Origin of the sequence: Streptomyces sp. NPDC057010, assembly GCF_042673805.1 — a bacterium.
Taxonomy (GTDB): Bacteria; Actinomycetota; Actinomycetes; order Streptomycetales; family Streptomycetaceae; genus Streptomyces.
In genome coordinates this window covers 1-51,926 of record NZ_JBHUSC010000005.1, presented here as the reverse complement: position 1 = coordinate 51,926, position 51,926 = coordinate 1, and the positions used below count along the sequence as shown (strand labels likewise).

At 72.2% G+C, this 51,926-nt stretch carries 58 protein-coding genes and 1 pseudogene (1 of these 59 running past the window's edge); 24 read left to right on the top strand and 35 right to left on the bottom strand.

The genetic code is table 11. The features are described 5' to 3' along the window. Together ACFTXQ_RS07760 and ACFTXQ_RS07755 are read right to left on the bottom strand one after the other, a co-directional pair. A protein-coding gene (locus tag ACFTXQ_RS07760) for an ABC transporter substrate-binding protein (RefSeq protein WP_382636872.1) crosses the window boundary here: on the bottom strand, positions 1 to 979 show its 5' portion. 158 nt of this gene lie to the left of the window's left edge; 979 of the gene's 1,137 nt are visible here — the first part of the coding sequence; it begins with the start codon at positions 977 to 979; its stop codon lies beyond the left edge, outside the window. A 70-nt stretch (positions 980 to 1,049) separates the two neighbouring features. Beyond that, on the bottom strand, positions 1,050 to 2,267 hold the full coding sequence (locus ACFTXQ_RS07755) for an MFS transporter (protein ID WP_382637392.1): 1,218 nt from the start codon (positions 2,265 to 2,267) through the stop codon (positions 1,050 to 1,052). A 55-nt stretch (positions 2,268 to 2,322) separates the two neighbouring features. Here ACFTXQ_RS07755 and ACFTXQ_RS07750 point away from each other — a divergent pair, with 55 nt between their 5' ends. Beyond that, a complete protein-coding gene (locus tag ACFTXQ_RS07750; RefSeq protein WP_382636870.1) occupies positions 2,323 to 3,732 on the top strand; it encodes a PLP-dependent aminotransferase family protein in 1,410 nt (469 codons plus the stop codon). A gap of 15 nt (positions 3,733 to 3,747) precedes the next feature. Here ACFTXQ_RS07750 and ACFTXQ_RS07745 read toward each other — a convergent pair whose 3' ends face one another. Next, positions 3,748 to 5,379, bottom strand: a complete 1,632-nt coding sequence (locus ACFTXQ_RS07745) for an MFS transporter (RefSeq protein ID WP_382636868.1) — start codon at positions 5,377 to 5,379, stop codon at positions 3,748 to 3,750. A 130-nt stretch (positions 5,380 to 5,509) separates the two neighbouring features. On the opposite strand from ACFTXQ_RS07745, the gene ACFTXQ_RS07740 reads away from it, so the two are divergent. The 3 genes from ACFTXQ_RS07740 (at position 5,510) to ACFTXQ_RS07730 (ending at position 7,713) form a co-directional block, all read left to right on the top strand. Next, complete coding sequence (locus ACFTXQ_RS07740) at positions 5,510 to 5,953, top strand: MarR family winged helix-turn-helix transcriptional regulator (RefSeq protein ID WP_382636867.1); 444 nt, start codon at positions 5,510 to 5,512, stop codon at positions 5,951 to 5,953. A 112-nt stretch (positions 5,954 to 6,065) separates the two neighbouring features. Beyond that, positions 6,066 to 7,031 (top strand): LLM class F420-dependent oxidoreductase, encoded by a 966-nt coding sequence (locus ACFTXQ_RS07735; protein WP_382636865.1) that lies wholly within the window; start codon positions 6,066 to 6,068, stop codon positions 7,029 to 7,031. 13 nt (positions 7,032 to 7,044) lie between these two features. After that, complete coding sequence (locus tag ACFTXQ_RS07730; protein ID WP_382636863.1) at positions 7,045 to 7,713, top strand: HAD family hydrolase; 669 nt, start codon at positions 7,045 to 7,047, stop codon at positions 7,711 to 7,713. Positions 7,714 to 7,752: 39 nt separating this feature from the next. Here ACFTXQ_RS07730 and ACFTXQ_RS07725 read toward each other — a convergent pair whose 3' ends face one another. After that, complete coding sequence (locus tag ACFTXQ_RS07725) at positions 7,753 to 8,379, bottom strand: flavodoxin family protein (RefSeq protein WP_382636861.1); 627 nt, start codon at positions 8,377 to 8,379, stop codon at positions 7,753 to 7,755. A gap of 127 nt (positions 8,380 to 8,506) precedes the next feature. Here ACFTXQ_RS07725 and ACFTXQ_RS07720 point away from each other — a divergent pair, with 127 nt between their 5' ends. The 4 genes from ACFTXQ_RS07720 to ACFTXQ_RS07705 all read left to right on the top strand — a co-directional run bounded on the left by ACFTXQ_RS07720 (position 8,507) and on the right by ACFTXQ_RS07705 (position 11,338). After that, positions 8,507 to 8,668, top strand: coding sequence for a hydrophobic protein (locus ACFTXQ_RS07720; RefSeq protein ID WP_382636859.1), 162 nt, complete (start codon positions 8,507 to 8,509; stop codon positions 8,666 to 8,668). A gap of 222 nt (positions 8,669 to 8,890) precedes the next feature. Continuing rightward, positions 8,891 to 9,106 (top strand): hypothetical protein, encoded by a 216-nt coding sequence (locus ACFTXQ_RS07715; RefSeq protein WP_382636858.1) that lies wholly within the window; start codon positions 8,891 to 8,893, stop codon positions 9,104 to 9,106. Between the two features lie 173 nt (positions 9,107 to 9,279). Then, a complete protein-coding gene (locus ACFTXQ_RS07710) occupies positions 9,280 to 9,816 on the top strand; it encodes a cysteine hydrolase family protein (protein WP_382636857.1) in 537 nt (178 codons plus the stop codon). Positions 9,817 to 9,871: 55 nt separating this feature from the next. Next, positions 9,872 to 11,338, top strand: a complete 1,467-nt coding sequence (locus tag ACFTXQ_RS07705) for an aminotransferase class I/II-fold pyridoxal phosphate-dependent enzyme (RefSeq protein ID WP_382636856.1) — start codon at positions 9,872 to 9,874, stop codon at positions 11,336 to 11,338. Position 11,339: 1 nt separating this feature from the next. Here the strand turns inward: ACFTXQ_RS07705 and ACFTXQ_RS07700 are convergent, their stop codons facing one another. Then, entirely contained in the window at positions 11,340 to 11,813 is a 474-nt protein-coding gene (locus ACFTXQ_RS07700; protein ID WP_382636854.1) for a hemerythrin domain-containing protein, read from the bottom strand. A gap of 133 nt (positions 11,814 to 11,946) precedes the next feature. Here ACFTXQ_RS07700 and ACFTXQ_RS07695 point away from each other — a divergent pair, with 133 nt between their 5' ends. Then, entirely contained in the window at positions 11,947 to 12,768 is an 822-nt protein-coding gene (locus tag ACFTXQ_RS07695; protein WP_382636853.1) for a class I SAM-dependent methyltransferase, read from the top strand. Between the two features lie 34 nt (positions 12,769 to 12,802). On the opposite strand, the gene ACFTXQ_RS07690 is transcribed toward ACFTXQ_RS07695, so the two are convergent. Further along, complete coding sequence (locus ACFTXQ_RS07690; RefSeq protein ID WP_382636851.1) at positions 12,803 to 13,450, bottom strand: TetR/AcrR family transcriptional regulator C-terminal domain-containing protein; 648 nt, start codon at positions 13,448 to 13,450, stop codon at positions 12,803 to 12,805. A 74-nt stretch (positions 13,451 to 13,524) separates the two neighbouring features. Between ACFTXQ_RS07690 and ACFTXQ_RS07685 the strand changes: the two genes are divergently transcribed. Continuing rightward, positions 13,525 to 14,952 carry an FAD-dependent oxidoreductase gene (locus tag ACFTXQ_RS07685; RefSeq protein ID WP_382636850.1) on the top strand — a complete coding sequence of 476 codons (1,428 nt, stop codon included), beginning with the start codon at positions 13,525 to 13,527 and terminating at the stop codon, positions 14,950 to 14,952. On the opposite strand, the gene ACFTXQ_RS07680 is transcribed toward ACFTXQ_RS07685, so the two are convergent. After that, on the bottom strand, positions 14,928 to 15,482 hold the full coding sequence (locus ACFTXQ_RS07680) for a TetR/AcrR family transcriptional regulator (RefSeq protein WP_382637389.1): 555 nt from the start codon (positions 15,480 to 15,482) through the stop codon (positions 14,928 to 14,930). The two genes, ACFTXQ_RS07685 and ACFTXQ_RS07680, sit on opposite strands and share 25 nt — an antisense overlap. A 194-nt stretch (positions 15,483 to 15,676) precedes the next feature. On the opposite strand from ACFTXQ_RS07680, the gene ACFTXQ_RS07675 reads away from it, so the two are divergent. Then, on the top strand, positions 15,677 to 16,687 hold the full coding sequence (locus tag ACFTXQ_RS07675; protein WP_382636849.1) for a zinc-binding dehydrogenase: 1,011 nt from the start codon (positions 15,677 to 15,679) through the stop codon (positions 16,685 to 16,687). A gap of 7 nt (positions 16,688 to 16,694) precedes the next feature. On the opposite strand, the gene ACFTXQ_RS07670 is transcribed toward ACFTXQ_RS07675, so the two are convergent. Next, positions 16,695 to 16,865 (bottom strand): hypothetical protein, encoded by a 171-nt coding sequence (locus ACFTXQ_RS07670; protein ID WP_382636848.1) that lies wholly within the window; start codon positions 16,863 to 16,865, stop codon positions 16,695 to 16,697. A gap of 68 nt (positions 16,866 to 16,933) precedes the next feature. Here ACFTXQ_RS07670 and ACFTXQ_RS07665 point away from each other — a divergent pair, with 68 nt between their 5' ends. Then, on the top strand, positions 16,934 to 17,314 hold the full coding sequence (locus ACFTXQ_RS07665; RefSeq protein WP_382636846.1) for a VOC family protein: 381 nt from the start codon (positions 16,934 to 16,936) through the stop codon (positions 17,312 to 17,314). 33 nt (positions 17,315 to 17,347) lie between these two features. On the opposite strand, the gene ACFTXQ_RS07660 is transcribed toward ACFTXQ_RS07665, so the two are convergent. The 5 genes from ACFTXQ_RS07660 to ACFTXQ_RS07640 all read right to left on the bottom strand — a co-directional run bounded on the left by ACFTXQ_RS07660 (position 17,348) and on the right by ACFTXQ_RS07640 (position 23,731). Then, positions 17,348 to 18,235 carry a DUF4436 family protein gene (locus tag ACFTXQ_RS07660; RefSeq protein WP_382636844.1) on the bottom strand — a complete coding sequence of 296 codons (888 nt, stop codon included), beginning with the start codon at positions 18,233 to 18,235 and terminating at the stop codon, positions 17,348 to 17,350. 145 nt (positions 18,236 to 18,380) lie between these two features. After that, complete coding sequence (locus ACFTXQ_RS07655) at positions 18,381 to 18,734, bottom strand: UBP-type zinc finger domain-containing protein (protein WP_382636842.1); 354 nt, start codon at positions 18,732 to 18,734, stop codon at positions 18,381 to 18,383. Beyond that, positions 18,731 to 20,224, bottom strand: a complete 1,494-nt coding sequence (locus ACFTXQ_RS07650; RefSeq protein ID WP_382636840.1) for an ATP-binding protein — start codon at positions 20,222 to 20,224, stop codon at positions 18,731 to 18,733. The genes ACFTXQ_RS07655 and ACFTXQ_RS07650 overlap by 4 nt, the downstream gene beginning before the upstream one ends. After that, a complete protein-coding gene (locus ACFTXQ_RS07645) occupies positions 20,221 to 21,897 on the bottom strand; it encodes an FAD-dependent oxidoreductase (RefSeq protein ID WP_382637386.1) in 1,677 nt (558 codons plus the stop codon). Before ACFTXQ_RS07645 ends, ACFTXQ_RS07650 begins: the two co-directional genes overlap by 4 nt. A 238-nt stretch (positions 21,898 to 22,135) precedes the next feature. Beyond that, the gene (locus ACFTXQ_RS07640) at positions 22,136 to 23,731 is read right to left on the bottom strand and encodes a protein kinase (protein ID WP_382636838.1); all 1,596 of its coding nucleotides are present in this window, start codon (positions 23,729 to 23,731) and stop codon (positions 22,136 to 22,138) included. A gap of 315 nt (positions 23,732 to 24,046) precedes the next feature. Between ACFTXQ_RS07640 and ACFTXQ_RS07635 the strand changes: the two genes are divergently transcribed. After that, positions 24,047 to 25,090, top strand: coding sequence for a PP2C family protein-serine/threonine phosphatase (locus ACFTXQ_RS07635; RefSeq protein ID WP_382636836.1), 1,044 nt, complete (start codon positions 24,047 to 24,049; stop codon positions 25,088 to 25,090). On the opposite strand, the gene ACFTXQ_RS07630 is transcribed toward ACFTXQ_RS07635, so the two are convergent. Both ACFTXQ_RS07630 and ACFTXQ_RS07625 read right to left on the bottom strand, forming a co-directional pair. Next, positions 25,071 to 25,334: a hypothetical protein gene (locus tag ACFTXQ_RS07630; RefSeq protein ID WP_382636834.1), complete on the bottom strand. Its 264-nt coding sequence runs from the start codon at positions 25,332 to 25,334 to the stop codon at positions 25,071 to 25,073. The genes ACFTXQ_RS07635 and ACFTXQ_RS07630 overlap by 20 nt on opposite strands. 130 nt (positions 25,335 to 25,464) lie before the next feature. Next, complete coding sequence (locus ACFTXQ_RS07625; RefSeq protein ID WP_382636832.1) at positions 25,465 to 26,541, bottom strand: hypothetical protein; 1,077 nt, start codon at positions 26,539 to 26,541, stop codon at positions 25,465 to 25,467. A gap of 825 nt (positions 26,542 to 27,366) precedes the next feature. On the opposite strand from ACFTXQ_RS07625, the gene ACFTXQ_RS07620 reads away from it, so the two are divergent. Together ACFTXQ_RS07620 and ACFTXQ_RS07615 are read left to right on the top strand one after the other, a co-directional pair. Further along, positions 27,367 to 27,915: a GNAT family N-acetyltransferase gene (locus ACFTXQ_RS07620; RefSeq protein WP_382636830.1), complete on the top strand. Its 549-nt coding sequence runs from the start codon at positions 27,367 to 27,369 to the stop codon at positions 27,913 to 27,915. Between the two features lie 345 nt (positions 27,916 to 28,260). After that, positions 28,261 to 28,740, top strand: a complete 480-nt coding sequence (locus ACFTXQ_RS07615; RefSeq protein WP_382637383.1) for a hypothetical protein — start codon at positions 28,261 to 28,263, stop codon at positions 28,738 to 28,740. Between the two features lie 9 nt (positions 28,741 to 28,749). Here ACFTXQ_RS07615 and ACFTXQ_RS07610 read toward each other — a convergent pair whose 3' ends face one another. From ACFTXQ_RS07610 to ACFTXQ_RS07535, 16 genes are all read right to left on the bottom strand, one after another. Beyond that, a complete protein-coding gene (locus tag ACFTXQ_RS07610) occupies positions 28,750 to 29,046 on the bottom strand; it encodes a protealysin inhibitor emfourin (protein ID WP_382636828.1) in 297 nt (98 codons plus the stop codon). A 2-nt stretch (positions 29,047 to 29,048) separates the two neighbouring features. Next, positions 29,049 to 30,245: a M4 family metallopeptidase gene (locus ACFTXQ_RS07605; protein ID WP_382636826.1), complete on the bottom strand. Its 1,197-nt coding sequence runs from the start codon at positions 30,243 to 30,245 to the stop codon at positions 29,049 to 29,051. A 319-nt stretch (positions 30,246 to 30,564) separates the two neighbouring features. Then, the gene (locus tag ACFTXQ_RS07600) at positions 30,565 to 30,723 is read right to left on the bottom strand and encodes a hypothetical protein (RefSeq protein WP_382636824.1); all 159 of its coding nucleotides are present in this window, start codon (positions 30,721 to 30,723) and stop codon (positions 30,565 to 30,567) included. Beyond that, a complete protein-coding gene (locus tag ACFTXQ_RS07595; RefSeq protein ID WP_382636822.1) occupies positions 30,711 to 30,866 on the bottom strand; it encodes a hypothetical protein in 156 nt (51 codons plus the stop codon). The genes ACFTXQ_RS07600 and ACFTXQ_RS07595 overlap by 13 nt, the downstream gene beginning before the upstream one ends. A gap of 160 nt (positions 30,867 to 31,026) precedes the next feature. Beyond that, positions 31,027 to 32,247: an aromatic acid exporter family protein gene (locus ACFTXQ_RS07590; protein WP_382636820.1), complete on the bottom strand. Its 1,221-nt coding sequence runs from the start codon at positions 32,245 to 32,247 to the stop codon at positions 31,027 to 31,029. Between the two features lie 210 nt (positions 32,248 to 32,457). Then, positions 32,458 to 32,955, bottom strand: a complete 498-nt coding sequence (locus ACFTXQ_RS07585) for a C40 family peptidase (protein ID WP_382636818.1) — start codon at positions 32,953 to 32,955, stop codon at positions 32,458 to 32,460. A gap of 224 nt (positions 32,956 to 33,179) precedes the next feature. After that, the gene (locus ACFTXQ_RS07580) at positions 33,180 to 33,569 is read right to left on the bottom strand and encodes a hypothetical protein (protein WP_382636816.1); all 390 of its coding nucleotides are present in this window, start codon (positions 33,567 to 33,569) and stop codon (positions 33,180 to 33,182) included. Between the two features lie 41 nt (positions 33,570 to 33,610). Further along, on the bottom strand, positions 33,611 to 33,883 hold the full coding sequence (locus tag ACFTXQ_RS07575) for a gas vesicle protein K (RefSeq protein WP_382636814.1): 273 nt from the start codon (positions 33,881 to 33,883) through the stop codon (positions 33,611 to 33,613). Next, positions 33,880 to 34,065, bottom strand: coding sequence for a gas vesicle protein (locus tag ACFTXQ_RS07570; protein ID WP_382636812.1), 186 nt, complete (start codon positions 34,063 to 34,065; stop codon positions 33,880 to 33,882). Before ACFTXQ_RS07570 ends, ACFTXQ_RS07575 begins: the two co-directional genes overlap by 4 nt. Next, a complete protein-coding gene (locus ACFTXQ_RS07565; RefSeq protein ID WP_382636810.1) occupies positions 34,062 to 34,871 on the bottom strand; it encodes a GvpL/GvpF family gas vesicle protein in 810 nt (269 codons plus the stop codon). Before ACFTXQ_RS07565 ends, ACFTXQ_RS07570 begins: the two co-directional genes overlap by 4 nt. Continuing rightward, the gene (locus tag ACFTXQ_RS07560) at positions 34,868 to 35,185 is read right to left on the bottom strand and encodes a gas vesicle protein (RefSeq protein WP_382636808.1); all 318 of its coding nucleotides are present in this window, start codon (positions 35,183 to 35,185) and stop codon (positions 34,868 to 34,870) included. Before ACFTXQ_RS07560 ends, ACFTXQ_RS07565 begins: the two co-directional genes overlap by 4 nt. Before the next feature lie 64 nt (positions 35,186 to 35,249). Further along, a complete protein-coding gene (locus ACFTXQ_RS07555) occupies positions 35,250 to 35,486 on the bottom strand; it encodes a gas vesicle protein GvpG (RefSeq protein ID WP_382637381.1) in 237 nt (78 codons plus the stop codon). Positions 35,487 to 35,488: 2 nt separating this feature from the next. Next, entirely contained in the window at positions 35,489 to 36,208 is a 720-nt protein-coding gene (locus ACFTXQ_RS07550; RefSeq protein ID WP_382636806.1) for a GvpL/GvpF family gas vesicle protein, read from the bottom strand. Continuing rightward, positions 36,205 to 36,642 carry a gas vesicle structural protein GvpA gene (locus tag ACFTXQ_RS07545; RefSeq protein WP_382636804.1) on the bottom strand — a complete coding sequence of 146 codons (438 nt, stop codon included), beginning with the start codon at positions 36,640 to 36,642 and terminating at the stop codon, positions 36,205 to 36,207. Before ACFTXQ_RS07545 ends, ACFTXQ_RS07550 begins: the two co-directional genes overlap by 4 nt. Positions 36,643 to 36,708: 66 nt before the next feature. Beyond that, positions 36,709 to 37,017, bottom strand: a complete 309-nt coding sequence (gvpO, locus tag ACFTXQ_RS07540; RefSeq protein ID WP_382636802.1) for a gas vesicle protein GvpO — start codon at positions 37,015 to 37,017, stop codon at positions 36,709 to 36,711. Positions 37,018 to 37,071: 54 nt separating this feature from the next. Continuing rightward, on the bottom strand, positions 37,072 to 37,377 hold the full coding sequence (locus ACFTXQ_RS07535) for a WhiB family transcriptional regulator (protein WP_382636800.1): 306 nt from the start codon (positions 37,375 to 37,377) through the stop codon (positions 37,072 to 37,074). 142 nt (positions 37,378 to 37,519) lie between these two features. On the opposite strand from ACFTXQ_RS07535, the gene ACFTXQ_RS07530 reads away from it, so the two are divergent. The 6 genes from ACFTXQ_RS07530 (at position 37,520) to ACFTXQ_RS07505 (ending at position 43,640) form a co-directional block, all read left to right on the top strand. After that, on the top strand, positions 37,520 to 38,572 hold the full coding sequence (locus tag ACFTXQ_RS07530; protein ID WP_382636798.1) for a YihY/virulence factor BrkB family protein: 1,053 nt from the start codon (positions 37,520 to 37,522) through the stop codon (positions 38,570 to 38,572). Positions 38,573 to 38,614: 42 nt separating this feature from the next. Further along, positions 38,615 to 39,004: a hypothetical protein gene (locus ACFTXQ_RS07525; protein WP_382636796.1), complete on the top strand. Its 390-nt coding sequence runs from the start codon at positions 38,615 to 38,617 to the stop codon at positions 39,002 to 39,004. 226 nt (positions 39,005 to 39,230) lie between these two features. Further along, the gene (locus ACFTXQ_RS07520) at positions 39,231 to 40,124 is read left to right on the top strand and encodes a SigB/SigF/SigG family RNA polymerase sigma factor (RefSeq protein WP_382636794.1); all 894 of its coding nucleotides are present in this window, start codon (positions 39,231 to 39,233) and stop codon (positions 40,122 to 40,124) included. Between the two features lie 49 nt (positions 40,125 to 40,173). Further along, a complete protein-coding gene (locus ACFTXQ_RS07515) occupies positions 40,174 to 41,892 on the top strand; it encodes a PP2C family protein-serine/threonine phosphatase (protein WP_382636792.1) in 1,719 nt (572 codons plus the stop codon). 132 nt (positions 41,893 to 42,024) lie between these two features. Continuing rightward, positions 42,025 to 42,495, top strand: coding sequence for a Dps family protein (locus ACFTXQ_RS07510; RefSeq protein ID WP_382636790.1), 471 nt, complete (start codon positions 42,025 to 42,027; stop codon positions 42,493 to 42,495). A 50-nt stretch (positions 42,496 to 42,545) separates the two neighbouring features. Further along, entirely contained in the window at positions 42,546 to 43,640 is a 1,095-nt protein-coding gene (locus tag ACFTXQ_RS07505; RefSeq protein WP_382636788.1) for a glutamate--cysteine ligase, read from the top strand. Positions 43,641 to 43,679: 39 nt separating this feature from the next. On the opposite strand, the gene ACFTXQ_RS07500 is transcribed toward ACFTXQ_RS07505, so the two are convergent. Together ACFTXQ_RS07500 and ACFTXQ_RS07495 are read right to left on the bottom strand one after the other, a co-directional pair. Continuing rightward, the gene (locus ACFTXQ_RS07500; protein ID WP_382636786.1) at positions 43,680 to 45,242 is read right to left on the bottom strand and encodes a mucoidy inhibitor MuiA family protein; all 1,563 of its coding nucleotides are present in this window, start codon (positions 45,240 to 45,242) and stop codon (positions 43,680 to 43,682) included. 7 nt (positions 45,243 to 45,249) lie between these two features. Further along, a complete protein-coding gene (locus ACFTXQ_RS07495; protein ID WP_382636784.1) occupies positions 45,250 to 47,277 on the bottom strand; it encodes a DUF4139 domain-containing protein in 2,028 nt (675 codons plus the stop codon). Positions 47,278 to 47,530: 253 nt separating this feature from the next. Between ACFTXQ_RS07495 and ACFTXQ_RS07490 the strand changes: the two genes are divergently transcribed. Next, positions 47,531 to 48,058: a hypothetical protein gene (locus ACFTXQ_RS07490; protein WP_382636782.1), complete on the top strand. Its 528-nt coding sequence runs from the start codon at positions 47,531 to 47,533 to the stop codon at positions 48,056 to 48,058. Positions 48,059 to 48,163: 105 nt separating this feature from the next. After that, on the top strand, positions 48,164 to 48,580 hold the full coding sequence (locus ACFTXQ_RS07485; RefSeq protein WP_382636780.1) for a hypothetical protein: 417 nt from the start codon (positions 48,164 to 48,166) through the stop codon (positions 48,578 to 48,580). Here ACFTXQ_RS07485 and ACFTXQ_RS07480 read toward each other — a convergent pair. Both ACFTXQ_RS07480 and ACFTXQ_RS07475 read right to left on the bottom strand, forming a co-directional pair. Further along, positions 48,462 to 49,600, bottom strand: a pseudogene (locus ACFTXQ_RS07480) (glycoside hydrolase family 26 protein). The gene ACFTXQ_RS07485 and the pseudogene ACFTXQ_RS07480 sit on opposite strands and share 119 nt — an antisense overlap. Before the next feature lie 236 nt (positions 49,601 to 49,836). Then, complete coding sequence (locus tag ACFTXQ_RS07475; RefSeq protein ID WP_382636778.1) at positions 49,837 to 51,213, bottom strand: FAD-dependent oxidoreductase; 1,377 nt, start codon at positions 51,211 to 51,213, stop codon at positions 49,837 to 49,839. 162 nt (positions 51,214 to 51,375) lie between these two features. On the opposite strand from ACFTXQ_RS07475, the gene ACFTXQ_RS07470 reads away from it, so the two are divergent. Beyond that, positions 51,376 to 51,926 (top strand): NAD(P)/FAD-dependent oxidoreductase (locus tag ACFTXQ_RS07470; protein WP_382636776.1); only part of this gene is annotated, 551 nt, incomplete at its 3' end.

Sequence of the window (51,926 nt, the reverse complement as noted above, 5' to 3'; positions counted from 1 at the left end):
CTGCGACGCGCGGCCAGCCCTCGGCGGTGCGCGCCCGGTCCACGCCGTGGGAACGCAGCACATCGGCGAGGACGGCGACCGTGTCGTAGCCCTCGAAGGCGACGAAGGAGGGCGCCTGGGCCAGTCGCTCGCGGAGGGCCTTTTCGACTCGTGTACCGAGTGGGGTCAGGTGCTCGGGCAGGTAGCGCAGGAACGGGATCGCGGCGCTGTGGTCGCCCAGCGACGCGGCCCATTCGGCGAACTCCGGTTGTCCTGCCGGAGCACCGATCGTGATCTCCGCGAGGCGCCGGTCGCGACGGACGGACGTGACGATCGGCACTGCCGGATCCGGATGGCCGACCAGGAGGAGGAGGGCTGTCGCCCGGCTGTCGACGAGTTCCTCGCACAGGGCCGCGGGGGTGAGCGCGCTCACGTCGAGCTCGATGACGGTGCCGCCGCGCGGAGCGAGGTGGTCACGCAGGATGCGCGTCCCGGACGCCCAGTAGACGCTCGGCTGGGTCGCCACGGCGATACGGCTGTGACCGGCGCCGAGCAGGAAGTCCGCGTAGACCCGCCAGCCGCGGGACTGCGGCGGGGAGAGGCGCGCGACCCGGTCCGTCGGCTGGTCGGTGAGGGCGTCGAGAACCGCTGACGAGCAGAGGAACGGCAGGCCGAGGGCGTCGGCCCTGGCGGCTGCGGCGCGCGCGACGACGCTGTGGTACTCGCCGGCCAGCGCGGCCACGCCCAGGCTGGCCAATTCGTCCACGGCCGCCGCGGCCTGCTGCGGATCGGCCGCGGTGTCCCGGACCACCAGCTCAAGTGGTCTTCCGGCGATCCCGCCGCTGTCGTTGACCTCGCGAACGGCCAACTCCATCCCGGCGAGCAGGTGGTGGCCCGCCTCGACCCAGCCGGGCCGAGTCAGCGGAACGAGCGCGCCGATCCGGACGGCTGATCCGTCGGCCCGCCCCGCTCCGCGGGGTGACGATGGTGGCGTGTGCATGCTGTGGCGTCTCCCGAGTGGCGATCCGGTCGTCATCCGACCCCTGGATCGCAGAGTTGGCGTCATAACGTCAGGGCCGCCGAGAGTAACCGAGCCGAGCACGGCCGCCTCGGGCGCCCCGCCCCGTGCCCGTCATCCGCGCCGGTGCCAGGGCTGTCAGCATCAGTACTGCGGTGAGGGCGAACGCCCACGGGTAGCCGGTCAGGCCCGCGAGCGCCCCGAACCCGACGGCCCCCACCCCCATGCCCGCGTCGTAGGCGAAGTTCCACAGGGCGCTGACGGTGCCGTAGCCGGACGCGGGAACACGGGCGTACATCAGCGTCAGCGTGGCGTTCTGGGTGACCCCGAAGCCGACCCCGAACAGGGCCACGCCGACGACCACGGCGAGCGGACTGCGGGTCAGCGAGATGAGCAGCGTTCCGGCCGCGGCGACGGCCAGGCCGGGCAGGACGAGCGAGGCCGAACCGTGCCGGTCGCCGTACCGGCCCGCGGCCCAGCGCGCCACGGTGGCTGCCGCGGACTGGGCGAACAGGGCCACGGCGACGACACCGGCGGACGCCGTCGGCACGGCGAGGGGAAGGAAGGTGACGATGATTCCGGCAGCGAGCGCAGTGGCCGAGAAGACGACGGTGGGCCGCAGGAGTGCGGCCGTCCGGAACCCGGCCAGCACCCCGATGGACCGTCCCGAGGCCGGTTCGCGGTCCGGCAGCCCCGGCACCGAGACGATGGCGGCCAGCGCGGCCGCGGCGCCGGCGATGCAGACCGGTCCGTACCCCACCCGCGCTGCCAGCCACACCCCCAGCGGCAGGGCCACCAGCGACGGGACCCCGGACACGATGCCGACCAGTGCCAGCCCTTCACCCCGGCGCTCGGGCGGGATCAGCGACGCCGTCAGAGCACCACCCGCGACGACCGTGAACGCGAAGCCCAGCCCGCGCACGGCACAGACCGCCGTGATCCAGACCGTGCCCCCGGAGGCGGTCAGCACCAGGGCCGGCGCACCGAGGAGGAGCAGCCCCGCCACCAGCGCGAGGCGGTAACCGTAGCGGGCGACGAATCGGGGAACGGCCAGTTCACCCAGGACGGTTGCCAGCATCAGCGCACCCGTGACGAGCCCTGCGGCGTTGCCGCGGCCCCCGCCACCGGACGCCTCGGCATAGAGGGGGACGACCGACAGCAGCAGGTAGAAGCTGGTCGAGGCACCGGTGATCGAGACGAAACGCAGCAGCAGGGGCCGCGTCATCAGGGGCGGACGCGAACCGGCTTCCCCGGCTTGAGAGTTGATCATCCTGGTCACGAGACGAAGCTAAAGGCCGATCGGACCACCGGTAAGCTCCAATTCCATGCCTCTGGAGTGGTCCGGTCTGTCCCCCGATCTGCTGCTGGTCATCGACCGGGACAGCGGCGAGCCGCTGCGGTCCCAGCTGGAACTGCGGCTGCGGGACGCGATCCGGACCGGGCGGCTGCAGGTCGGCGAACGGCTGCCGTCCTCCCGTGAACTGGCCCGGATGCTGGGGCTGTCGCGGGGACTGGTGCAGGAGTGCTACGCCCAGCTCCAGGCCGAGGGGTACCTCGTCACGCGCGTCGGCTCCGCCACCCGGGTCGCCGCGGGCGCGGGCGCACCGCCGGCGCTCCCGTCCCCGCCCGCCGCGGCGCCCCGACTGGTGGCCGACTTCAGGTGGGGCGTCCCGGACCTGAGCGGCTTCCCGCTCGCCGACTGGCTGTGGGCCACGCGCGAGGCGGCACGCACGATGCCGACGACGGCCCTCGACTACGGAGACCCGCGCGGCAGTGCGGCCCTGCGCGAGGTCCTCGCCGCCTATCTGCGGCGGGTGCGGGCCGCCGCAGCGGATGCGGAACGGATCGTGATGTGTTCCGGCTATGCGCAGGGCCTCGGTCTGGCCCTGCGCGCCCTGGCCGGGACGGGTGTCCGTACGGTGGCGTACGAGGACCCGGGCTCTCCGGCCACGGTCACCTCCGCCGCCGCCTCGGCGGGCCTGACGGCGATCCCGGTGCCCGTCGACGGGCGCGGCATCGATGTGCGGGCGCTCGCGGCGACCGACGCCCGAGCCGTCGTCGTGACCCCCGCCCACCAGTGGCCCACCGGCGTCGTTCTGGCCCCCGAGCGGCGGCTCGCCCTGCTGGAGTGGGCCAGGAGCCGGGACGCCGTCGTCATCGAGGACGACTACGACGCCGAATTCCGGTACGACCGGGAGCCGGTGGGCGCGCTGCAGGGACTCGCCGCCGACCGCGTGATCTCCATAGGCACCGTCAGCAAGTCCCTCGCGCCCGCGCTGCGCATCGGCTGGATGCTCTGCCCGCCCGCGCTCACCGAGCCGGTCACCGACCACAAGCAGATGAACGACCGCGGATCGCCCACGCTCGATCAGCTCGCCCTCGCGAGATTGATCGAGTCCGGCCGCTTCGACCGGCACCTGCGCCGCATGCGGACGACCTACGCGGCACGGCGTACGACCCTGGTGGCGGCGCTCGCCGAACACGCCCCCGAGGTCAGGGTGACCGGCCTCGCCGCGGGCTTCCACGCGGTCGCGCACCTCGACGGACCGGCCGACGAGCAGGACCTCATCGCCGCCGCCCGGGCCCGTTCCGTCGGCCTCCACGGAATGAGCACGTGCCGCTCCTCGCGTGCGACGCAGCCGGTGCAGCTGGTCCTGGGCTTCGGCGATGTCGGCGAACGCGCCATCGCCGCGGGCATCGCGGCGGTCGGCGGCCTGCTCAGGACCGGCCGGTAGCCCCCGTCATCGCGCCTACTCCGTGCGTCCTTGCCGCGGCGCAGCCGCCGGGAGCGGGGTCCGGGTGGGAGCGGGGTCCGTTGCGGGCGTCGGGATCCCGGACTTCGTACGGCGGTCAGGGCGGAAGCCGACCACCAGGACCGCCGCGCCGATCAGCGCGAAGCCCGCGGTCCAGAGCGCACCGACGTGCATGGCGTGGAAGAACGCGGCATCGGCCGCTCCGGCGAGCCCCGTGTCGTGCGTGGCGGCAGCCGCGTGCCGGGCGAGCTCGGCCGAAACCCGGGCCTGCTGCGCCACCGGGTCCGGGAGGCCGGTCAGGGAGCCTTCGATCGAGTGCCGGTAGACGATCGAGGTGATCGTGCCGCCGGCCGCGATGCCCAGCACGCTGCCCGTCTGGCGCAGGGTGCTGTTGACCGCGCTGCCCGCGCCGGACCGCTCCAGCGGGAGGGAACCCAGTACCGCGCCCGTCACCGGGGCGATGACCATGCCGATCGAGGCGCCCTGGACCAGCATGACCGCCGAGTACCAGACGATCGGCGTGGTCGCGTCGAACACGGCCAAGGACCCCATCGCCAGGGCCGCGACGGCCAGCGAGACCGAGGAGACGAGCCGCACGGACGTCCGGCGGGCCAGCCGGACGGCGATCGGCGAGCCGACGACCACGCCGAGCGCTCCGGGGAGCCCCAGGAGCGAGGCCTGCATCGCCGAGAACTGGCGGGCGCCCTGGAGGTAGAAGGCGAGGTAGAAGGATCCGGCCGTCAGGGCCATGAAGACCATCATCAGGGTGATGTTCCCCGCGGCGAACCGGCGCTGCGCCAGCAGCCGGGGGTCGAAGCTCGGGTGGGCGATCCGCAGCTCCGCGACGACGAACGCCCCGATCAGCACGACGCCCGCGGCCGTGCAGCCCCAGACCCGGGGCTGCGCGAAGGACGCGTCCTGGCCCGCGCGGATCAGGCCGTACGCGAGGAGGCCCAGGCCGCCGGTCGACAGGACCAGCCCCGCCGGATCGAGGCGACTGACCTGGCGGCTGCGGGAGTTGGGCACGTACCGCGCGATGAAGCCGAGGCCGAGGATGACGACGGGCACGTTGACGAGGAACACCGAGCCCCACCAGAACGCCGAGAGCAGCGCCCCGGCCAGGATCGGCCCCGCGGCGAGGCCGACGCCGGCGAAGGACGACAGGGTGCCGAAGGCCGCCGGCCGCTCGGCGGGCTCGAACGTCCAACTGACCACCGCCATGGTGGCCGGGACGAGCAGGGCCGCGCCGACGCCCATCACCGCACGTGAGGCGATGAGTTGGGCCGGAGTGGCGGCGTAGGCGGCGGTGGCCGAGGCGGCGCCGAACAGGGCCATGCCCGCCAGGAGGGTGTTGCGGTGGCCGAAGCGGTCGCCGAGCGCACCGCCCGTGAACATCAGGCCGGCAAAGGCCAGTGTGTAGGCGCCCGTGGCCCATTGGAGCTGACCGGGGGTGGCTCCTAAGCCCCGGGCGGGGTCGGAGAGCGTTTCGAAGGCGGTGGACAGGATGGTGCCGTCGAGCCAGATGAGGAGCTGGGCGAAGACGAGGACCCCGAGGATGAGCCGACGGCGGGCCGGTCCCGGCCTGGGCGGTACGGAAGTTGCGGACGTGGATGCGGACGTGGATGACATGCGTGACTGCCTTCGGATCAGAGGGTTCCGGCGCGGCTGTGGCGCGGCATATGATCGTCAAGTACTTGACGGTCTGGCCATCGCGGCAAAGTCGTCAAGTTCCTGTCAATCACCTTCTGGAGGACGCCACATGGGCGAGCAGAGTCACGGCACGGTGCTGAGCTTCGTGGTCCGCCACACCTGGCTGAGCATGCGGGCCGCGATCGGCGCCGAGCTGGAAGGGTTCGGGCTCACCGTCCCGCAGTTCGCGACCCTCCGGATGGTCAGGACCTCCCCGGGCATGTCCGTTGCCCAGCTGGCCCGTTCGGTCGGCAGCACCCGCCAGGCCGCGAACGAGATGCTCACGGCCCTGGAGCGCGAAGGCCTGATCACCCGCTCCCCGCACCCCACCGACCGCAGGACGCACCGGCTGCACCTGACCGACCTCGGGAACGCGCGCTACGAGGAGGCGCTCCCCGCCGTCCGGCAGCGGGAGGCCGAACTCGAGGCGGGGCTGACCCCGGAACAGCGGGAGGCCGCCCTCGTCTGGATGTCGACGGTCTCGGCCGCCTGCCACGAGCCACTGGAGAAGTGACTCGGACCCGGGGCGGGCGCCCGGGGCCGAGCGGCACTCCTTCGCTGGGCCATACGAAGGCTCGTGCTCGCGGGAGGGTTTGGCCCGGCCCGATGGCGGCTAGGCGCTGCCTATGGTGCAAATCGGGTACACGATGATGACCGAGCAGGCCGGCCCGCGTGAGCTGGTGTCCCATGTGGTGGGCGCGGAACGGGCGGGGTTCGACTTCTCCGTGATCTCGGACCACTCCTTCCCCTGGCTGGAGTCGCAGGGACACGCCCCGTACGCCTGGAGCGTTCTCGGCGCGGCCGCGCAGGCGACCTCCCGGATCCCGCTGATGACGTACGTGACCTGCCCGACCTTCCGGTACCACCCCGCGGTCGTCGCGCAGAAGGCGGCGACGATGCAGATCCTTTCCGAGGGCCGCTTCCGCCTGGGCCTCGGCTCGGGCGAGAACCTGAACGAGCACATCGTCGGAGCCGGCTGGCCCGCCGCCCACGTGCGGCTGGAGATGCTGGAGGAAGCCGTCGACATCATCCGGCGGATGTTCACCGGCGCGTACGTGAACCACCACGGCGCGCACTTCGACGTCGAGAACGCCAGGCTCTGGGACCTTCCCGACGAGCCGCCCCCGATCGGGATCGCCGTCTCGGGGCCCCGTTCATGTGAGCTCGCGGGCCGCCGCGGCGACCTCGTGATCGCCACCGAACCGGAGGCGGAGCTCCTGCGGCAGTTCGACGCGCACGGAGGCGCGGGCAAACCCAGGATCGGCCAGCTCCCCGTCTGCTACGACCCCGACCGCGACGCCGCGGTGGCCCGCGCCCACGACCAGTTCCGCTGGGCCCTGGGAGGTTGGCGCGTGAACGCCGAACTTCCCGGCCCGGTCGGCTTCGAGCAGGCCGCGCAGCACACCCGGCCCGAGGACGTCGCCGAGGCCGTCCCGTGCGGCGACGACGTCGAAGCGTTCGTCGACGCCGTGCGGCCGTACGCGGAGGCGGGATTCACCGAGGTCGCCCTGATCCAGATCGGTGGCGGCCACCAGGCGCCGTTCCTGGAGTGGGCCGAGGCCAAACTGCTGCCCGCCCTGCGGAACCTGTGAGGATGCCACCCCCATGAACCGCGCTGCTCTCTTCGACGTCGACGGCACCCTCGCCGACACCAACCACCTCCACGTCGTGTCCTGGTGGGAAGCCCTGCACCAAGCGGGCCACCGGGTACCCATGCACGCCGTCCACCGGGCGATCGGCCTGCCCGGCGAAGACCTCCTCGACCACCTCCTCGGCGAGGACCGGGACCACTCCGACGACGACCGGATGAGCGCCGCCCACGACACCCTGTACGCCACGTACTTCGACCGGCTGCCCGCCTTCGACTCCGCCGCCGAACTGCTGCGCGCACTGGCGAAGGCCGGGTGGAAGGTCCTGCTCGTCACCTCGGCCAAGGACAGGGAACTCGAGGCTCTGCGCGAAGCCATCGGCGCGGACGACGTCATCACCGACACGGCGACCTCCGACGACGTCGAGCAGGGCAAGCCCGCGCCCGACCCCGTCCGGCACGCCCTCGAACTGGCCGAGGTTCCGCCCGAACGCGCGGTGTTCGTAGGGGACTCCGTGTGGGACATGAAGGCAGCCCGCCGGGCCGGCGTGGCCGTCGTCGGGCTGCTGTGCGGCGGAATCCCCCGGGGAGACCTCGAGGAGGCCGGAGCAGCCGCGGTCTACCGCGACCCGGCCGACCTCCTCGCGGGCCTCGACACGAGCCCGTTCTCCCGGCTTCCCGCCTGAACCGGCCGGAGCGTCGGCGCACCCCGGCCGGCCCCGCGGTCAGGAGGAAGGCGGGTAGGAGGCGGCCTTCAGCCGGCGGGCGAGGTGGGCCGTGTTGGCGGCGAGGGTCTGCGTGGTGGCGGCGGTCTTCTCGGGGGTCTTGTCGAGGTCCTGGTAGTCGGTGCCCTGCATGGCCTCGCCGACCCAGTAGGCGACGGCGTTGGGCGCGAGGGAGAACCCGACGTCGTTCAGGCCCTGGAAGAGGTCGGCGCTGACCTTGTGGGCGCCGTCCTCGTTGCCGACGACACAGACCGCGGCGACCTTGCCGTAGGTGAGCATGCGGCCTTCGTCATCCGTCTCGGAGATCTCGGCGTCCAGACGTTCCAGGACCCGCTGGGCGACGCTGGACGGGTGGCCGAGCCAGATCGGCGTCGACAGGATCAGGATGTCGCAGCCCATGATCGTGTCCCGGATCTCCGGCCAGGCGTCCCCGTCGCCCATGTCGGTCTCCACCCCGGGTTTCACGTCGTGGTCGGCGACCCGGATGGTCTTGCCCGTGACGCCGTGTTCGCCGAGGGCCGCCATCGTCTGCTCGGCCAACAGCTGGGAGCTGGACGGGGCGGGGGAGGGGGACAGGGTGCAGACGAGCGCGACGGCGCGCAGCGGAGTGTTCGTTGCGGTGTTCATGGTCCCCGGCTACCCGTACGCCCGGCCCGTATCCGGGGCTTCGGAGGGAAATCGGCGGGATGCCTCGTGAATTCACAGGTGTGAGAGCCGAAGGGCGGGGCACACGTCGTTTCGGAGGTTGATAATCATGGTTCCCCTGCTTCTCGTTCTTCTGCTCATTCTCATTCTCTTCGGTGCGGGCTTCGCACTGAAGATCCTCTGGTGGATCGCCATCGCGGTCCTGGTGATCTGGCTGCTCGGGTTCGTCGCCCGGCCCAAGAGCGGTAGCGGACGCTGGTACCGCTGGTAGCTGCTCCACGGCCGATTCGGCGCACGTTCTCCGCCGCGCAGAGAATCGGAAAAGGGAAAGCGCAAGGGAAAACGCAAAGGGAAAACCTCATGACCGGGCGAGCCCCCGCAGCCGCTTCCGAAGGCGCTGCGGGGGAACGTCGGCATGCGGGACGCGCCGAATGGCCGGATCCTGGTCGGAGACGTCCAGTGACCCATACGCCGGCCGAGATACGGAGGCAGCATGAGCAAGTCCAAGCACAACCCCCGACCCACCCCGCCCTCCAAGGCACCCGGGGAAAGCGGCGACGTCGAGGCCCGCAGGCAAGCCGATGAAGCAGTGCTCTCCCGTTCCAAGGAGGGCGAGGCCGGGGACGCCCTCACCCCGAGCCCCGATGCGCAGCGCCGGGCGGACAGGAACACGAAGAAGTCCGCTCGCAAGGCCAACGACCAGCGGTGACGGAGGCCGCAGCGCCGGTGCGCCGACGCTGAGACAGCCGCTGACCCGGCGGGACGGCGCGGGGCCCCGCGCTTGCGGAGCCGCGGGCCGCGCGACCGCCGAACCGGGGCGGCCCGTCGCCGCACACGGCCAGGTCACCGGCCTCTCGGCGCCGGGTCTGAAAGGTTGACCCCATGGGGAAGACCGCTCTTGTCGTCATCGACATGCTCAACACGTACGACCACCCCGACGCGCACCTCCTCATCCCTTCGGTCCAACGGGCGCTGCCCGCCGTGGTGAAGCTGCTGGAGCAGGCGCGCGAGCGGACGATCCCGGTGATCTACGCCAACGACAACTTCGGCAAGTGGCGCTCCCACCACGGTGAGATCCTGGACGCGGCCCTCGCCGGCCCGCACCACCGGCTCGTCGAACCGGTCCGCCCGGACGAGACCTCGTACTTCGTCGTCAAGGCCCGCCACTCCGTCTTCTACGAGACGCCGCTGGCCTACCTGTTGGGCACGCTGGACGTGTCGCACCTCGTCCTGTGCGGGCAGGTCACGGAGCAGTGCGTGCTCTACTCCGCCCTGGACGCCCACATCCGCCACCTCTCGATCACCGTCGCCCGCGATGCCGTCGCCCACATCCACCAGGACCTGGCCGACGCCGCCCTGCGCATGATGGAGATCAACATGGCCGCCCGCATCCTGCCCGCCGCGCAGGCCCTGTCCTGAGGCGCCCCGCGGCGGATCGCGGTTTTCGCCGGTGGACTCCGGGCAGGCGCAGTCCATGAACCAGTCGAAGGCACCGGTACTGGACGCGTTGGCCGCCTATCACGCGAGCGGGCAGACGCCGTTCACACCCCCCGGACACAAGCAGGGCCGCGGCGCCGACCCCCGGGTGCGGGCCGTCCTCGGCGACGCGGTGTTCCGCTCCGACGTACTGGCCACCAGCGGCCTGGACGACCGTACGTCCTCCCACGCCGTCGTGGAGGCGGCGCAGGCGCTGATGGCCGAGGCCGTCGGCGCCGACCACGCCTTCTTCTCCACCTGCGGCAGCTCCCTGTCGGTGAAGTCGGCCATGCTGTCCGTCGCCGGACCCCACGAGAAGCTGCTCGTCGGCCGGGACGCCCACAAGTCCGTCGTCTCGGGCCTGATCCTCTCCGGCATACGGCCCGTCTGGGTGGACCCCCAGTGGGACGCCGAACGCCACCTCGCCCACCCGCCGAGCGCCGAGGCCTTCGAGGCGGCCTTCGCCGAGCACCCCGATGCCCGCGGCGCACTGGTGACCACGCCGACCCCCTACGGCACGTGCTCGGACCTCGCCGCCATCGCCGAGGTCTGCCACCGGCGGGACCGGCCCCTGATCGTCGACGAGGCCTGGGGCGCCCACCTGCCGTTCCACCCCGACCTTCCCACCTGGGCGATGGACGCCGGCGCCGACGTGTGCGTCACCTCCGTCCACAAGATGGGCTCCGGCCTGGAACAGAGCTCGGTCTTCCACCTCCAGGGCGACCTGGTCGCACCCGAGGTGCTCAAGAGCCGCGAAGACCTGCTCGGCACCACCAGCCCCTCCGTGCTCGTCTACGCCGCGCTGGACGGCTGGCGCCGGCAGATGGTCGAACAGGGCCGGGTCCTCTACGACGATGCCCTCGCCCTCGCCGCACGGACGCGCGGCCGCATCTCCCTCATCGACGGCATGCGGGTGCACGGCCGGGAGGACTTCTGCGGGCCGGGCATGGCGGCGGACATGGACCCCCTGCAGATCGTCGTCGACATCAGCGCCTGGGAGGTCACCGGATACCGCGCCGCCGACTGGCTGCGCCGCCACCACCAGATCAACCTCCACCTCGCCGACCACCGCCGCATCAGCGCCCAGCTCACCCACGCCGACGACGACGCCACCGCCGACCTCCTGCTGACGGCCCTGACCGACCTGGCCGCGCACGCCACGGAGCTTCGGACCGGCCGGCCCGTACGGGTACCGCCGCCGTCCCGGATGCGGCTGGAGCAGGCGGCGCTGCCCCGCGACGCCTTCTTCGGCGCGACGGAGCAGGTGCCCTGGGAGAAGGCCGACGGGCGGATCGCCGCCGAGATGCTGACCCCCTACCCGCCGGGCATCCCGGCGGCACTGCCCGGGGAGCGCCTCACCGGGGACGTCCTGCGGTACCTGCGCTCCGGGGTCGATGCGGGCATGGTCGTACCGGACGCGGTCGACACGAAGGTCACCAGCGTGCGCGTACTGCGGGGGGAATGACCTACTTCTCGGCGCTGGGAACCGCGAGGGGATCCCCCGGGGCCTTCTTCTTGGCCGCTTCCATCTGTTCGCCGAGCTCGTTGAGACGGTTGCGTCCCATGGCCTTGCGGACGTCGGGGAACCACTCCTTCTCCTCTTCCTCGACGTGGTGGCGGACGTTCTCCATGAGGACGCTCATCTTGGCGTCGAACCGCTCGTCCTTCGGGTCGAGCCCCTTGAGTTCGGAGAGCATCCACAGCACGACGTGGTGCTCCTCGATGCTTTCGAGCACGTGGTCCTTGGTGTCGGGGTCGGCCTCGCGGGCGGCCGGGTAGAAGATCTTCTCCTCGATCCAGGTGTGGGTGGTGAGTTCCTCGATCACCTGGTCGGCGATCTTCCGCTTCTCGGCGTGCGCGCCGTCACCGGCCTTCTCGAACTGCTTGAACAGCTTCTCCACCGTCTTGTGGTCTTCCTTGAGCAGCACGATCCCGTCCACGGCTCTCCTCCACGTCGCAGCCCGCCGGACGGCCGCTGCCGTCCCCGCAACCGTGTACCCGCTGGCCGGGAACATTCGGCGTCCGCGGTGCGGGATTGCCCCGTACGGTCGACTCGACCCGAAGGAGGTACGGATGAGCGGGCAGGGCGAGGTCGACATGGCGCGCAGTCAGGTGTTCGGTGAGGTGGCGGAGCTCTACGATGCCGCTCGCCCGGGATATGCGGACGCCCTGGTCGCGGATGTGCTGGCGTACGCGGCCTTGGGCGACCGTACGGCGGTGGAGGTCGGCGCGGGGACCGGCAAGGCCACGGCGCTGTTCGCGGCGCAGGGCACGCCGCTGGTGTGCATCGAGCCCGACCCGCGCATGGCGGAGGTACTGCGCCGCAACACCGCGGACCACCCGGGGGTGCGGGTGCATGTCGGGGCCTTCGAGGACTGGCGGCCCGATGGCCGCGACGTCGGGCTGGTCCTGGCTGCCACGTCCTGGCACTGGACGGATCCGGAGCGGCGCTGGGACCTGGTTCACCGGGCCCTTGTGCCGGGCGGCGCGGTGGCGTTGTTCTGGAACCCGCAGGGAGTCCTCGACGCGGACGTGCACGCCGCGTTGGCCGAGGTCGACCTCCGGCACGGGATGGCCGGTGCGCCGCACGGTGAACTGGCGTCCTCCTTCGGCGAGGTGCCCGGGCACTGGGGCGGGTTGCCGCCGGGCTGGCCCGAGGAAGAGTGCCGCCGCGACGGCCGCTTCACGGACCTGCGCGGCGCCCGGTACCCGCAGGACCAGTACTACGACACCGACCACTACCTGGGACACCTGGCTTCGCTCTCGCGCTACCGCGTCCTTGCCCCCGACCGGCGCGAGCAGCTCCTCACCGAGACCGCCCGGGTCCTGAACGCCCACGGCGGCGGCATCCGCATGACCCTGTTCAGCGACCTCTTCCTCGCCCGCGCGCGGTGACCCGCAGTGCCGGCGCCGCAGCTTCCGGGGCGGATCAGCCGGCCCGGTAGCGGGCCTCGATGCCGGCGACCACCAGGGCCAGGCCCTCCTCGAAGCCGGCGTCGTAGTTCTCGAAGAGCTCGGCGCCGGCGGATGCCGCGAGGGGGAAGTCGGCCATGCGCGCGGCGCGTTCGTCGACGTCGTAGCCCTCCCTGCGGTCGCCCGCGAGCGGTTCGACCCCCTGTTCCTCGGTGACGAAGCCGAGGGTGAAGAGGTACGCGGTGGAAATGGCCCGGACCGCCTGCGGCAGGGTGAAGCCGGCCTCCACGAACGCCCGGAGGTTCGCCTCCATCTGGACTGCGTGTTCGGTGCCCGTGAAGCGGGAGCCGCTGAAGACCTTCGCGCCGTCGCGGTAGCCGAGCAGCGCCGCGCGCAGGCCGTGGTTGCCGGCCGTGAGCCGCTCCTGCCAGGTGGCGCCCGCCGCGAGGTCCGAGTCCGCGACCATCCGCCGGTACATCTCGGTGGCCATCTCGTCGAGCAGTTCCTGCTTGCCCTGGAAGTGCCAGTACAGGGCCGGTGCCTGGACCTCCAGCTCCTTCGCGATCGCCCGGAGGCTCAGGCCTTCGAGGCCGACGTCGTTGAGCAGCCGCAGCGCGGTGTCCACGACCTGCTTCTTGTCGAGTCCGGGAGTTCTCCGCGCCATCACGCTTGACAGCTTAACACCGTTAAGGCCACTCTCTGGGGAGTGGCAACTTAACAGCGTTAAGGAGAAGCGGCATGCACACGGACGGATTCGATGAACGGGACGTACTGATCGTCGGCGCGGGCCCCACCGGCCTCACCCTTGCCGTGGACCTCGCCCGGCGCGGGGTCCGCGCCCTCGTCGTGGAGCGGGCCGGCGAGCTCTTCCCCGGTTCCCGCGGCAAGGGCATCCAGCCCCGCACCCAGGAGGTCTTCGACGACCTCGGAGTCGGGGAGGCGATCCGGGCGGCCGGCGGCCCCTACCCCGTCGGCATGATCTGGCAGGACGGCCGGCGCCAGGGCGAACACCGGATGTTCGACGAGAGCGACGAGGGCACCGAGGACTCCCCGTACCGCGAGCCCTGGATGGTGCCCCAGTGGCGTACCCAGGAGATCCTCGCCGCCCGCCTCGCGGAACTCGGCGGCGAGATCGCCTTCGGCCGCGAGCTGGTGGGCCTGGAGCAGGACGCGGCCGGGATCACGGCCGCCTTCGCCGCCGGTCCGCCGGTCCGCGCGCGCTACGCCGTCGCCGCCGACGGCGGCCGCTCGACCGTGCGGCGCGCGCTGGGCATCACCATGTCCGGCGAGACCGTGGACCCGCACCCGATGCTGGTCGCCGACGTCCGCATCAGCGGGCTCGACCGCGACAACTGGCATATCTTCCCGCCCTCCGGGAACTCCGGCTTCCTCGCCGTCTGTCCGCTGGCCGGGACGCAGGACTTCCAGGTCGTGGCACAGTTCCCGGAAGGCACGGAGACAGACCTGTCCCTCGACGGGATCCGCGCCGTCGTCGCGGCCCGCTCCCACCTGGCTCCCGAGGCCGTGACCGCCCTGAGCTGGGCCTCGGACTTCCGCCCCAGGGCCGCCCTCGCCGACCGCTTCCGCCAGGGGCGCGTCTTCCTCGCGGGCGACGCCGCGCACGTCCACTCGCCCGCCGGAGGCCAGGGGCTCAACACCAGCGTCCAGGACGCCTACAACCTGGGCTGGAAGCTCGGGGCGGTCCTGCACGGCCGGGCACCCGAGTCCCTCCTCGACACCTACGAGGAGGAGCGCCTGCCCATCGCCGCCGACATGCTCGGCCTCTCCACCCGCGTCCACCGGGGCGAGACCCGGCGCGGCGAGGCCACGCAGCAGCTCGGCCTCGGCTACCGCGGCTCCTCGCTCGCGGTGGAGACCCGTACGGACCTGCCCGACGGCGCCCTGCGCGCGGGCGACCGCGCCCCCGACGGGCTGCGCGGCGTACGGCTCTTCGACGCGTTCAGGGGCCCGCACTGGACCCTGCTGGCCGTCGGCGCGGCCGCGTCGGCCGAGCTCCCGCCGCTGCCCGCGGTCCACGCCGTACGCGTCCCGTCGTACGAGGCGTACGGGGACGGCGTCTTCCTGGTCCGCCCCGACGGCTACATCGGCTGGGCCGGAGACTCGCCGACGGGCCTGGGCCCCTACGTGTCGCGCACGGGCGCCTGAATTCGGGAGCCGTCCAGCACCAGGTCGACCAGGCGCGGGGCGATCGCTTCGTCGAGGGGTTCGCCGGTCAGCAGGACCCTGGCGAGGAGCGGGCCCGTGATCGCTTCCACCACGAGGTGCGGATCGGTGCCGGCGGCCAGCTCGCCGCGGTCGACGCCCCGCCGGACGAGCGCTTCGGCGCGCTCGAGGCGGGCCCGCCAGTACGCGCGCCGTCCTTCCTCCAGAGCGCCCTCCTCGCGGACCGTGCCCAGCAGGAGCAGCGCGGTGCCGACGGGCGTGTCGAAGAACCGGGTCAGCGCCGTGAACAGCTCGTACAGGTCCTCGCGGACGCTGCCGGTGTCGGGTGAGGGCAGGGCTTCCTCGGTGTGCGTCGCGAGCGCGTCGAAGATCAGGTTCTCGCGGGTCTTCCAGCGCCGGTACACGGAGGTCTCGTGGACGCCTGCCGCTCGGGCGACCGCGCCGACGGTGGTGGCGGCCAGCCCCTCGGAGGTGAGCAGGTCCACCGTGGCGTCCATGACGGCCCGCCGCATCCGTTCCCCGCGCCGTCTCAGCGGCGGCGCCTGCCGTGGGTCCTTCTCCTCGGGGTTCGTCACCCCGCCACCCTATCGCAAGGGGCCTTGCGATAGGGGCGGGGTCGGCGTACGTTGGAAAGCAAGAGGACTTGCGTTAGCTCGCGGGCGGCCCCCGGGCCGGCCGTGCCACTGACCGGAATGGATCCCCCGCAATGGAACTCATGCGCGCCGCGCGCCTGCACATCCCCTCGCGCACCCTGACCGTCGAGGAGGTTCCCGTCCCCACCCCCGGCCCCGGACAGGTGCTGGTCAAGGTGGAGGCCGCAGGCGTCTGCCTCTCCGACGTGCACCTCATCGACGGCACCCTCACCCCCGCCCACCTGCCGGGCGACACCGTCACCCTGGGACACGAAGTCGCCGGCACCATCGCCGAATGCGGACCGGACGTGACCGGCTGGAGCGCGGGGCGGCGGGTCGTCCTCCAGGCGGGTGAGGTCCGCGACGGCCGGGTCCTGACGCGAGGCGTCGACTACGACGGCGGCTGGGCCGGGTACGCGCTCGCCGACGCCCGGACCCTCGTCGCCCTGCCCGACTCGATCCCCTTCGAGCAGGCCGCGATCATCCCGGACGCCGTCTCCACCCCCTGGGGAGCCATCACCACGACCGCGGACGTCCGCCCGGCCCAGGCGGTCGGCGTGTGGGGCATCGGCGGACTCGGCGCCCACGCCGTCCAGCTGCTGCGCGCCGTCGGCGCCCACCCGATCGTCGCCGTGGACCCCTCCCCGGCCGCCCGGCGCCGCGCACTCGACTTCGGTGCGGACCTGGCCCTGGACCCGGCCGACCCGAGCCTGCGCGAGCGGGTCCTGGACGCCACCGCCGGCCGCGCTCTGGAGGCCGCGTTCGACTTCGCCGGAGTCGCCGCCGTACGGGAACAGGCCCTGACCGTCCTCGCCCCGAAGGGACGCCTGGTCCTCGTCGGCATGACCGACCAGCCGCTGACCGTCACCGACGGCACGCTCTTCAGCTACCTCCAGCACCGAATCCTCGGCCACTACGGATCGGCGGAGGATGCCGTACCGCAGCTGATAGGCCTGGCCCAGGGCGGCCGCCTGGACTTCTCCCGCTCCATCACCGACGTCCTCCTGCTCTCCGACGCGGCCAAGGCCGTCGAGCGCCTGCGGATCAAGGAAGGCGACCCCGTCCGCCTCGTCCTGCGCCCCTGACGTCGGTTCAGTGGGCGGGTGCGGCCGGCCGGGCCCGCTCCGCCAGCAGGTCGATCATGCGGCGCATCACGGGCAGGGGCAGCGCGGGGCTCCCGGCGGCGGCGCCGGAGGAGGGCCCGGCCCTGAAATCAGCGCGTCCGCGCTCGCCCCGTCCGGTACGGTCCCGGATTGTCTTCACTCCTGGGCGCCCACCAGGTTCGCGTGGGGTCTCCCCGGCTGGTTCCGAGGCTGAGAGCAGGTTTCGTCATGGCGTGTCGTATCAGTGAGCTCGTGCTCGGTTGTCGCGACCCCGAGGTGCTGGCGCAGTTCTGGTGCGAGGTCCTGGACTTCGTCGTGCTCGGCCGCGAGGACGACGGCAGCCTGGAGATCGGGCCGCGTGAAGGTTTCGGCGGCCCGCAGCCGACGATCATCCTCAGTCGCCGGGATGAGCCGGAGCCGGGGAAGTCGCGGCTGCACATCGACGTCAACGCCACGGACCGCGACCAGGACGCCGAGCTCGAACGCCTTTTGAAGCTCGGGGCGCGCCCCGCCGACATCGGCCAGACGGGGGAGGAGCAGTGGCACGTCCTCGCCGACCCCGAAGGCAACGAGTTCTGCCTGCTCAAGGCCCGCCTCAACCCGCTCTGATCCTCATCGGCCACGCCCCGTCGGCCGCCGGCCCTACGCGGGTCGGGCGTCGTCGGGGCGCAGGGCGGAGCGGACCCCCGTGATGACCACGGCGATGAGGCAGAGGGCGATGACGGTCTCGGCCCACAGGAACGCGAACCAGTCGATCACGCAGCCGATCGGGGGAGTGCCGGGGGCGGTGTTGCGGAACGCCGCGAGGGCGAACAGGGTGGCGGCCATCCAGGCGAGGGCGGGCCAGACCAGGCCCTGACCGCGGGTCGTCAGGTACCAGGCCCCGATGAGCACGGACGCCGCCAGCGCCCACATCACGCCCATCATGAAGACCGCGAAGACGAGCAGGCTGCCCGACCGGGCCACCCCCAGCTCCACGACGGCCTCCTGCCGGGAGGGCGTGGGTGTCGCGGAGATGGAGAAGAGCGTGTCGTTGTTGGAGAACAGCACCCGCACCGGCACCGGCTTGTCGCCCAGCAGTGCCCAGAACCCGATCTCGGTCTCGTAGGTGTCGAACGGGTAGTCGCTGATCGAACCACCCGCGATCGCGACCTGTACGTCCCTGGTCGTGAGCCGCTCGTGCGCCTTGAACGCGAGGTCCCCGAGGGTCGCGGCGGAGGTCTGGAGGCTGAGGTCGGCCACCGGGGCGGTGCCCTCCTCCTCCGACAGGGTCCCGCGCGGGGTGACCCGGACCCGCAGGAGCAGCTCTCTGGCCGCGGCGTCGACGCGTTGGACGGTGGCTTCCACGTCCACCCGGTCGGGGGCCGTCGATCCGACCGTGTGGACCTTGTCGATCGCCTGCCGCTCGCCGAACTGCAGCCAGGACCCCACGCCCACCGCCACCACGATCAGGACCGCGATGGGAAGCAGGACCGGCAGGAGCGACGCCCCGGAGCGGCGCGGCTGACGGGGTTCCCAGGGTGGGGCCATGGTGACTCCGGCGGGGGTGGGAAGCGGAACGGTGGCGGCAGTGCGATCCTCGTCGACCGGGCCGACGATCCCCCGCATCCGGGCGGGGCGTGTCGGCGCCGCCGACCGGCTCGCACAGAGTCGCCGGCCAGGCTTCCGCTTCCGGTCAGCGGTGCAGCAGCCGCGCCCAGTCCTGCGGAACCCGGTCGGCCGGTCCCGGCGCCGATTGATCGGCGGGGTGGTCGACCGGCGGCGTCAGCGCGGGCCCGGACTCGTACAGTTCGCCGCTGCCGTAGTCCCAGAACCAGTCCTCGCCCGGCTCGAAGCTCTGCACCAGGGGATGGCCGGTGGACTTCCAGTGTGCGGTGGCGTGCTGCGCGGGGGAGGAGTCGCAGCAGCCGACGTGGCCGCACTGGGCGCAGCGTCGCAGGTGGAACCACCAGCCGCCGACCGCGTCGCACTCGGCGCAGCCGGGGCCGGTGGGCGGGGCGGTCGGATCGATGCCGTCGATGTCGGTCACAGCGACTCCTCGGAGGGCTCGGTCCCGGTTCCGGTTCCGGTTCCGGGTTCGGTCTCGGGTTCCGGGGTGGTCAGCGGCAGCAGCACCTGGAAGCGGGTGTCGCCCGGTGCGGATTCGACCTGGAGGCTGCCGTGGTGCTTGTTGACGACGATCCGCCAGGAGATGTCCAGCCCGAGACCGGTGCCCTCGCCGACCGGCTTGGTGGTGAAGAACGGATCGAAGATGCGGCTGCGGATGTCCGCGGGGATGCCCGGCCCGGTGTCCCGGAACTCCACCAGGAGCCGGTCCCCTTCCCGTGCCGTGCGAACCGTCAGCGTGCCGTCGCGGCCGGTGCTCCCGATGGCGAACACGGCGTTGTCGATGAGGTTGGTCCACACCTGGTTGAGCTCCGCCGGGTAGGCGGGCACGTCCGGCACGGAGCGGTCGTACTCCTTGACCACCCGCACCCGGGAGCCGATCTTCCCGGACAGCATCAGCAGGGTGCTGTCGAGGAGTTCGTGGACGTCGACGACCCGGTGCGGTGCCCGGTCGAGCTGCGAGTACTGCTTGGCGGCGTCCACGAGGTGGGAGATGCGGGTGGTGGAGTCGGCGATCTCGTCCATCAGCAGCTCGGTCTCGACCGTGTAGTTGAGCCAGCCGATCGCCCCGGGGAGGATGTCGTCGGCCACGGCGGCCGCGACCTGCTCCAGCCAGTCCGTGTCCAGCCCGGCCTGTACGAAGGTCGGGGCGATCCGCCAGCCCTCCGGGATGCCGTGGTCGTCGAGCCAGTCCGCGAGCTCGTCCTCGCGGTCGGAGGCTTCCAGGGGGCTCAACACCGGTGCCTTCGCGACGCGTTCGGCGGTGCGCTCCTGGATCTCGATCAGGTCGGCGAGTGCCTCGCGGGAGTAGGGGCCGTGCGCGATGACCGCCAGCTTGTGCCGCATCTTGCCCACGCGTTCCCGCAGCGCCGCCGTGGCCCGGACGGCCGCCGCGGCCGGGTTGTTGAGCTCGTGGGTGAGGCCCGCGGACAACGATCCGAGCGCCAGCAGGCGTTCGCGCTGCCCGATGGCACGCTGGGTGTTCTTCGCGCCGAAGAAGAGCCCTTCCAGCAGGTGGGCGGCCATCGGGAACCATTCCCGCATGAAGTCCGCGAACGACTGCGCGGGCAGTACGAAGAACCGCGTCGGCTCGGTCACCCGCATCGAGTTGTTGTACGTCTGCGGCACCCGGTCGCCCAGGTAGGCCTGCATGGCGCCCGCGTACACCCCGCGCTGCGAGGTCCGGCTCACCTCCACGTCGTCGCCGCCGACCCGGCGGGACAGTACGACGGTGCCCTCGATCATCACGTAGAAGCAGGTCGCCGGAGCGCCCTCGGTGTACACCGGACCGGCCTCGAACCGCTCCACCCGCCCCTCGGCGCACAGCCGCCCGAGCTGCTCCGGGGAGAGCTTTTCGAACAGGAACAGCGAGGCGATCTCCTGCGGGCTGCAGGGCATGGGCCGCCCGCTCATGACTGCTCCAGGTACCGGTGGACGAGCATCACTGCCATGGCTCCTTCTCCGACGGCGGACGCGACGCGCTTCGCGGACTCGGCGCGCGCGTCGCCCGCCACGAACACACCGGGAATGTTGGTCTCCAGGTGGTAGGGCGGCCGGTCCAGCTCCCACTCGGCCGGCGGGCGGCCGTCGGGGGTGAGGTCCGGCCCGGCCAGGATGAAGCCGTGCTCGTCGCGCAGCACCGTGCCGTCCAGCCAGTCGGTCCGCGGGGCCGCCCCGATGAAGACGAACATCCACTGGGCGTCGACGAGTTCGGTCGCCCCGCTCTCCACGTCCCGCAGCGTCAACTGTTCGAGGTGTCCGTCGCCGTGCGCCGCCTCGACGACGGTCCGGGTCCGCACCGTGATGTTCGGTGCCTCTTCGATCTGCTGGATCAGGTAGTACGACATCGAGGCCGTCAGGGACTCCCCGCGTACCAGCAGCGTCACCGACTTCGCGCCCCGCGCCAGGTACATCGCCGCCTGCCCCGCGGAGTTGGCGCCTCCTACGATGTACACGTCCTGCCCCTGGCAGGCGGACGCCTCGGTGAGCGAGGAGCCGTAGTACACCCCGCAGCCGGTCAGGCCCTCGCAGCCCGGCGCCTGGAGCTGCCGGTACGACACGCCGGTCGCCAGGATCACGCTGTGTGCGGTGACCGACGAGCCGTCGGAGAAGCGGACGACGCGCGCCGCGCCGTTGACCTCCAGCCCCGTGACCTCGCGGGCGGTGAGGATCTCGGCGCCGAACCTGCCGGCCTGGCGGCGGGCGCGTTCGGTGAGTTGTGCGCCCGACACGCCGTCGGGGAAGCCGAGGTAGTTCTCGATGCGGGAACTCTGCCCGGCCTGCCCGCCGGTCGCCGACCGCTCGACCAGTACCGTCCGCAGCCCCTCGGAGGCCCCGTACACGGCGGCGCCGAGCCCGGCCGGGCCGCCGCCGATCACGACGAGGTCGTAGAAGTCGGCGGCCGGCGTCGTGGCGAGCCCCACGTGCGCTGCCAGCTCGGGCGGCTCCGGTTCCACCAGCGCGGTCCCGTCGGGGGTGATCACCAGGGGCAGCCGCTGTCCGTCGGCCCCGGCCGCCTCCAGCAGTCGCCGGCCCTCCGGTTCGTCGGAGGAGTACCAGCGGTACGGCACCTGGTTGCGGGCCAGGAACTCCCGTACGTGCGAGGAGCGCGCCGACCAGCGGTGCCCGACGACCTTGGTGGCGGGCACCGGCCGGTAGTCGCTGGAGCGCCAGGCGGCGAGGAGGTCGTCCACGACCGGGTAGAGCTTCTCCTCCGGCGGGTCCCACGGCTTGAGGAGGTAGTGGTCGAGGTCGACGACGTTGATCGCGTCGATCGCCGCGTTGGTGTCGGCGTACGCGGTCAGCAGCACGCGCCGCGCGCCCGGGTACACGTTCAGGGCCTGTTCGAGGAACTCGATGCCGTTCATCTGCGGCATGCGGTAGTCGGCCAGGATCACGGCCACCAGGTCGCCCCGCAGCTTCAGCTCGCGCAGCGCCTCCAGTGCGGACTCGCCGGATTCGGCGCGCACGATCCGGTACGCGGCGCCGTAGCGGCGCCGCAGGTCACGGGCGACGGCACGGGAGACCCCCGGATCGTCGTCAACTGTCAGGATGACGGTCCGCGCTGCCTCGGCGACCTGTGCCATGCATTTCCCCCGTACGGCCTGGAACACCGGCACGGCGAGCCGCCCGCGCCGGTTCCCGCTCATCGTACGTTCGTTCGTCCGTGCTCGCTCTGCAACGCCAGGACCTGGGCGAATGCGGACCCTCAGCCGGCGCCGGCCCGGGGCCTCAGCCGGAGGGGGGGTGGCCGTCCTGCTGTGCGGCTGGGGCGAGGACGTGGCGGCGGGCGAGAGGCCGCGGCTGCTGCCGTAGTGGTCGGCGCTAGCAGGCGGGGGAGGAGCCCTTCTGGCCGGTGAGGTCGCGGTTGTAGAGCCACCCGGCGGCATTCGTTCCGTCCACGCGCACGTACGTCCACTGGTTGCCGTACGAGTTGACGACGTAGCAGTGGTACCAGAGCTTCGTGCCGTCCTTGACCAGGGCGCCGGCGGTGCACTGCTGGTACGGCGCGGCCAGCAGGTGGTGGTCGCCGGAGATGTAGCCGTAGGTGCCCGGCTTCGGATCCTTGTGGGTCCAGCCGGCGCAGCCCGTCGGCACGGGGGCGGGGGAGGACGCCTTCGACGCGGCGGCGGTGGGCGAGGCCTCCGGGGTGTCCGTGCCCGGCGGGCCGCCGGCTGCCGGGGAGTTGCCGGCGGGCCCGGGTGGCGCCGGCTCCACCGCCCGTACGGGGCCGTCGCCGCCCCGCGCGGTCACGGCGTAGGTGACGCCCCCGGCGGCCAGTACCACGGCGACGGCCGCCACGGCTACGGCCACACGGCTGCGGCGGCGCGCCCGGTCCGCGACCTCGGGGTGCTGCGGGGCGGTCGGCGCCTGGCCCTGCGGGGGGAACGCGGTGTACGGAGCCGGGACGTGGGGGTGCGGAAACGATACGGCGCCCGCAGGGCCACCGCCCATGACCGGCGGGCCCCCGAAGCCGCCGGCCGGCCCCATGACGGAAGGCGCCGTCGGGGTCGGCACCGCGGCGGCGGGGCCGGGCTGCGCGGGCCGCGCTCCGGCCCCGCCCGCCGCCACCTGCTCCAGCATCGCGCGGGCCTGGTCGGCGGTGGGCCGGCTCGCCGGCTCCTTCGCCATCAGCGCCAGCAGCACCGGCGCGAGCGGCCCCGCCCGCCGCGGCTCGGGCAACGGCTCGGCGACGATCGCGGCCAGCGTGGACCACACCGACGTGCGGCGGAACGGCGAGACACCCTCCACCGCCGAGTACAGGGTCATCCCGAGCGACCAGATGTCCGAGGCCGGACCGGGCTCCCTGCCCTGCGCGCGCTCCGGCGGCAGGTAGTCGAGCGAGCCGACCAGCTCACCGCTGCGGGTCAGTTTCGCCATGGCCTCGTCGCCGGAGGTGTCGATGGTGGCGATGCCGAAGTCGGTGAGCACGACCCGGCCGCCCCGCTCCAGCAGCACGTTGCCCGGCTTCACGTCCCTGTGCAGGACACCCGCCCGGTGCGCGGCGTCGAGCGCGTCCATCAGCTTGGCGCCGATCGCGGCGGCCTCGTACGGGTCGAGCGCGCCGCGCTGTGCCACCACGTCGTCGAGGGAGGGCCCGTCGACGAGTTCCATGACGATGACCGGCAGGCCCTGCTCCTGGGTCACGTCGTGCACGGTGACCACCCCGCTGTGCCGGATGCGGGCGGCGGCCTGCGCCTCGCGCTCCATCCGGGTGCGCAGGTCTGCCAGTTCGGCCTCGCTCGCGTCGGTGTAGGCCCGCAGGACCTTGACGGCGACCTCCCGGGCGAGCAGCTCGTCGACGGCCCGTGCGACCACTCCCATGCCGCCGCGGCCGACCACGGAGGTCACGCGGTAGCGCCCCCCGAGCACCTTGCCGGCCAGGTCCCCGTCGTTCTGCCGCTCTCGGCCCGCTGGCACCACGTGCTCCGTCCTCCTCGACGCTCTGACGGGGCACAAGCGTAGATGCATGATCGACGGGCGGTCCGCGCGGCCGTGCGCGGGCCGTCGTGCCAGGGGCGCGGCAGCGCGGGGGCGGGCGCCGCTGGTCGGGGGTTTCCGGAGGCCGTACGGGCTTCCGAGAGGGAGGCTGTTCCCATGAGGAGGTCACATTCCCGCTCGCCAGCACGGCCGGGAGCGTCCTGCCGGCCCGGCGGAGGGGGCGGGGGCGGGCGTGGTCACGGAGAGTTCCTGTTCACGCTCGCGCAGTGTGCGCCCTTCGCGATCGCGCTCGGCGTGCTGGGCATCGAGCTCTCGCCCGCCCACCATCTGGTGACCGGTCCCCTCCTCACCACGACGCCGGCGCTGGCCGCGCTCACCATGGGCCCTGTGGGCACGCTGTCCGCGGCGGCCCTCGCCGCCGCTGTGAACGTGACCACCGCGACGTACAACCACTCGTGGGGCACCCAGACCCAGCTGATCATCGGCAACTTCCTGGGGCTGATCGTGGTGTCCGTGGCCAGTGTCATCCTGAGCAACGCGGTGCGCACGCGCAGGCAGAGCGAGCTCGAGCAGGTCCGCCGGATCGCGGTGGCGGCCCAGGAGGTCGTCCTGCGGCCCGTCCCCGACCTCCTGGGCCCGGTGCGGGCGGCCAGCATGTGCCTCGCGGCCGAGACGGGGGCGCAGATAGGGGGCGACCTGTACGAGGCCGTGCAGACGCGCTACGGCGTCCGCCTGATCGTGGGCGACGTCCGGGGGAAGGGGCTGTCCGCCATACGCGCGGTCGCGGTGGCCTTGGGCGCGTTCCGGGAGGCCGTCCACTACGAGGACGACGTGCAGGAGGTCATGAACCATTGCGCGGCCGCGCTACGGCGCGAGGCCGCCGTACCGGGTACCTACTCCCAGGCGGAGCTTCCCGAAGTCCTCATGGAGGGGTTCACCACGGCGCTCATCGCCCAGGTGCCGGAAGAACCGGTGGTACAGCTGGTCAACCGCGGCCATCCGCCCCCGCTGGTACTGCACCGGGGCAGGGTCCACGCCCTGATGCCCGCCACGCCGCTGCCGCCGCTCGGCCTCGAAGACCTCGTCGACGGCCCTCCGGCCAAGCCCGACAGCTACCCGTTCCTGCCCGGTGACCGGCTGCTCCTCTACACCGACGGCGTGATCGAGGCCCGCGACCGTGACAACGAATTCCTCCCCCTGCCGGAGACCATGGAGCAGATACCCGCCGGCACCTCCCCGCAGGAGTTCCTGGACGAACTGCACAAGGAACTGCTCCGCCACGCCGAAGGCCGCTTGACGGACGACGTGGCGATGATCCTCATCGACCGGCTCGCCTGAACGGCGCCGCGCGCACCGGCCCTGCCGACACGGCGGCGCGCCGCAGCGCGACACCGCCGGCCCGCCATCCCGTGGGGGTGGTCCAGTACGGGTGGGCGCAGAGCCGCCCGGAAAGCCCGATCAGCCGCCGCCGCAACAGGGTCGTACCGGCCCCGGCGGGGGCCTGCGCGAGCTCGGCGTAGGTACGCAGCCACGCCCTCTGGAGGGCGAGCAGGTCATCGGGGAAGCGGTCCGGCGGTCTCACCCCCCAATGGAAACACATGTTCGATTTCCCGCGCGAGCCCCGCCGGCCTCTGTGCTCTCCCAGTGACAGGAAGGCCGGCAGCTGAACACCGACCGCAGACCTGGCCCCGCTCCTCGAAGGCTGGTGGAGATCAGTCCAGCGGTGGCCAGGGGCAGGTGAGCAGCCGCTCGGCCTCCGCGACGATCGCTGCGGCCGACTGCTCGCGTGTGCCGCTGCGGATCGGCTCCCAGTCGTTGTACGCAGTGACCTTGTCGACCAGCGGCTCAAGCGCCCGCGGGCGGGCCAGCGCTCCCCACCCCTCGTGGGTGATCACGTCACCGCCGGCCCCCGGGGCCAGGTGCCCGTTCACGATCAGCTGGAGCCACCAGCGGACGAGTTCCCAGCGTGCTGCCACCCCGGGGATGCCGGTTTCATCGGCGGGAAGGCTCCCGGTCGGACCCAGTTCGGCCAGCACCTGGTCGAAGAGCCCGTCGGCGCTCTCGTGCTCGGCGCGCGTGAGGCCTGCGAGCAGCGGAAGTGATGCCGTCTCGACGTCGAGGACCAGCGCCATCAGACCCGCCTCGATCAGTTGGTGCGGGGAGTGCCGTCGGCCGATCAGGCGCTCCAGTGCCAGCATGCGCAGGCACTCGAGAGCCTGCGGCGCGGTGGCGGCGTACGGGGTGTACGGGGTGGGCGCGGTGACGTCGATGCCCGGACCGCCCTCGACGAAGTACGACCAGAAGCCGACGGTCGCGCGGGCCGGGAGACTGCTCGCCCGGCCGGTGAACTCGTGTCGGATGTAGTCGGTGAGGTCGTTCCCGTAGAAGATGATGTCGGTCTGGTGGACGGACAGCACCGGGTGGCCCCACTCGCCCGCCGTGCCGGGCAGGAAGCGGTGGCCGTAGACGGGGACCAGTTGCGGAACCGTCGACAGCTCGGCCCGTGCGACCTGCAGGGCGTCGGACGTCCCTGCGGGCCGCGCGCTCCAGGCGGGATGCCAGAAGCCGCCGTGCTCCACGTCGAAGAGCACCCCGTCCACCGGTAGGGAGAGCCACGAAGCCAGGTCCTCGGGGTCGCCGTTCCGCCAGTCGGGCCACCTTGGCGAACCGTGCGGGAGCCCGGCGGCGAGGAAGACCCTGTGGTCCGCCGAGAAGGTGAAGCCGAACCGTCCCTCGATTGCGTTGAGTTCCCGCTCGCTGAGGCCCGGCCCGATGTCGGCCCGAAGCACTTTCTGAAGCTCCCTGGCGGCTTCCAGGGGCAGTGGCAGGGGCGACGGCGCGGTCATCTCGGCAGCATAGCGACCGGTCCGCGGACATGATGCGTACGGTCTGGGCATGGTTGATCAGAGGATTTCGCTGCCCTCGTCGATGTGCGAGTTCGCCACGTGGGAGCCCGTGTTGCAGCTCCTGCGGGCCGCTGGCAGGGAGAGGCATACCGGTCGGCCCGTCCGTGGAACGGGGCGGATGGGCGCGGACGGCTGGAGCCTGCCCCTGCGGGGGCGCGTGTCGCCGGCCCACAGACGCGAGGTGGATCGGCTGCGGGAGGCGCTCGCGCGGGCGGGAGTCGAGGAGATCGCGTTCACCGCGGAGATCTGGCCGACCGGGAGGACCACCCTCCGGCTCATCGAGCGCTGCCCGGCCGTGGAAGCCGGCCTGGGCAGACCGGACCTGGGGGTACTGCTCCTGGTCGAAGGCGCCCTGCCCGAGCCCCGGCGCCGCCTACCGGATCCGGCGCCCGATGCGAGGCCGGCGCCCTCGGCGGACCCGAGGCGGTTGGAACGCACCCTCCGCGAGAGGATCGGATCGCCGCCGCCGAAGCGCGCCTCGGCGTCACGCTTCCCGAAGAGCTCAAGGCCCTGTACCGGCTGGTGCCGGCAGACCGGGAAGACTTGAGCGATGCCTGCGGCGTGCTCGGCTGTGAGCTCTTCCCCCTGGACGACCTCCGCCTCGCCGACGGCGTGAGCCGCTGGCCCCGCTGGTGGTTACTGAGGTTGAAGGCGTGATGTCGGGGCCTGATGCTCCCGTCCCGGGGAAGAGTCTGTAGGTTGCCTGGCATGGCTGATCTTGGGCGCGTTGTGTGGCCCCCTGCCCCGTTGCGGACCAAGCGGCTCGTGCTCCGCGAGTCGGTGGCCCGGGACCGTGCAACATTCATCGAGTTGTTCGCATCGCCGGAGGTACGGACGCACCTCGGTGGCCCCCGACCACGTGCTGAGCTTGAGAGTGCAGTGCCAGAAGTGCCCGGACGGCGCCCCGGCGTGTTCGTAGTCGATCACGACGGGGCGATGATCGGCATCGTCACTCTCGACCGGCGGGACGCGGAGCGTCCGGGGCACGTCCGTCCTGATGCCAGGGAGGCCGAGCTCAGCTATATGCTCCTGCCCAAAGCGTGGGGACGTGGGTACGCCTTTGAGGCATGCGCGGCGGCGCTCGCCTGGTTCGCCGGCGCGTTTCCCGGCGAGCCGGTGGTGCTCTGCACTCAGGTGGCCAACGACCGCTCGGTAGCTGTCGCGGTGAAACTGGGGTTCACCGAGGTGGAGCGGTTCGAGGAGTTCGGCGCCGAGCAGTGGTTCGGCATGTGGTCCTCGGTTCCGCGGTCTGGTTGAGCGCGTACTCGATAGCCGCGCGACCACCGCTCGGGGTCCTTCCTGGAACTCGGCCCGGAGGAATGGCGCGCTCTCCTGGACGCCGGTGCCGTCCCCCGGGCGCTGTCGGCCGCCGGCGTCGCAGGGCAGGGCGACGAGGACCCCCCTCGAAGGAGACCTCGGCGCCGCGCCGTAGCGGCGGGCACAAGCTGCCATCGGGATTCGCCAACTCCCCGCGCCGCCACGCCCGGAGGCCTACCGTACGGATATGCAGCGTCACACGCCGCAGTCACCAAGGAGGAACCGGTGCCGTCATCATCCTGCGACCCCCAGTACGCTCCCGCCGGCGACGTGGGTGCGGCGCTCATGGTGATCGATTCCCGACTCAAAGCCATCTACGACGGCAAGACCGAGACCGACCCCGAGCAGCGGCTGCTCATCGACCAGTTCATCGCCTCCCTGGGACCCGGCGGAGCCCAGGACCTGCTCGACGGCGCGTGCACGCTCATCTACATGTTCATGACGTGGCTGCGGAGGGCGTACGAGGACCACGGCAAGGACGTGATCGAGTACGTGGTGCCCAACCTCGTGGGCACGATGCGCACGATGCCCCGGAGCGTCCGCCCCGAGGCCATCCCCACCATGGCCGCCATGGTCATCGCGGCCGGAACCGGCCTGAGCCCCAGCCTGTGGCGCCAGCAGTACGGCGACTGGACGGAGGAGGAGATGAATCCGCTGGAAGCCACCGCGTTCCTGCTCGCGGAGCACATCAACCGGCTCACGGGCGACCGCGACTCCGCCACACGCATGATCACCAACGCCCTCTCCGCGGCGGGCCAGGACTGAGGCGCTCCTTCACGGCTGTTCGAAGTGTTTCCGGAGCCAAGCGAGCAAGTCCGCGAACGCGGGGGTCATGGCGGCGTCCGACTGCTTGAGGGTCGTCGAACTGCCGCCGTCCTCCACCGTGATCGTGTAGCTCATCGCATCCCTGGCGCGGCCGGGCGTGTCCAGCGTGGGCGTCGGGGCGGCCGCCGCCACCAGCCGGGCCAGCTCGGCGGCCGCGCCGTCGGGCAGGGTGTCCGTGTCCAGTACGTCGGGCGGGAGGCGGAGGTTGATCGCCCCCGCCAGCCCGCCGTGTGTCGCCAGAGTCACCTTCACTTGCTGGCCTTCAGCGCCGCCACGTCCTGGGCCAGCCCCGTCATCTTGGCGCTCAGTTCCCCGATCTGCCGGGTCAAGGCTGCCAGGCCGTCCTGACGGCCCACGCCGCCGTTCCCGTTGACCGCAAAGCTCCGAGCCCGGGCGAACCCCGTCGGAACGCCCCTGACCTCGACCTCCACTTCCTGCCAGGCCGCCAGCACGGCCAACTGCTCGGGGCTGCCGACGCCGAACAGCTTCGCGGCCTGCTGGAAGGTGGTGTCGGCGAAGTCCTGGAACAGGGCGTCCTTGGTGGACGCTCTGAGCGATTCGAACCAGATGCGCCCGGCGACCTCCCAGGCGAATCCCCCGATGCCCACCGCCGTCAGGAAGAACGCCTTGTTCGGAATGCCGGAGTTGAAGTGCACCGCGCCGTTGTCCCCGTCCTCGGTGTCGGGTGCGTGGATGAATTTGCTCATACGGTCGGGCTGGGGGTCCTTTCCGAACAGGTCGTTGTTGAAGGCGTGCCCCGGGGCCTTCATCGATCTGAGGGCGTCGGCATCGATCAGCGGGGTGAACACGTCCGCTCCGATGAGCCAGTCCGCCTCCTCGGCCGTCTGCTTCAGCGACCACTGCTTGACCAGCGACCCGAAGACGTCGGACATCGACTCGTTCAGGGCCCCGGACTGGTTGTGGTACTCGAATCCCGAGGTGTGGTCGGTGACTCCGTGCGTCAGCTCGTGGGCGACCACGTCGAGGGATCCGGTGAGATTGCCGAACTTCCGTCCGTCCCCGTCACCGAAAACCATCTGGCGTCCGTCCCAGAACGCGTTGTTGAACTTCGAGCTGAAGTGGATGAACCCGTTCAGGCGCATCCCGCGGCCGTCGATCGAATCGCGCTGCAACACCTCCTTGTAGAAGTCGCGCGTCAGGCCGAGTGCGTCGAATGCCTGGTTGACGGCCTTGTCCGAGGACTCGGGTCCGTCTTCCGGCCTGGCCAGGACGGCGAATTGGAGGAAGTCCCCCTCCTCGCAGTCGAAGATGGTGCGCCGGCCGTTGCCGGGAGCGGCGGCCGCGAAGGCGAAGGACGACCGGACCGCTCGTTCACCCCGCAGGCGAGCCGTGGTCAGCAGGGTGTCCAGAGCGGCCTGGCGCACCTCGCTGTCCTCGCTCTTCAGGAGCCTCTTGAGGATGTACGGGGGGATGATGCAGTTCATTGGTCGGGAGGTCCTGCACATAGGACACCTCCTGAATAAGAGGAACAGTGGTTGAGCATTCATCAACGCACGGAAGATTCGCGACGTTCGGCGTGGCCGGACGCGGCGTTCGCCGCAGCCCCGGGCCGGCCCGCGCGAAGGCGCCGCGCGAAGGCCTTGCGGACAAACGGCAGATGTCCGCCGGCTGCGGCAGCGGCGGGAGAAGCGTTGACGCCGACCGGCCTCGTTCCGGAGGCGGGGCCACGCTGATGTCTCCAGTCTCCGGCCGCCCGTGACGACTGGCAAATGCAAGGCGGGCGCCGGCAGGAGCCGGACCGCCCTAGTCCGGCTCGCTGAAGTGCTCGAGGAGCCTCTGCTGGAGTCCTTGGAGCACGAGGCTCGGCTGCTTGAGCATCGCAAGGCGCCTCGTCGCCGTCGCGGCGTATTCCTCGCCCTCACCCACTGCCGCTGCGATCACATACCCGTTCAGTGCGTCCATGTTCGACGCCGCCCCGAAGTCCTGGCCTGCCGGACGGTGACCGTCTCGCCTGCGGGTATCGCCACGCTGTACAGGCCCTCTTCATCGGTGAAGACGTGTTCGATCTCGGTCAGATCGCTGCGGTAGAGGCTGACCTTGATCATGAAAATCGGAGTGTTGCCGGAAACTGCTCGCACGCGCCCGAACACCTGAGTCTCCTCCCGTCGGACTACCGCCGGAGGCCACCCCTCTGTTCAGTCTGTGCGCGCCGTACCCCTGCCGCCAGTTGTGCACGGCACGTCAAGCCGCCCGGCAGGGGCACCGTCACCGCACCTGCGGGGTGTCATGCGCGGAGCGGGCGCGGGCGAGTAGGCGGCGCATGCGCGGGTGGCGCTCGCTGCGCATGCGGGAGTGGCGGTCGAGTTCCTCCATGAGGCGTTCCGAGCGCTTCTCCACCCCCAGTTCGTCCAGTACGCGGTCCGCGTCCGCGAGGAGGGCGCCGTGCAGTTGCCAGTGGCCCGGATGGGCGCGGACCTGGTCGAGGAGCAGCAGCGCCAGACGGTCGCGGCTGACGCGGGCCGTCCTGAGCTCCGCGGCCAGTTGCGCCTCGGCCTCCTCGGCATTGGCGCTGACCTGTGCGGTGATCAGCCGCGCGAAACTGTCGACCGCGACGGCGGTGTGCGCGTACATCTCCTTCAGGGCCTCCGCGACCTGCGGCGGGAAGGGGGAGTCCGCCGTACGGACCGTCGCCAGGTCGGTGAACGTACGGCAGGAGACGCGCAGCACCACGGCGCAGATCTCCAACGTGTCCAACCCCGTACGGAGCACCAGCCGGAACAGGAGTCCCTCGCGGACCCGTGGGTTCAGGCGCAGGCTGTCCTCCGCCTGCCGCAGTGCCGCGTCGACCGACGCGATGTCGTTGTCGAGCCGGCGCGCCTCCAGGAGCCGTTCGGCGGCCTGCTCCACCGGCGTGCTGCCGGGAGGCTGCTCACTCAGGTGCAGCAGCAGGGTGCGCATCCGCCCCGCGAGGTCGGTGATGGCCTCACTGGCCGGCCGTACCCAAATCGGCGGCACGAACAGCAAGTTGAACAGCAGGCCCACCCCGGCCCCGATCAGCGTTTCGAGGACCCGGTCCCAGGCGGTGTCCGCGACCCGCGTCACGCCCAGTACGAGCATCGCGCTGATCGCGACCTCCGGGACGAACTCTCCCGCCTTCACGAACCGGCCGATCACCAGTGAGGCCAGGATGATCAGCCCCAGGCTCCACCAGGTCAGCCCCACCAGCGCGCTGAAGCCGATCGCGATCAGCACACCCGCCACGACGGAGTTCACGCGGCGGATGCCGGTCGTCAGGGTCGAATAGAGCGTGACCTGGACGACCAGCAATGCCGTGAGCGGTGCGGTCAGGGGGGCGGGTTCGCTGCTGACGCGCAGCGCCACGACGTAGGAGACGACGGCAGCCGCGGTGGAGCGGACGGTCTGTACGACGGCGGGTTCCCGGTGGCGGGTCACGAGCCGTCGTAGGGACGCAATTGCTTTCGGCATACACCAACCCATTCCCCGGGAGCCTCGGAGAATTCAATGGTCGGGCCGGAGGGCAGCCGGCGGGGCGGCGGCACGCCGGTTCCGTACGCCCGGGTTCGGGTAGTGGACGTATGGGTTCGCCGGAGGAATATCCGCGTGTTGGTTTCGGCGCAGATCCCGGGGGTAAGGATGGGCTGTGGTCTCGCGGGAGCCGGAGTTTTTGATGGCCGGTCAATTGGCCCGGGTGTAGCGGACCGTGCCGGTCCAGATCCGTTCGAGCCGCACGCGGGTGCCGGGTTTGGGAGCGTGCCAGATCTTGTCGTGTCCGGCATAGATGCCGACGTGCCCTATCGCGCTTCCCTTGGGGAAGAAGACCAGGTCACCTGGTGCGCGCTCGGTGCGCGGGATGTGGAGCGTGTTCTCGTACTGGGCGTCCGCAGTGCGGGGGAGGGCCCGGCCGGCCTTCCGGAAGGCGTAGAGGGTGAGGCCCGAACAGTCGAAGGCGCTGGGTCCCGTGGCGCCGTAGACGTAAGGGGCGCCCTTTTTGGAGGCCGCGATGGCGACGGCCTTTATGCCGTAAGGGGAGGCGGCCTGAGCGGGGCTGGCGTGCGCGAACAGGGCGGTCACGGAAATCACGAGGAGCAAGGCGGGAGTGCGATGCTTCGTGCGGCTCTTTTTGGTTTTCGGCAATCGTGATACCTCCGCATTCAGATACAGGAACAGCGCCATGAAGGTGGCTGTTCTCGGTGACTGCGTAACGGCTCCCGACGAGCGCCTATTTTTGCCGGAGGTATTCACGTTTGCGGGTGTCGGACACGGCATGAAATGTCTCGGTTGGGCAAAACAACCCGCGATGATATGCCTGAAGCTTGTCCGACGATTCCCCCGTTCATCGCCCTGCGCGGCCCGGCCCTCGGGGGGCCGGGCCGCGCAGGAGAACCTTGGCCGGGTCTTCAGATGCGGCCGCGCAGCAGGCGGGTGACCGGGCCGAGGCGGCGCCGTCCCGCACGGTGGCCGAGGGCGTAGGTGCCGGTCAGGACGGCGGCCGTGCCGCCTGCGGCGACGGCGGTGACGGCCTTGCGGGCCCGTACTGCCGTCCAGACGTGACCGAGGTCGCCGAGGCTGCCCCGTACGGCGCGCGCGGCCGCCTGGGTCTTCTCGGCCAGCGGGGCGGGCAGCGCCGTCAGGGTGCCGGACACCGTCTCGTCGGCGTCCGCGGCGGATTCGGTCGTGGTCCGGGCGGCGTTGGCGGCCCGTTGGCGGGTGGTCGTCCCGTTGGAGGAGGAACGACGCGAACTGCCGGTGCCGGGCTTGGTGTTGTCGGACTTCTCTGATGCAGTCATGAAACGCGTGTAGCCGGATCCGGGGTCGGTAATCGCGTTTCTCACAGAAGTTTGCCGAGCGGGCCGAGGTCGATGTTGAGGTCCTCCGGTTCCAGGCCGAAGCGGGTGCGCAGCAGCTCCATGCGGTCCTCGAGCAGCATGAGGGTCAGGCCGAGCCGTTCCTCCTGGTCCTCGGTGAGGTCGCCGGCTTCGACCCGGCGCAGGGCCTGGCGTTCCATGAGCTGCCGCAGCAGTTCGACGACCGTCAGCACCAGGCGGGCCAGGTCGCGTTCGACGGAATCGGGGTCGAGCTCGACCCGGCGTGGCGCGCTCACGCGGTCACCTGCTTCCAGGGGGAGGGCACGGCTTCGCCGACCGAGCTGATGAGGGCTTTGAGATCGACGCGGACGAGGTCGACACCGGCGATGCCCAAGGTGATGTCGCCCGCCAGGACCACCCCTCCGGCCAGGAGCCGGTCGAGGAGGTCCACGAGGGCGATCTCCTCGCCGCCGGTCATCGCCGTCCGCCCTGTTCGGCGCCGGGGTCCTGGGTGAAGGAATAGGGGACCCAGGGGCCCGTGACGTCGACATGGAGCCCGGGAGGGAGGGCGTCGGGGCCGGGGACACCGGCGAGGAAGGCCTGTCGCCCCTCGCGGGGTACGAGGTAGGCGGCGTTGAGGACGTTGGTGCCGACGGCTCCGGACAGCCGGGCCTGCTGCGGCGGATGCAGGACCGCTCCGGCGGCCTGCGCGGCCAGCCGGCCGTGGAGCTGCTCGGCGGTCCTGGCGGCCAGCCCGGCCCGCGCCTCGCGCCTGCGCCGGTCACCCAGCCGCCGTTGGAGGTACTCCCGCCCCGCCGCGGCCCCGGACCCCGGCCCCGGGTCGGGCCCGGGCCTGCCCGCCGCCGCCCCGTCGGGGGCGGCGGCGTACAGTTTCACGCCCCACTCCTCGGCCCCCTCGACCCGCGCCAGCGCGCGGCAGAGCCGGTCCCGGCCCTCGGCCAGCAGCCTCAGGACGCCCTCCTCGCCACGGCAGACCGTCGCCAGCCGCAACGGCACCGTGGTGCGGGAGCGTCCGACGGCAGCCACCACCCGGTGGTGGGCCCTCGCGAGCGTGGAGAGCCAGTCCAGGTCCTCCAGTCGTCCCCGCAGCGCTCCCTCGTCAAAATCCGCCGGGTCGACCGGTTCGGCCACGGCGGCCACCACGCCGTCCCCGATCACCCGGAGCCCCGGCCCGCCGCCCACGCCGCCGATCCCGTCGACGCACAGCGGTTCGGCCCCCGACTCCACGACCGTGTAGACGTACAGCAGCCCCGGCCCGCTCATGCCCGCTCCTCACGCTCTTCGAGCTCCGCGACGCGCCGCCGCAACTCCTCGTTCTCCCGCCCGAGTTCGTGCCGGCGGGCCGTGCTGGAGAGGGCCGGGTCCTGTTCCCACCAGTCGATCCCCATCTCCTTGGCCCGGTCCACCGATGCCACCACGAGACGCAGTTTGATGGTCAGCAGTTCGATGTCGAGCAGGTTGATGCGGATGTCACCGGCGATGACCACGCCCTTGTCGAGGACCCGTTCGAGGATGTCGGCGAGATTGGCACCGGAGCCGTCGTCGTAGGGCCGGGGCAGCCCGGCGGGCATCGTCATGACGGGCCGCGCCCCTCGCCGCCGGTTCCTACGGCCGGGCCCCTCGCCACGCGGTCGTCGTCGTTCATCGCGGCCGGACCCCCCTCTCGAGTCGGGCCAGCAGTTCGTCCTCCCGGCGGTCGAACTCGGCCCCGTCCATCTCCCCGGCCTCGAACGAAGCGACCAGCCGGGCGAGTTCCCGGTGCACGACGGCCGGATCGTAGTACTGGCGCTCCGCCTCGGCGACCACCTGCCGCAGCACCCATGCGGTGCCCCGGGCCGGGGCCGCCGGCAGCAGCAGTACCTCCTTGAGGAGACCCATGGTCATTCCGCTTCCGCGAAGCTGTAGGCCGGCAGCGGCCCCGTCACCTGCACCCGCAGGTGCTCGTGCTGCTCGTGGAGGCGGCGTACGGCGTCCAGGAACGTGTCGCGCTGCTCGCGTGCCACGAGGAAGGAGAGGTTCGCGAGCCACCCCTGCCCTTCCGGACCGTGCCTCAGGGCTGCCGCGCACGGCCCCAGCGTCTCCTCGACCAGAACGGCGTCCGCCGCTTCCCGAGCCGCAACGGCCCTGGCGACCCGCTCGCCGAACGCCAGCTTCTGCTCGGGCGAGCCGCCGCCCGCCGCGCGGTTGGCCTGGTGCAGGGCCAGCAGCTCCGGGTCCGCCGCGACCACCGCGAAGAGGACGGCGTCCTCCTGGTGGGCCGCCTTGACGTTGAACTCGTCCTTGCCCTCCAGCTCCGCCAGGCGCTCCAGATAGCGCTCCTGACGCTGTTCGAGGACGGACGTGACGGTGTCGTCGTCGGGGGAGACGCCCCCGAACCGCAGGGGCAGCACCGGGCCGCCCCCGCCGGCCTGGAGCACCACCCGCTGGTGGGCCAGCAGGTCACGCCGCTTCGCCTTCAGCTCCGCGGGCGCGTCGCTGACCAGGGCCACGAGCTTGCCGCTGCGCACGGTGCGCACCGGCAGCGGTGGCTCCCCGATGCCTTCGAGGGGGGCGGGCAGGTCCTGTTCGGCACGGGTGATGCCGTAGACGTACGTGGTCATTCCTTCTCCTCCCGGCGGGCGGTGCTGCGCCGGCTGCGAGGCCGGCTCTCGGTCTTCTCTTCCGAGTCCTCCCCGTGGGAAGGGGAGAACGCGTCCGAAATCGTCTGTGCGGCGCCGCTGAGGACGCCCTTGGTCTTGCCCCGGGCACCGGATTCGGTGACCTCGCCCACCAGGTCGGGCAGGCCCGGGCTCTTGCGCGGTCCGGCCTCCAGGTCGAGGCGGTTGCACGCCTCGGCGAACCGCAGATAGGTGTCCACGCTGGCCACCACGACACGCACGTCGATCTTGAGGATCTCGATGCCGACCAGGGAGACGCGCACGAAGGCGTCGATCACCAGGCCGCGGTCCAGAACCAGTTCGAGCACGTCGTACAGGCCGCTGGAACCGCCGCCGGATGCGGCGGCGGGAGCGGGCTGGGCAGGAACGACAGTCATAACTTCCGGTTCCCTTTCGTCTCTTGGGGACGGGCGGACGCGGGGCCGGGGGAGGGGAGCGCCGTGTCAGCGGCGGTCCGCGCGGCCCCGCTCGTAACGGCGGGTACGCCGGTAGCCGACGAGCTCGCCGTCGGCGTCGACCTCGACGTCGTACGAGGCCAGCAGGCTCATCGTGTCCGGGACACGGGCCAGTTCGAGGACCTCGACCGACAGGTGCCAGGCACCGTCCTCGTCCCGTTCACAGGAGCTGACCCCTTCGGCCGGCTGCGCCAGCAGCTCCGAGAGCTGCTCCATCGCGGCCCGTATCACCGAGGCGGCCCGCAGGGACCGCGCCGTGCCCGCCTTCTTCTCTTCTCCGTCAGGTGCCTTGGCCATGAGCTCCTCCTGCCGCGTATGTCCGCCCCAACCGGCCTGAAACGGTCCGGGCGTTCACTCCTCGCCCCGGCGGTCGCGCCCCGGCCGTGCGGCGGCGCGGAACCTCCCGCGCTCCTTGGCGGTCAGCCCGCCCCACACGCCGTAGGGCTCGCCGGTGCGCAGGGCGTGGCGCAGGCAGGCCTTCCGTACGGGGCACGTCGCGCACACCTGCTTCGCCTCCTGGTCGCGTTGCTGCCGCTCCCGGGGCGGTTCGTTCCAGGGCCCGTAGAACTGCTCGGACCCCACTTCCCGGCAGGCGGCGTCGGCCTGCCAGGACCAGTGCCGCCGGGCGAGCCCAGGAAGGCGCGAAACGTTCGGCATCGGTTCTCCTTCGGCGTCGGTGTCGTGGACGCGTCTGTTCTCCTTCGCGCGGTTGAAACTCGCCCTCGTCGTGTCGGCGCGCCGGTGCCACGCGGTACGCGTGCGCTGACATGACTCGCCCGGACGTGGAAAGCCGCAGGGTATGACTCGCAACGGAAAGGCGGGCGGCCGCCACGGCCGGCCCGTGGACGCGGACGTGGACGTGCACGTGGAAGCCGAAGTGGGACCGGACGACCGGATCGAGGAACGCGCTCCCGACCGGCTCTCCGAGCTGTCGAAGCGGTCCTGGTGGGCCGTGCTGCGCGGGACCGTCAGGGAGTTCACGAACGACGAGCTGATGGACCGGGCGGCCGCACTGACCTACTACGGGGTGCTGGCGCTGTTCCCGGCCCTCCTGGTCCTGCTGTCCCTGCTCGGCATGGCCGGTGAGTCGGCCACCCAGGAAGTGCTGGACAACCTGCGGAAACTGGCGCCGGGCTCGGCCCGGGACCTGATCAGCGCCGCCGTCGAAGAGCTGCGGGGGCGCAGCGGAGCCGGCTCCCTGCTCGCGGTCGTCGGTCTCCTGGTGGCGGTGTGGTCCGCCTCCGGCTACGTCGGCGCGTTCATCCGCGCGTCGAACGCCGTCTACGACGTGCCGGAGGGCAGGCCGGTGTGGAAGGTCCTGCCGCTGCGCCTCGGTCTGACGGTCACGCTGGTGCTCCTGGCCTCCGCCAGCGGGCTGATCGTCGTCTTCACGGGCGCACTGGCCCGTCAGGCCGGCACCGCGCTGGGGATCGGCGACAGCGCGCTGACGGTGTGGTCGATCGCGAAGTGGCCGGTGCTCGTACTCCTCGTCACGATCATGATCGCGCTCCTGTACTGGGCCGCGCCGAACGCCAAGGGGCGGGGGTTCAAGTGGGTGACTCCCGGCAGCGTCCTGGCCCTGGCGATCTGGATGGCCGCCTCCGCCGGCTTCGCGTTCTACGTCGCGAACTTCGCCTCGTACAACAAGACGTACGGCACCGTCGCCGGCGTGATCGTCTTCCTGGTCTGGCTGTGGATCACCAACCTGGCCGTCCTCCTCGGCCTGGAGTTCGACGCGGAGATCACCCGCCGGCGCGCGATCGCCGGAGGCCTCCCCGAGGACGAAGAGCCCTACGTCCGGCCCCGTGACACACGGGCCTGGACCGACGAGGAACGCCGCCGCATGGAGTGACCTCCCCTGTCTGGGACGGTGCGGGCCGGGCAGGCGCCCCGTATGACCGATTCCGTTGCCAAGGCAGCCAGCAGCTACTACGTCACCGTCCGTGGAGAGCGGTTCACCTGCACAGAGATCTCGGGGCTCGGTCCCCAGGGGGACCTGGGCCTTCCCGGGCAGGAACTCACGCTCACCCTGGACGACTGCGTCCTCACCGACGTGCCCGGCGCGCAGGAGTGGGCCCTCGCGGAGCAGGGCCCGGCCGAGCCCTGCGACGTCACCATCGAGGAGATGGCCGCCGGCTCGCAGACCCCGCTCACCAGGTGGTACCTCCACGACGCCAGGCCGGACGACGTCGCGGACCACAGCACCACGGCCTCCAACCACGAAACACGGATAGGGCGGCTCACCGTCCACGCCACGAAGATCACGCCCGACACGGAGCAGTGAACCCGGGCTGAGCCACCTGGCGGGGGCCGCGCAGTGTCCTGCGCCGCGCGCGCCCCCGCCAGGTGGCGAAAGCCCGCCCCCGAGGGCCGAAAGTCACTCCCGCGCGCGCCGAAGGGCTCGGGCGCGGTCCTGCGCGTATGGATCTCCTCTGAGGGGGCAGGCGCAGCCTCGCGACACCGATACGACCCGACGGAAGGACGGCACCGTGCCCGGACCCCTCGTGGCCATGAACGCAGTCAACACCCACCCCGGCTCCGTCGAGCCGGCCGACCCGCGTACGGGAACGCCGCTGCCCGCGGTCCCGCAGGCGCACCTGGTCCCGCCCGCCGACGCCCGCGAGCTGTCGAAACTGTTCTTCGCGCGGCTGCGGGAGCTGCCGGAAGGCACCGCCGGCCACCAGTACGCCCGCAACACCCTGATCGAGATGAACATGTCGCTGGTCCGTTTCGCCGCGCGCGGCTTCCGCAGCCGTACGGGTGCCGGAGCCGGCGCCGGCGCCGAGATGGAGGACGTCCTGCAGGCTGGGACCATCGGCCTGATCAAGGCGATCGACCGGTTCGACCCCGACCGCGGCGTCGAGTTCTCCACCCTGGCCCTGCCCTACGTCACGGGGGAGATCAAGCGGCACTTCCGGGACACGACCTGGGCCGTACGCGTCCCGCGGCGGCTCCAGGAGCTGCGCATCGAGCTCGCCAGGACGCGGGACGACCTCTCCGCCACGCTCGGCCGGTCACCGACGGTGAAGGAGATCGCCCGGCACCTGCGCCTCGACGAGGAGACCGTCATCGAGGGGCTCGTGGCGGCCAACGGCTACTCCACGGAAACCCTCGACGCCCCCGTCCGGGCGGAGGAGCCGGCCCCGTCGGGCCGGCGGGCCCACGCGCTGCGCGACACGGCGGGGGAGAACGACCCGGCCATGGAGCTCTTCGAGGACCTGCACGCGCTCGGTCCGCTGGTGAAGGAGCTTCCCGAACGAGACCGCACGATCTTGTACCTCCGGTTCGGACAGGAGCTGACACAAGCCGAGATCGGCACGGAACTCGGCATCAGCCAGATGCAGGTCTCGCGGCTCCTGTCGGCCATCCTGACCAGACTGCGGGCCGGCATGCTGGCCGCGTAGTCCCCGCCCGAGCCGGCCGCCCGAACGCGCTTACCAGCTGGTGAGGACCATGACGCCACTGATTCCGCAGGATTCCGACACGCTCAAGCAGCTCGTGCGGCGCGAGGTCACGGCCCTGCGTACGGCCGCGCGCCGGGACGCGGGAGTACGCGTGGACGACGAGGCCGTGCCCGGCCCGCAGTCCGGCGAGCCGGCGCCCGTCTGCGCGTGCGGCGGCCCGGACGGCCCCGGGCACGAGTGCGACGACGATGCCGAGGGCCGCGACCCCTGGGCCTGCGTGTGCGCGACGCTCCCCGCGATCCCCGTCTCGGCCGCGCTGCTGGAACCCGTCCGGGACGAGGAGGGCCGGACCGTCGACTTCCGGGTCAGGGCCGGCAACCAGGTCCGCTCGGCCCAGTGGCTCGACGCCCCGGACCGCCAGATCGGACGGCGGCTGCTGGAGGTCCAGCCCGGAGCGGCGGCCGGCGGGCTGATCGACGCGCTGGCCGGGGTGCTGGCCACGGGCCGTGCCCTGCAGGCCCACTCGGTCGACTACACCGAGCAGCGCAGCGACGGCCTGCACCGTACGCAGCTGCTGTACGACGCGGCGTCCTGCGGGGACAAGGTACTGGCCACGTGGAGACCCGCCCGCAACCGGACGGAGCTGCTCTCCCTCGACGCGCAGTACATCGCGTCCATGGGCTGGGGCACGTGGGACCTCCTGTCCGGGAGCACCATCTGGTCCGAGGGACTGCACGCGATCTTCCGTGCGGAGGCGGGCCGGCCCCTGTCGCTGCTGGAGCTGTGCGACGCGGTGCTCCTCGACGACGTGCCCCGCTTCTCCAGGATGGTGACCCGGCTCCTCGACGGAGAGGAGCCGGGCGGTGAGGAGGTCCGCTTCACCGTGCTCGGGGAGATCCGCACCCTGCACCTGGTGGGCCACCCCGTCATCGCCAGGGACGGGCTGCCGTGGGCCCTGCACCTCATCGCCCGCGATCTGACCGCCCAGGTGCGCAGCCGTCAGCGGCTCGCGGCGACCCGGCGCCAGACCGAACAACTGCGCGAGGAGGCGGCGGCCGAGCGGCACGTGGCCACGGCGCTGCGGGAGGCGCTGCTGCCCGCGCACTCGGCGGAGCTGGCCCAGTTCGGCCTGTCCTTCGCGGCGGCCTACATGCCCGCGGAATCGGAGGCCGTGGGCGGCGACTGGTACAAGTGCCGGCTGCTGCCGGACGGCCGGATCCTGCTCGCCATCGGCGACGCCTGCGGCCACGGCCTCAGCGCGGTGGCCCGGATGGCGCAGCAACGGCACGCACTGGCGGGGCTCGCGCACGCGCCGGGCACCCATGCCGGGCAGCTGACGACCTGGCTCAACGAGCTGCTGTGCGCGGATCCGGCCGCGGAGACGGCGACCGGGATCATCGGCCACCTCGACGCGGAGCGCCGCTACCGCTGGGCGTGCGCGGGCCATCCCGCACCGCTGCTCCTGCGCGACGGCCGGGCGACGGCCCTCGGTACGGACCACCGGGGTCCGCTGTTCGGGCTCCTGCCCGGCCACGAGTACGCGACGGACACCGTCGCGCTGCGGCCGGGTGACCTGCTGCTGCTGTACACCGACGGCATGGTCGAACGGCGCGGGGAGGACATCTCCGAGGGCATCGACGCCCTCCGTTCGGTGCTGCTGTCCTGCGACGGGCTCGATGCGCAGGAGGCCCTCGACCGCATCATGGGCGCCTACACGCCCGAGGACCACGAGGACGACACCTGCCTGGTGGCCATTCGGCTCAACTGACGCGAGCCCCACGGGCCCGGGATGCGCATTCGTACCAGATTGACCGTTTTGCCTCGAAAGTCGAGGGTAGGTGATGCTCCGTCAAGGATCATCCGTCGCCCCACACGGGCGACCCAGCGGAATGGAGACGTAGTGTCCGTCGTCAAGAACGCCCTCCCGGAAGCCGACCTGAAGACCGTCGGCGAAGCGCTGCAGGGCGCTCTGGTGGACCTGGTGGACCTGGCGCTCGTCGCCAAACAGGTGCACTGGAACGTGGTGGGACCCCGGTTCCGGTCCATTCACCTCCAGCTCGACGAGGTGGTCACCTCGGCCCGTGCCCACTCCGACGTCATCGCCGAGCGCGCCGCGGCCCTCGGCATCACGCCGGACGGCCGGGCGGAGACCGTGGCCTCGTCCAGCGCGATCACCGGCGTACCGGAGGGGTGGGTGAAGGACGTGGACGCCGTACGCATCCTCGTCGGAGCCCTCGGCGTGGTGATCTCCCGGATGCGGGAGCGCATCCAGGCCACCGAAACCGCGGACCCCGTCACCCAGGACCTCCTGATCGGACTGACGGGCGAGTTCGAGAAGCACCACTGGATGTTCGCCGCCGAGAACGGCTGACGGGCGGGAGGAGAGCGAGTGATCATGACGCGACCGGGTAGCCGCCGAGAGTGATCACGGTTGGTGTCGAGGAAGAGTACCTGCTGGTGGATCCGGGTGACGGGCTGCCCGCCCCGCTCGTCGAGGCCGTACGCCGAACGGCGGGCCTGGGCCCGCTGGCAGAGCGCGAAGAGGTCCAGGACGAGCTGTTGCAGGCCCAGATCGAGGTGGCCACCCCCGTCTGCTCGGACCTCGAAGAGGTGGGCGGCCACCTCCTGCGCCTGCGCCATGCGCTCGGCTCCGCCGCGGAGGCGAACGGCTGCCGGATCGCGGCCACGGGCGCCGCGCCCCTGCGGGGCGCCCACCCGGTCCCCGTGACCCCTTCGCCGCGCTACCTGCGGATGGAGGGGGAGGCCCGGCAGCTGGTCGACGAGCAGCTGATCAGCGGGATGCACGTCCACGTGGGGGTCCCCGACCGCGGAACGGGGGTCGCCGTGCTGAACCGCATCCGCGGATGGCTGCCGACACTGCTGGCCATGTCCGCCAACTCCCCCCTGTGGGACGGGCAGGACACCGGATTCGCGAGCTGGCGCACGATCGTCTTCGGCCGCTGGCCCGTCAGCGGTCCGCCCCCCTGCTTCGACGGGCCGGCCGACTACGAGCGGCGTCTGGAAGCGCTCGTGGCGTCGGGGGTGATCGCCGACCGAGGGCAGGTGTACTGGCAGGCGCGCCTCTCCGAGCGCTACCCCACCGTGGAGGTGCGGTGCCTGGACGTGCAGCTGGGCGCCGACGAGGCCGTCATGCTCGCCGGCATCGTACGGGCGCTGGTCGCCACGGCGATCGCCGACGAGAAGGCGGGCCGCCCCACGCCCCGGCCGGAGCCGGAGCTGCTCCAGGCCGGGAACTGGCACGCGGCCCGGCACGGGCTCAACACCACCCTCGTGGACCCGGAGGGCCGCCCCCGCAGCAGTGGCGACGTCCTGTGCTCGCTCCTGGGCCACATCACCCCCGCCCTGGAGGACGCCGGTGATCTCCGCCAGGTGAGCGCCCTCGTGCACCGGCTCCTCCGGGACGGCACACCGGCCGACCGTCAGCGCCGGGCCCTGAGCGAGGACGGCCTGCCGGGACTCCTCGGTCTGATCACCGGCACGGCCCCGTCCGACTGAGCCGGACCGGCCCCACGCGCCGCGCCTGAGCCGGCCCGCTCAGACCCCCGCGACCTTGGCGCTCGCGGTCAGCTCGTAGACCAGCGTGACCGTACGGCGGCCCCCGGGCGGGAGGGCGACGGCCCAGTGGACGATCCCCTCGGCGTCGACCCCGTCCGGCGCCGGAGAGCAGGCCTCCTTGCGCAGGCGCACCTCCACCGCCGAGACCTCGGAGACCGGGATCCGCTCCCGCAGGACGACGACCCGTTCGCCGAGCTCGCCGGGTGCGGAGAACCGGGACACGTGCAGCCGGATCGTGCGGGTGATCACCTTCCGCTGCGTGATTCCGGCGGAATCACGGGACTCCTCGGCCTGCCGGACCACCCGGTGGTCGTCGCGGCTGCCGAAGGCGAGCTCCACGCCGGCCCCGGGGGCGGTGAAGTCCAGGGTGCCGCGGCCACTGAACCCGCCGCCGCGGACCAGGTCGACGGGGCCGGCGAGCAGCGCGTGCCCGGACCGGTTGTCGAACCGCACCACCTGGGTGACCAGCGGCGACAGTTCGGGTGAACAGGCGTACTCGCTGATCGCGGGCCCGGTGAACACGGAGACCGGCACCCGGTGGGCGCGGCCGTCCGCGGGCACGGAGACCGGCGCGGGGCAGCTCAGCACGCGCGCCTCACCGCCGTCGTCCACCCCCGGCAGGCCGAGCACCCGGGCCGGACCGAGGTGTCCGATCTCCTCCTCGCGCAGCTCGATGTCGACCGTGCGGCGCTCCGCGGCGGTGCGGTCCTGGAGCGTCAGCCGGTCCTCGGTCAGCCGCGGCGGCTCCGTGGCCGACGCGGACCGGGCCGTCGACAGCGTCAGCCGTACGTCCGACCAGTCCTCGCCCGTACGCTGCCAGACCATCGCGTCGGTCTCCAGCGTCAGGCTGTCCCCGTCGAGTCCGGCCCGGTAGGCCGGCCGCCACAGCGCGCACGGGGTGAGGTGGGTCAGCCGCAGCCGGGCCGGACCGGCCGCCGAGGCGTCCACGGTCAGCTCGATGTGGCCGACCAGCTCGGCCGGTTCCCCCTCGGCGAGGGCCATGGCCCGCCGGACCTCCCCGAGTTCGGCGTCGAGCGCGGTCAGCCGGGCCTCCACGGTGCGCAGTTGCTCTGCGTGGGACGCGCGCTCGGCATCCAGCCGGTCCAGTTCGCGCGCCCACCGGGGCCCGTCGGCCTCCCCGCGGCCGGCCCCCTCGCCGATCTCGCGCAGCAGATCGGCGGCGAGGTGGGCGAGCAGGTCGAGGCGCGTGTGCAGCCGGTCGCGGCGCTGCTGCCGGGCGGTCCGCTCCTCTTCCAGGGCGTGCACGCGCCGGCGGAGGGCGGAGTCGTCCTCGGGGGACGGCACCGGCCCGCGCGGCTCCCAGGTTCGGACGATCCGTACGTCGAGCACGGTCGCGGGGTGCTCTGCGGTCAGCTCGGCGTGAAGGGTGCGGTCGACCGCCAGCGCGGTCACCGGACCGAGACGCAGGCGCTGGACGCCGGTCCCGAGGTCGAGCACGGTGCTGCGCTCGACGTGGGCGCGGTCCTCCATGCAGGTGACGGCGGTGACGGGGAGGGCGATCGGCTGCGGGGCCGTGGACATGGCGGTGTCAGCTCCTGCGGTTGCCGCCGGCCAGCCCCTTGGCGGCCGGGAAGCGGATCTCGTAACGGCCGTCGAGGGCGACGGTGCCGCCGCCGGGGAGGTCCACCCGCCAGAGCCGGGTGCCGGGTGCGTGGTGCTCGATGCCCTCCGCAGGCGCCGTCCAGTCGGCCGACTCCTCGATCCGGACGTCCGGTTCGCCGGTGACCGGCACCCGCTCGCGGACCTCGACGGTGACGGGGCCGGCGAGCCGGTTGGCCAGCTCCACGTGGACGCGGTGGTCGAGCACGGTGGTGCTGCCCCGCAGGCCCGATGTCGACTCGCGCAGGTTCGTGCGGCGGGTGACGCGGATGCCCTCGGCGGGCCCGAGCCCCACCCGGCGGGTACCGCCGGGAGCGAGCGTGGGCAGTGCGGCGGTCAGCAGGAAGTCGTCGTCGACGGTGACTTCCACCGGGCCGGCCAGCAGGGCCTGGCCGGTGGAGTTGGAGAGCACCAGCGTCGAGTAGACGGTCTCTTCCACGGACGGCACGCACAGGTATTCGGTGCGCAGACCGACCGGGATCTCGCCGATGGTGACGGTGTGCCAGGTGCCGTCCGACGGAATGTCGGCTCTGGCGGCGGCGTCGAAACGGTGGTCGAAGGAGCCCGCCGACTCCCGCGGCCGTACGGCGTGTCCGGGCAGCGGGAGCGCGGCCACCGCTTCGGCGCGGCGCCGGCACTCGGCCGCCACCGGGTCGGCGGGGGAGTCGGGGAACAGCCTGCCCCTACGCGGGGACGGCTCGTCGGGGCCGCTCAGGACGAGGGCGGCGTAGTCGAGTTCGGCACCGCTCGGCCGCGGCGGACCGGCCGCCGGGGCCGGGGCCGGAGGGGCTGCCGGTGAGGGAGGCGGTGCGGACCGGCCGGGGGCCGCGGGGGCGGGAGGTGCCATGGGAGCGGGCGCTGGGGCTCCCGCGAAGGGGCCGCCGGCCCCCGATCGCGGCACGGCCCGCCGTACCGGATCGGGTGTGCCGGCGAAGGCCTGCGGCGCGCCGTAGCTCTGTGCGGCCGGTACCGGTACCGGTGTCGCAGGGGGCGGGGGTGGCGGCGGCAGCGCGCCGGACGTGCCGCCGGCCGCCTCGTAGCCGGCGAACAGGTCCCCGAGCCCCGCCGGCGGCTCGCGCCAGCCGGCCGGCGCCGGGGCGGCCTGACGGCGCCCGATCCGAACCGAGCGCAGCCTCGGCAGGTCGGTGCGGCGGCGGAGGTCCGCGGTGGCCAGGGCCAGGCGCACGCCGGTCCAGTCCTCGCCCGTGCGCTGGGCGACCGAGGCGCGCATCACCAGACGGCCGGCGCCGTCGCCCTGACGGTGGGTGAGACGGTAGCCGGGCACCCAGAGCGCGCCCGGCACCCCGTACTCCACCTCGACCTCCACCTCGGTCTCCGACCCGGCGTCACCGGCCCCCTCGAAGGTCAGGACCGCGCAGACCGTGGTCTCCACATGCGCCGACGGAACGTCGGAGGAAGCGCGGGCGAGCCTGTCGGTGGCGAGCGTGAGCTCGTGCCCCGCGCGCAGCAGCGCCTCCTCCAACTCGACGAGGCGGGCGTGCAGTCCCGCCAGCCGCTCGTCGACGAAGTCGGCGAGTTCCAGCCAGGCGTCGACCGGGGTCCGGCGGTGCGGGTCGTCCCGCCTGCGGGGCGGCGGCACCGGGCGCAGTCCCCTGACCTCCTCGATCAGGCCGAGTTGCCGGTCCCTGCCCGCCTGCGCCGCCGCGTACGCATCGCGCAGCCGCTCGACCTCGCGCCGCATCCCGTCGGGGGCGGTGGCCGCGTCGACCGGCTCGGCCTCGATCTCCAGGCGGGCCTCGGTAACGCGCACCCCGGGAGCCCGCAGGACGGTGGCCCGCAGCGAGCCCGGGTCGAGCGAGCGGGGCAGTCCCGTCACCCGCACCCGCCCGTCCGCCGGGACGAAGCCCCGCGCCACACGGCGGCAGAGCGCCCCCTGCGCGTACACCACGACCGCATCGAGGGTCGAGCCCCACCTGTGTGCTGTCCCAGCCGTCATGCGCACTGCCCCCCACCACGTCCGTACTGAGCGAAGCCTACGCCCGCGGCATGCCCGGCGGGCCACGGCCCGGGGAACCCGTCGGAGCCTCTCGTACCGACCGGTAATTCCAGCCATTCTCTCGCTGCCCCTGACATGCTCCTGACACTTCGAGACGGCTGTGGGATCCTCCGGGCACGCACTCCGCACCCTCTGAGAGGCCCAGCGCCTCGCCCCACCCCCCCCACCAGTACGTGGCATGGAGGAGCGAATCATGAGGCACATCCCGCACAGCCCCCGCACGCGTCACTTACGCCTCGCCGGGATCGCACCGCTGGTCGTCGCGGCGGCCTTGATCGGTACCGGCACCGCCCACGCGCACGCCCCGGCCGCCGACCTGAAGGCCGACGGCGTGATCGTGGTCGCCGGCAGCAGCTGCAGCTGGACCAACGCCGGCACCAGCGCCGCCGCCCCGAACGCCCTCACCATCGACCGCACCACGATCAACGCGCCGGGAGGCAATCTGGCCTGTGGGGGCGGCATCGCAGCCACCCTCAACAACAACCCGGCCTTCACCTTCGACGACGCCGCCGGCACGGCGCGGACCGATCAGATCGACATCACCGGCAGGCAGAGCTTCATCTCCTGCCGCTACAAGGCGACGAACATCGTGTGGGACCGCGACGGCACCAGCCGGAAGTACATCAACCGGGCCTTCACGGCCGCCAAGACCTCGGGCAGCTTCCTGTGCCCGGGCTCGGTCACCACCCCGGCCGGGGACGCCTCCGTCCTGTTCCGCTGAGCCCCCGGCCCCCGGCCGCCGCCCGGACGGCGCGCCGCAACCAGCGGCCCGGCCTGCTGCGGGCGGCCGGGGGTCGTCTAGCCTCATCTCCTCGAAGGGGGTGGGATGGAACAGCTCGTGTTCGAGTCCATCGGGTACTCGGCCGGGTGCCAGGACTGCGGTGCGGAGTTGGAGTGCCGGGGTGTCCAAGCCCTGGTGAACCGCTCCTTGCGGTGGGACACGGAGTCCAGCTGCCAGGCCTGCGGCTTCGCACTGGCTGCGTGCGGTGGCGACCTGCCGGCCGAGCTGCGGGAGCGCATGCTCGCCGAGCGCGGGCCGGCGCGCCTCCAGGTGGATCCATCGGCGCCCAACGCTGCGATCATGCGCGTTCTGCGCGCGGCGCTCGGCATCGGTCTGGCCGACGTCAAGCCCGTGCTGAGCGCGGTCGTGGCGGGAGCCCACTCGGGCACGATGCCCGAGATGGAGTTCCTGGCGCGCGAGCTGCGCGCGTACGGGATCGATGCGGTCGCCGCGCGGCCGTAACGGGCGCCGGCCGGCGCCGGAAGGGCCGCCTCAGCGGTGTTTGGTGGACAGGAAGTCCCGGAACACGCGTGCCGAGCGCGGGTTCTGGTTGCACTGCCATACGCCGTGCGGGCAGTAGTCGGTGATGCTGTGGTAAAGCGGTTCGTGGTCGGCGATCCATGCCAGCATGTTCCGCATGTACTCGGGGTTGTCGCCGTTGCGGAACAGACCCCACTCGGGGTACGAGATCGGCTTGCCGTGCGCATGCGCGAAGTCGACCTGCTGCTGGAGCCCGTAGGGCTGGGTGACCTGATCGTCGAAGGTGTCGCCGGGCGGCTGGTCGTAGGAGTCCATGCCGATGACGTCGACCACGTCGTCGCCGGGGTAGCACTCGGTCCAGGGGATCGCGTCGATGCCGCGGTTGGGGGCGAAGTCGAAGCGGAACTGCTGGCCCTCCACCGAGCGCATGGCGTCCACGATGCGCCGCCAGTACGCCTTCCAGCTCTCGGGGTCGGGCCGGCACCGGTGGGTGTAGTTGAAGCCGTTCATCTCCCAGCCCAGCACGATCACCGTGTCCGGCACCCCGATGCCGACCAGCCGCTCGGCCAGCCGCCGGAAGTGGTGGTCGTACTCGCCCTGCGCGCCCGAGCGGAGCAGGTCGGCGACCCGGCCGTCGGGAACGCCGGCCTCGTTGCCCTCCAGCATCGGCACGTTCAGGACGAACAGCCGATCGGGTCGCGCGTTGCGCCACTGTGCCCAGCTGCGCAGGGTGTCGGGCCCCTCGATGTTCGCCCAGGTGTCGCCGGGCAGGTAGGTGTGCCCGGCGCGCAGCTCGGTGCCGCCGAGCCAGCGCGAGAGTCCCTGCATCCTCTCGATGCCGGGCGTGTCGTAGTGGAGGTAGGCGCCCACTGCGATCTCGGCCCCGGTGTTTCGGCCGGAACCTTCCTGGGGCGGCGTGGCGACGGCGCCCCCGGTGAGAAGCAGGCCGGTAGCGGCCAAAGTTGCGCAGGCGCCCGCCAGCCAGCGGCCCCGATGGGACATGACACCTCCACAAGCTCTCCGAACCGATGTGTCTGGCAGTGACGGTAGACATCTCATCCGACTCGCGGCCTGCCCGGGGCCCCCATACTGGGCCATTCGCGGCCACCGGCCGCCTTTCTTGACCCGACCAGGTGAATTCCGAGCCGACACGCCCCCCGGTGCTTGGCGGACGTGCTGGGCGGAGGCTCTGGACGGCTGCCGGGGCGTTGCGGAGGTGGGGCGCCGGGCGAAGACGCTCAGGCCGGGATGAGTGCGTCCCACTCATCGCGGGTCGGGCCGTCGTGCCCGGGAGTGAAGTCCGGGTGGGCGGCCAGCCAGGCGGTGACGTGCCGGTCCACCTCTTCGGTGCCGTAGGCGTCGTCGGCCGGCCGCACGAGATGGCGTACCTGGGCCCGGGCCCGCATGACGACGGGATCGTCGAAGGCACAGGCGGCCAGGGCGGCGGCCCGTCCGTCCGCGGGCGGCGAGCACTCCGCGAGGCGTTGGGAGTTGGCGCGGTCGGCCGCCACCTGCGCGTCGAACCACGGGCGGAGGGTCTGGGCCGTCCAGGTGTGGTAGCCGCCGGGGTCCGCGGTGATCTCGTCGACGTGGGCCGCGAGGTGCTGGGCGGTCCGCAGGGCGAGGGACGCGCCGTGGCCCGAGGTGGGGTTGGTGTGGATGAGGCTGTCCCCGGCGTTGACCAGACCGGTGACGATGGGTCCGTCGTCGTCGGCGAGGGCGGTCCAGCGGTTGTCCAGGCCGGCCATGGCCAGCACCGCCGACTGAGGTTCGGGGGCGAGGTCGAGCCAGGCGGCGCTGGCGGGGAACCGGCGGGCGGCGGCCTCGAACACGGCGGGGTCGGTGAGCGCGCCGCGGGTCGGGTCACCCGTGGAGAGCACCAGGTGCACCGCGAAGGTGTCGTTGTCGGAGGGGAAGACGCCGGCGAGCGCGTACGGTGCGGCCGAGCCGGGCTTCACCCGCCCGGGGTCACGCGGGCCGTCGGCACGCAGGCGGTACCAGCGGCACAGGTAGGCGAGCCCGGTGCGGTGGTTGGCGACGACGGGCGGGCGGCAGCCGGCCGCGACCAGCCACGCGGGAACCGGCGAGCGACGACCGGCCGCATCGACGACGAGGTCCGCCCGGTGCGTCTCGGCGCCCACGTGCACACCGGTGACGCGGGCTGGGCGGGGGCCCGTCCCGAGGACGAGGCCGCTCACCGGACGGCCCGACCGCACCTCGACGGTGCGTTCCCGCCGTACGGCCGCGGCCAAGGCGGCCTCCAGCACTATGCGGCGGGTGCGCAGGGTCACCAGTTCGTCGTCCCCGGCCCGATGCGGCGGATGCTGACCGAACCAGTCGAACTCGTGGTACTCCCGGGCGCCGCGTGCCAGCAGGTCCTCGTAGACGTCGGGGGTCTCGGTGCGCAACACGGTGCGCACGGGCGCGAGGAGCGAGTGGGGCTGGATCGCCTGCGGGACGCGGGGCCTGTCCCAGTGGAAGAAGTCCCGGTTCAGGTCCTCTCCGGCCTGCCGGGCGTCCTGCTCGAACAAGGTGACCGTGTGGCCCCGTCTGCCGAGCATGAGCGCTGCCGCCAGCCCGCTGATACCCCCGCCGATCACTGCAACCCGCGCCACTGAGCTCCCCTTCGCGTCGTGTTGCGGAGTGAGCCTACTGCTCGGTGATCTTCGATCGAGAACCGCAGAGCACGCCCCGCGGAGTGACCTGCCTCACAGTGCGTCACAGCGGTCGGGGGCGCGGTGTCTTGTGGCCGAACCCCTTGAAACGGAGGAGAGACCATGACCGAGACCACTGAGGTCGTTGTGATCGGTGGCGGTTACGCCGGTGTGATGGCGGCGAACCGGCTGACGCTGCGCGGGGATGTGCGGGTGACGCTGGTCAACCCGCGTGCGTCGTTCGTGCACCGGATCCGGCTGCACCAGCTGGTGGGCGGGACGGACGGTGCGGTCGTCGAGTACCGGGAGGTGCTGGGCGAGGGCGTGCGGCTGGTGGTGGACACCGTGGCCCGGATCGATGCGGCCGGGCGGGCCGTGGAGCTGGAGTCGGGTGGCACGGTCGGCTACGACTACCTCGTCTACGCGGTGGGCAGTGGCAGCGCGGACCCGAGCGTGCCGGGAGCGGCCCGGTACGCGTACCCGATCGGCACGTTCGAGGAGGCGCAGCGGCTGCGGCCGGTTCTGGAGGCCGTGCCGGCGACGGCGGCGGTGACGGTGGTGGGTGCCGGGCCGACGGGTATCGAGACCGCGGCCGAGCTGGCGGAGCAGGGCCGGCGGGTGACGCTGGTGTGCGGCGGGGTCCTGGGCCCGTACCTGCACCCGCGCGGCCGGCG

What these genes read in the sequence shown, in the direction of transcription:
- ACFTXQ_RS07715 (WP_382636858.1), top strand. Translation starts at nt 8,891, where the DNA reads ATGAGCAAGTCCAAGCACAACCCCCGACCCACCCCGCCCTCCAAGGCA.
- ACFTXQ_RS07615 (WP_382637383.1), top strand. Translation starts at nt 28,261, where the DNA reads ATGGTGATCGATTCCCGACTCAAAGCCATCTACGACGGCAAGACCGAG.
- ACFTXQ_RS07585 (WP_382636818.1), bottom strand. Translation starts at nt 32,955, where the DNA reads ATGGCGCTGTTCCTGTATCTGAATGCGGAGGTATCACGATTGCCGAAA.
- ACFTXQ_RS07740 (WP_382636867.1), top strand. Translation starts at nt 5,510, where the DNA reads ATGGGCGAGCAGAGTCACGGCACGGTGCTGAGCTTCGTGGTCCGCCAC.
- ACFTXQ_RS07485 (WP_382636780.1), top strand. Translation starts at nt 48,164, where the DNA reads ATGGAACAGCTCGTGTTCGAGTCCATCGGGTACTCGGCCGGGTGCCAG.
- gvpO (WP_382636802.1), bottom strand. Translation starts at nt 37,017, where the DNA reads ATGGCCAAGGCACCTGACGGAGAAGAGAAGAAGGCGGGCACGGCGCGG.
- ACFTXQ_RS07500 (WP_382636786.1), bottom strand. Translation starts at nt 45,242, where the DNA reads ATGTCCACGGCCCCGCAGCCGATCGCCCTCCCCGTCACCGCCGTCACC.
- ACFTXQ_RS07690 (WP_382636851.1), bottom strand. Translation starts at nt 13,450, where the DNA reads ATGGCGCGGAGAACTCCCGGACTCGACAAGAAGCAGGTCGTGGACACC.
- ACFTXQ_RS07605 (WP_382636826.1), bottom strand. Translation starts at nt 30,245, where the DNA reads ATGAACTGCATCATCCCCCCGTACATCCTCAAGAGGCTCCTGAAGAGC.
- ACFTXQ_RS07495 (WP_382636784.1), bottom strand. Translation starts at nt 47,277, where the DNA reads ATGACGGCTGGGACAGCACACAGGTGGGGCTCGACCCTCGATGCGGTC.
- ACFTXQ_RS07710 (WP_382636857.1), top strand. Translation starts at nt 9,280, where the DNA reads ATGGGGAAGACCGCTCTTGTCGTCATCGACATGCTCAACACGTACGAC.
- ACFTXQ_RS07555 (WP_382637381.1), bottom strand. Translation starts at nt 35,486, where the DNA reads ATGGGTCTCCTCAAGGAGGTACTGCTGCTGCCGGCGGCCCCGGCCCGG.
- ACFTXQ_RS07745 (WP_382636868.1), bottom strand. Translation starts at nt 5,379, where the DNA reads ATGTCATCCACGTCCGCATCCACGTCCGCAACTTCCGTACCGCCCAGG.
- ACFTXQ_RS07645 (WP_382637386.1), bottom strand. Translation starts at nt 21,897, where the DNA reads ATGGCACAGGTCGCCGAGGCAGCGCGGACCGTCATCCTGACAGTTGAC.
- ACFTXQ_RS07730 (WP_382636863.1), top strand. Translation starts at nt 7,045, where the DNA reads ATGAACCGCGCTGCTCTCTTCGACGTCGACGGCACCCTCGCCGACACC.
- ACFTXQ_RS07665 (WP_382636846.1), top strand. Translation starts at nt 16,934, where the DNA reads ATGGCGTGTCGTATCAGTGAGCTCGTGCTCGGTTGTCGCGACCCCGAG.
- ACFTXQ_RS07550 (WP_382636806.1), bottom strand. Translation starts at nt 36,208, where the DNA reads ATGACCACGTACGTCTACGGCATCACCCGTGCCGAACAGGACCTGCCC.
- ACFTXQ_RS07525 (WP_382636796.1), top strand. Translation starts at nt 38,615, where the DNA reads ATGACCGATTCCGTTGCCAAGGCAGCCAGCAGCTACTACGTCACCGTC.
- ACFTXQ_RS07560 (WP_382636808.1), bottom strand. Translation starts at nt 35,185, where the DNA reads ATGACGATGCCCGCCGGGCTGCCCCGGCCCTACGACGACGGCTCCGGT.
- ACFTXQ_RS07680 (WP_382637389.1), bottom strand. Translation starts at nt 15,482, where the DNA reads ATGCGGCGGGCCGTCATGGACGCCACGGTGGACCTGCTCACCTCCGAG.
- ACFTXQ_RS07535 (WP_382636800.1), bottom strand. Translation starts at nt 37,377, where the DNA reads ATGCCGAACGTTTCGCGCCTTCCTGGGCTCGCCCGGCGGCACTGGTCC.
- ACFTXQ_RS07695 (WP_382636853.1), top strand. Translation starts at nt 11,947, where the DNA reads ATGAGCGGGCAGGGCGAGGTCGACATGGCGCGCAGTCAGGTGTTCGGT.
- ACFTXQ_RS07515 (WP_382636792.1), top strand. Translation starts at nt 40,174, where the DNA reads ATGACGCCACTGATTCCGCAGGATTCCGACACGCTCAAGCAGCTCGTG.
- ACFTXQ_RS07660 (WP_382636844.1), bottom strand. Translation starts at nt 18,235, where the DNA reads ATGGCCCCACCCTGGGAACCCCGTCAGCCGCGCCGCTCCGGGGCGTCG.
- ACFTXQ_RS07750 (WP_382636870.1), top strand. Translation starts at nt 2,323, where the DNA reads ATGCCTCTGGAGTGGTCCGGTCTGTCCCCCGATCTGCTGCTGGTCATC.
- ACFTXQ_RS07705 (WP_382636856.1), top strand. Translation starts at nt 9,872, where the DNA reads ATGAACCAGTCGAAGGCACCGGTACTGGACGCGTTGGCCGCCTATCAC.
- ACFTXQ_RS07580 (WP_382636816.1), bottom strand. Translation starts at nt 33,569, where the DNA reads ATGACTGCATCAGAGAAGTCCGACAACACCAAGCCCGGCACCGGCAGT.
- ACFTXQ_RS07735 (WP_382636865.1), top strand. Translation starts at nt 6,066, where the DNA reads ATGGTGCAAATCGGGTACACGATGATGACCGAGCAGGCCGGCCCGCGT.
- ACFTXQ_RS07490 (WP_382636782.1), top strand. Translation starts at nt 47,531, where the DNA reads ATGAGGCACATCCCGCACAGCCCCCGCACGCGTCACTTACGCCTCGCC.
- ACFTXQ_RS07595 (WP_382636822.1), bottom strand. Translation starts at nt 30,866, where the DNA reads ATGATCAAGGTCAGCCTCTACCGCAGCGATCTGACCGAGATCGAACAC.
- ACFTXQ_RS07620 (WP_382636830.1), top strand. Translation starts at nt 27,367, where the DNA reads ATGGCTGATCTTGGGCGCGTTGTGTGGCCCCCTGCCCCGTTGCGGACC.
- ACFTXQ_RS07650 (WP_382636840.1), bottom strand. Translation starts at nt 20,224, where the DNA reads ATGAGCGGGCGGCCCATGCCCTGCAGCCCGCAGGAGATCGCCTCGCTG.
- ACFTXQ_RS07565 (WP_382636810.1), bottom strand. Translation starts at nt 34,871, where the DNA reads ATGAGCGGGCCGGGGCTGCTGTACGTCTACACGGTCGTGGAGTCGGGG.
- ACFTXQ_RS07590 (WP_382636820.1), bottom strand. Translation starts at nt 32,247, where the DNA reads ATGCCGAAAGCAATTGCGTCCCTACGACGGCTCGTGACCCGCCACCGG.
- ACFTXQ_RS07755 (WP_382637392.1), bottom strand. Translation starts at nt 2,267, where the DNA reads ATGATCAACTCTCAAGCCGGGGAAGCCGGTTCGCGTCCGCCCCTGATG.
- ACFTXQ_RS07725 (WP_382636861.1), bottom strand. Translation starts at nt 8,379, where the DNA reads ATGAACACCGCAACGAACACTCCGCTGCGCGCCGTCGCGCTCGTCTGC.
- ACFTXQ_RS07720 (WP_382636859.1), top strand. Translation starts at nt 8,507, where the DNA reads ATGGTTCCCCTGCTTCTCGTTCTTCTGCTCATTCTCATTCTCTTCGGT.
- ACFTXQ_RS07600 (WP_382636824.1), bottom strand. Translation starts at nt 30,723, where the DNA reads ATGGACGCACTGAACGGGTATGTGATCGCAGCGGCAGTGGGTGAGGGC.
- ACFTXQ_RS07530 (WP_382636798.1), top strand. Translation starts at nt 37,520, where the DNA reads ATGACTCGCAACGGAAAGGCGGGCGGCCGCCACGGCCGGCCCGTGGAC.
- ACFTXQ_RS07545 (WP_382636804.1), bottom strand. Translation starts at nt 36,642, where the DNA reads ATGACTGTCGTTCCTGCCCAGCCCGCTCCCGCCGCCGCATCCGGCGGC.
- ACFTXQ_RS07520 (WP_382636794.1), top strand. Translation starts at nt 39,231, where the DNA reads ATGAACGCAGTCAACACCCACCCCGGCTCCGTCGAGCCGGCCGACCCG.
- ACFTXQ_RS07675 (WP_382636849.1), top strand. Translation starts at nt 15,677, where the DNA reads ATGGAACTCATGCGCGCCGCGCGCCTGCACATCCCCTCGCGCACCCTG.
- ACFTXQ_RS07685 (WP_382636850.1), top strand. Translation starts at nt 13,525, where the DNA reads ATGCACACGGACGGATTCGATGAACGGGACGTACTGATCGTCGGCGCG.
- ACFTXQ_RS07570 (WP_382636812.1), bottom strand. Translation starts at nt 34,065, where the DNA reads ATGACCGGCGGCGAGGAGATCGCCCTCGTGGACCTCCTCGACCGGCTC.